This is a genomic window from Peribacillus sp. NPDC096379 (assembly GCF_044762875.1).
In the GTDB taxonomy this organism is placed as follows: domain Bacteria; phylum Bacillota; class Bacilli; order Bacillales; family DSM-1321; genus Peribacillus.
On the sequence record NZ_JBIWFD010000003.1, the window covers coordinates 346029 to 403699 of the forward strand.

At 38.4% G+C, this 57671-nt stretch carries 56 protein-coding genes, 1 pseudogene and 3 riboswitches (2 of these 60 cut by a window edge); of the genes and pseudogenes, 19 read left to right on the forward strand and 38 right to left on the reverse strand.

Going from position 1 to position 57671, the window contains the following annotated elements; genetic code table 11:
- A protein-coding gene (locus tag ACIQZI_RS15695) for a site-specific integrase (protein WP_403074539.1) crosses the window boundary here: on the forward strand, window positions 1-932 show its 3' portion. 241 nt of this gene lie to the left of the window's left edge; only the last 932 of its 1173 coding nucleotides appear in the window; its start codon lies beyond the left edge, outside the window; the stop codon is at window positions 930-932.
- Window positions 933-1181: 249 nt separating this feature from the next.
- Window positions 1182-1466 (forward strand): hypothetical protein, encoded by a 285-nt coding sequence (locus tag ACIQZI_RS15700; RefSeq protein ID WP_403074541.1) that lies wholly within the window; start codon window positions 1182-1184, stop codon window positions 1464-1466.
- Here the strand turns inward: ACIQZI_RS15700 and rlmD are convergent.
- Together rlmD and ACIQZI_RS15710 are read right to left on the reverse strand one after the other, a co-directional pair.
- Window positions 1463-2854, reverse strand: a complete 1392-nt coding sequence (gene rlmD, locus ACIQZI_RS15705) for a 23S rRNA (uracil(1939)-C(5))-methyltransferase RlmD (RefSeq protein ID WP_403074543.1) — start codon at window positions 2852-2854, stop codon at window positions 1463-1465. The genes ACIQZI_RS15700 and rlmD overlap by 4 nt on opposite strands.
- Complete coding sequence (locus tag ACIQZI_RS15710) at window positions 2851-3735, reverse strand: DNA-3-methyladenine glycosylase family protein (RefSeq protein WP_403074545.1); 885 nt, start codon at window positions 3733-3735, stop codon at window positions 2851-2853. The genes rlmD and ACIQZI_RS15710 overlap by 4 nt, the downstream gene beginning before the upstream one ends.
- 300 nt (window positions 3736-4035) lie before the next feature.
- Here ACIQZI_RS15710 and ACIQZI_RS15715 point away from each other — a divergent pair, with 300 nt between their 5' ends.
- Window positions 4036-4779, forward strand: a complete 744-nt coding sequence (locus ACIQZI_RS15715; RefSeq protein ID WP_403074547.1) for a COG4705 family protein — start codon at window positions 4036-4038, stop codon at window positions 4777-4779.
- 267 nt (window positions 4780-5046) lie between these two features.
- Here the strand turns inward: ACIQZI_RS15715 and ACIQZI_RS15720 are convergent, their stop codons facing one another.
- Both ACIQZI_RS15720 and pdaA read right to left on the reverse strand, forming a co-directional pair.
- Entirely contained in the window at window positions 5047-5688 is a 642-nt protein-coding gene (locus tag ACIQZI_RS15720; RefSeq protein ID WP_403074549.1) for a pentapeptide repeat-containing protein, read from the reverse strand.
- Window positions 5689-6006: 318 nt separating this feature from the next.
- Complete coding sequence (gene pdaA, locus ACIQZI_RS15725) at window positions 6007-6804, reverse strand: delta-lactam-biosynthetic de-N-acetylase (RefSeq protein ID WP_062184224.1); 798 nt, start codon at window positions 6802-6804, stop codon at window positions 6007-6009.
- Between the two features lie 117 nt (window positions 6805-6921).
- On the opposite strand from pdaA, the gene ACIQZI_RS15730 reads away from it, so the two are divergent.
- Window positions 6922-7092, forward strand: coding sequence for a hypothetical protein (locus ACIQZI_RS15730; protein ID WP_403074551.1), 171 nt, complete (start codon window positions 6922-6924; stop codon window positions 7090-7092).
- A gap of 174 nt (window positions 7093-7266) precedes the next feature.
- Here ACIQZI_RS15730 and ACIQZI_RS15735 read toward each other — a convergent pair whose 3' ends face one another.
- Window positions 7267-8046 (reverse strand): enoyl-CoA hydratase/isomerase family protein, encoded by a 780-nt coding sequence (locus tag ACIQZI_RS15735; protein WP_403074553.1) that lies wholly within the window; start codon window positions 8044-8046, stop codon window positions 7267-7269.
- Window positions 8047-8475: 429 nt separating this feature from the next.
- Window positions 8476-8856, reverse strand: coding sequence for a winged helix-turn-helix transcriptional regulator (locus ACIQZI_RS15740; protein WP_403074555.1), 381 nt, complete (start codon window positions 8854-8856; stop codon window positions 8476-8478).
- A gap of 266 nt (window positions 8857-9122) precedes the next feature.
- Between ACIQZI_RS15740 and ACIQZI_RS15745 the strand changes: the two genes are divergently transcribed.
- Window positions 9123-9839, forward strand: a complete 717-nt coding sequence (locus tag ACIQZI_RS15745) for a 3-ketoacyl-ACP reductase (RefSeq protein ID WP_403074557.1) — start codon at window positions 9123-9125, stop codon at window positions 9837-9839.
- 277 nt (window positions 9840-10116) lie between these two features.
- Here the strand turns inward: ACIQZI_RS15745 and ACIQZI_RS15750 are convergent, their stop codons facing one another.
- Both ACIQZI_RS15750 and ACIQZI_RS15755 read right to left on the reverse strand, forming a co-directional pair.
- The gene (locus ACIQZI_RS15750) at window positions 10117-10779 is read right to left on the reverse strand and encodes a YczE/YyaS/YitT family protein (protein WP_403074559.1); all 663 of its coding nucleotides are present in this window, start codon (window positions 10777-10779) and stop codon (window positions 10117-10119) included.
- Window positions 10776-11222 carry a GNAT family N-acetyltransferase gene (locus tag ACIQZI_RS15755; protein ID WP_403074561.1) on the reverse strand — a complete coding sequence of 149 codons (447 nt, stop codon included), beginning with the start codon at window positions 11220-11222 and terminating at the stop codon, window positions 10776-10778. Before ACIQZI_RS15755 ends, ACIQZI_RS15750 begins: the two co-directional genes overlap by 4 nt.
- Window positions 11223-11341: 119 nt before the next feature.
- Between ACIQZI_RS15755 and ACIQZI_RS15760 the strand changes: the two genes are divergently transcribed.
- The 3 genes from ACIQZI_RS15760 to ACIQZI_RS15770 all read left to right on the forward strand — a co-directional run bounded on the left by ACIQZI_RS15760 (window position 11342) and on the right by ACIQZI_RS15770 (window position 13147).
- Window positions 11342-11794, forward strand: a complete 453-nt coding sequence (locus tag ACIQZI_RS15760) for a MarR family winged helix-turn-helix transcriptional regulator (RefSeq protein ID WP_062184246.1) — start codon at window positions 11342-11344, stop codon at window positions 11792-11794.
- A 266-nt stretch (window positions 11795-12060) separates the two neighbouring features.
- Complete coding sequence (locus tag ACIQZI_RS15765; RefSeq protein WP_403074563.1) at window positions 12061-12801, forward strand: DUF3888 domain-containing protein; 741 nt, start codon at window positions 12061-12063, stop codon at window positions 12799-12801.
- 40 nt (window positions 12802-12841) lie between these two features.
- Window positions 12842-13147, forward strand: coding sequence for a hypothetical protein (locus ACIQZI_RS15770; protein ID WP_403074565.1), 306 nt, complete (start codon window positions 12842-12844; stop codon window positions 13145-13147).
- 179 nt (window positions 13148-13326) lie between these two features.
- On the opposite strand, the gene ACIQZI_RS15775 is transcribed toward ACIQZI_RS15770, so the two are convergent.
- Window positions 13327-13503 (reverse strand): SE1561 family protein, encoded by a 177-nt coding sequence (locus tag ACIQZI_RS15775; protein WP_172796878.1) that lies wholly within the window; start codon window positions 13501-13503, stop codon window positions 13327-13329.
- Between the two features lie 134 nt (window positions 13504-13637).
- Between ACIQZI_RS15775 and yfkAB the strand changes: the two genes are divergently transcribed.
- Window positions 13638-14768, forward strand: a complete 1131-nt coding sequence (gene yfkAB / locus ACIQZI_RS15780) for a radical SAM/CxCxxxxC motif protein YfkAB (protein ID WP_403074568.1) — start codon at window positions 13638-13640, stop codon at window positions 14766-14768.
- 146 nt (window positions 14769-14914) lie between these two features.
- Here yfkAB and ACIQZI_RS15785 read toward each other — a convergent pair whose 3' ends face one another.
- From ACIQZI_RS15785 to ACIQZI_RS15800, 4 genes are all read right to left on the reverse strand, one after another.
- Window positions 14915-15778, reverse strand: a complete 864-nt coding sequence (locus tag ACIQZI_RS15785; RefSeq protein WP_403075190.1) for a YfkD family protein — start codon at window positions 15776-15778, stop codon at window positions 14915-14917.
- A gap of 825 nt (window positions 15779-16603) precedes the next feature.
- Complete coding sequence (gene cax / locus ACIQZI_RS15790; RefSeq protein ID WP_062184258.1) at window positions 16604-17668, reverse strand: calcium/proton exchanger; 1065 nt, start codon at window positions 17666-17668, stop codon at window positions 16604-16606.
- A gap of 489 nt (window positions 17669-18157) precedes the next feature.
- Window positions 18158-18976: a YihY/virulence factor BrkB family protein gene (locus ACIQZI_RS15795; RefSeq protein ID WP_403074569.1), complete on the reverse strand. Its 819-nt coding sequence runs from the start codon at window positions 18974-18976 to the stop codon at window positions 18158-18160.
- 74 nt (window positions 18977-19050) lie between these two features.
- Window positions 19051-19437 (reverse strand): YtxH domain-containing protein, encoded by a 387-nt coding sequence (locus tag ACIQZI_RS15800; RefSeq protein WP_403074571.1) that lies wholly within the window; start codon window positions 19435-19437, stop codon window positions 19051-19053.
- Window positions 19438-19658: 221 nt separating this feature from the next.
- Between ACIQZI_RS15800 and ACIQZI_RS15805 the strand changes: the two genes are divergently transcribed.
- Together ACIQZI_RS15805 and ACIQZI_RS15810 are read left to right on the forward strand one after the other, a co-directional pair.
- Window positions 19659-19880 (forward strand): DUF1128 domain-containing protein, encoded by a 222-nt coding sequence (locus ACIQZI_RS15805; RefSeq protein WP_062184266.1) that lies wholly within the window; start codon window positions 19659-19661, stop codon window positions 19878-19880.
- A 76-nt stretch (window positions 19881-19956) separates the two neighbouring features.
- Window positions 19957-20145 carry a hypothetical protein gene (locus ACIQZI_RS15810; protein WP_403074574.1) on the forward strand — a complete coding sequence of 63 codons (189 nt, stop codon included), beginning with the start codon at window positions 19957-19959 and terminating at the stop codon, window positions 20143-20145.
- A 164-nt stretch (window positions 20146-20309) separates the two neighbouring features.
- Here ACIQZI_RS15810 and map read toward each other — a convergent pair whose 3' ends face one another.
- The 3 genes from map to motA form a co-directional block, all read right to left on the reverse strand.
- A complete protein-coding gene (map, locus tag ACIQZI_RS15815; protein WP_403074576.1) occupies window positions 20310-21056 on the reverse strand; it encodes a type I methionyl aminopeptidase in 747 nt (248 codons plus the stop codon).
- Between the two features lie 250 nt (window positions 21057-21306).
- Window positions 21307-22068, reverse strand: a complete 762-nt coding sequence (motB, locus tag ACIQZI_RS15820) for a flagellar motor protein MotB (protein ID WP_403074578.1) — start codon at window positions 22066-22068, stop codon at window positions 21307-21309.
- Window positions 22061-22849 carry a flagellar motor stator protein MotA gene (gene motA, locus ACIQZI_RS15825; RefSeq protein ID WP_062184279.1) on the reverse strand — a complete coding sequence of 263 codons (789 nt, stop codon included), beginning with the start codon at window positions 22847-22849 and terminating at the stop codon, window positions 22061-22063. Before motA ends, motB begins: the two co-directional genes overlap by 8 nt.
- Window positions 22850-23405: 556 nt before the next feature.
- Here motA and mreBH point away from each other — a divergent pair.
- Both mreBH and ACIQZI_RS15835 read left to right on the forward strand, forming a co-directional pair.
- Window positions 23406-24413 carry a rod-share determining protein MreBH gene (gene mreBH / locus ACIQZI_RS15830; RefSeq protein WP_062184282.1) on the forward strand — a complete coding sequence of 336 codons (1008 nt, stop codon included), beginning with the start codon at window positions 23406-23408 and terminating at the stop codon, window positions 24411-24413.
- Window positions 24414-24605: 192 nt separating this feature from the next.
- A complete protein-coding gene (locus tag ACIQZI_RS15835) occupies window positions 24606-25481 on the forward strand; it encodes a YihY/virulence factor BrkB family protein (RefSeq protein ID WP_403074580.1) in 876 nt (291 codons plus the stop codon).
- A gap of 166 nt (window positions 25482-25647) precedes the next feature.
- On the opposite strand, the gene ACIQZI_RS15840 is transcribed toward ACIQZI_RS15835, so the two are convergent.
- The 15 genes and pseudogenes from ACIQZI_RS15840 to ACIQZI_RS15910 form a co-directional block, all read right to left on the reverse strand.
- Window positions 25648-26751, reverse strand: coding sequence for a 5-methyltetrahydropteroyltriglutamate--homocysteine S-methyltransferase (locus ACIQZI_RS15840; protein WP_403074582.1), 1104 nt, complete (start codon window positions 26749-26751; stop codon window positions 25648-25650).
- Window positions 26752-26871: 120 nt separating this feature from the next.
- Window positions 26872-26971, reverse strand: a riboswitch (SAM riboswitch).
- A gap of 273 nt (window positions 26972-27244) precedes the next feature.
- Entirely contained in the window at window positions 27245-28417 is a 1173-nt protein-coding gene (locus ACIQZI_RS15845; protein ID WP_403075194.1) for a M20 family metallopeptidase, read from the reverse strand.
- 5 nt (window positions 28418-28422) lie between these two features.
- Window positions 28423-29652 carry a Zn-dependent hydrolase gene (locus ACIQZI_RS15850; RefSeq protein ID WP_403074584.1) on the reverse strand — a complete coding sequence of 410 codons (1230 nt, stop codon included), beginning with the start codon at window positions 29650-29652 and terminating at the stop codon, window positions 28423-28425.
- An 18-nt stretch (window positions 29653-29670) separates the two neighbouring features.
- Complete coding sequence (locus ACIQZI_RS15855; RefSeq protein ID WP_403074586.1) at window positions 29671-30858, reverse strand: hypothetical protein; 1188 nt, start codon at window positions 30856-30858, stop codon at window positions 29671-29673.
- Between the two features lie 708 nt (window positions 30859-31566).
- The gene (locus tag ACIQZI_RS15860; RefSeq protein WP_403074588.1) at window positions 31567-32673 is read right to left on the reverse strand and encodes a mechanosensitive ion channel family protein; all 1107 of its coding nucleotides are present in this window, start codon (window positions 32671-32673) and stop codon (window positions 31567-31569) included.
- A 489-nt stretch (window positions 32674-33162) separates the two neighbouring features.
- Window positions 33163-34347: a DHH family phosphoesterase gene (locus ACIQZI_RS15865; protein WP_403074590.1), complete on the reverse strand. Its 1185-nt coding sequence runs from the start codon at window positions 34345-34347 to the stop codon at window positions 33163-33165.
- Window positions 34348-34455: 108 nt separating this feature from the next.
- Window positions 34456-35046, reverse strand: coding sequence for a lysophospholipid acyltransferase family protein (locus ACIQZI_RS15870; RefSeq protein ID WP_403074592.1), 591 nt, complete (start codon window positions 35044-35046; stop codon window positions 34456-34458).
- A 201-nt stretch (window positions 35047-35247) separates the two neighbouring features.
- Window positions 35248-36189, reverse strand: a complete 942-nt coding sequence (locus tag ACIQZI_RS15875) for a CPBP family intramembrane glutamic endopeptidase (protein ID WP_403074594.1) — start codon at window positions 36187-36189, stop codon at window positions 35248-35250.
- A 476-nt stretch (window positions 36190-36665) separates the two neighbouring features.
- Window positions 36666-37136, reverse strand: coding sequence for a 6,7-dimethyl-8-ribityllumazine synthase (gene ribH / locus ACIQZI_RS15880; RefSeq protein ID WP_062184305.1), 471 nt, complete (start codon window positions 37134-37136; stop codon window positions 36666-36668).
- Window positions 37137-37174: 38 nt separating this feature from the next.
- Window positions 37175-37801 (reverse strand): annotated as a pseudogene (gene ribB, locus ACIQZI_RS15885) (3,4-dihydroxy-2-butanone-4-phosphate synthase); the annotation flags it as partial.
- 18 nt (window positions 37802-37819) lie between these two features.
- Entirely contained in the window at window positions 37820-38458 is a 639-nt protein-coding gene (gene ribE, locus ACIQZI_RS15890) for a riboflavin synthase (RefSeq protein ID WP_062185074.1), read from the reverse strand.
- Window positions 38459-38630: 172 nt separating this feature from the next.
- Window positions 38631-38762: riboswitch (FMN riboswitch) on the reverse strand.
- Window positions 38763-38917: 155 nt separating this feature from the next.
- Window positions 38918-39550 carry a DUF6944 family repetitive protein gene (locus ACIQZI_RS15895; protein WP_403074597.1) on the reverse strand — a complete coding sequence of 211 codons (633 nt, stop codon included), beginning with the start codon at window positions 39548-39550 and terminating at the stop codon, window positions 38918-38920.
- 323 nt (window positions 39551-39873) lie between these two features.
- Entirely contained in the window at window positions 39874-40380 is a 507-nt protein-coding gene (locus ACIQZI_RS15900; protein WP_403075197.1) for a flavin reductase family protein, read from the reverse strand.
- 305 nt (window positions 40381-40685) lie between these two features.
- The gene (megL, locus tag ACIQZI_RS15905) at window positions 40686-41876 is read right to left on the reverse strand and encodes a methionine gamma-lyase (protein ID WP_403074599.1); all 1191 of its coding nucleotides are present in this window, start codon (window positions 41874-41876) and stop codon (window positions 40686-40688) included.
- A 195-nt stretch (window positions 41877-42071) separates the two neighbouring features.
- On the reverse strand, window positions 42072-42677 hold the full coding sequence (locus tag ACIQZI_RS15910) for an NADPH-dependent FMN reductase (protein ID WP_403074601.1): 606 nt from the start codon (window positions 42675-42677) through the stop codon (window positions 42072-42074).
- Between the two features lie 333 nt (window positions 42678-43010).
- On the opposite strand from ACIQZI_RS15910, the gene ACIQZI_RS15915 reads away from it, so the two are divergent.
- Window positions 43011-43415 (forward strand): hypothetical protein, encoded by a 405-nt coding sequence (locus ACIQZI_RS15915; RefSeq protein WP_403074603.1) that lies wholly within the window; start codon window positions 43011-43013, stop codon window positions 43413-43415.
- A 179-nt stretch (window positions 43416-43594) separates the two neighbouring features.
- Here the strand turns inward: ACIQZI_RS15915 and ACIQZI_RS15920 are convergent, their stop codons facing one another.
- Together ACIQZI_RS15920 and ACIQZI_RS15925 are read right to left on the reverse strand one after the other, a co-directional pair.
- On the reverse strand, window positions 43595-44734 hold the full coding sequence (locus tag ACIQZI_RS15920) for a DEAD/DEAH box helicase (protein ID WP_403074605.1): 1140 nt from the start codon (window positions 44732-44734) through the stop codon (window positions 43595-43597).
- 216 nt (window positions 44735-44950) lie between these two features.
- A complete protein-coding gene (locus ACIQZI_RS15925) occupies window positions 44951-46237 on the reverse strand; it encodes an ATP-binding protein (RefSeq protein WP_403074607.1) in 1287 nt (428 codons plus the stop codon).
- A gap of 619 nt (window positions 46238-46856) precedes the next feature.
- Between ACIQZI_RS15925 and ACIQZI_RS15930 the strand changes: the two genes are divergently transcribed.
- Together ACIQZI_RS15930 and ACIQZI_RS15935 are read left to right on the forward strand one after the other, a co-directional pair.
- Window positions 46857-47315 (forward strand): VOC family protein, encoded by a 459-nt coding sequence (locus tag ACIQZI_RS15930; RefSeq protein WP_403074609.1) that lies wholly within the window; start codon window positions 46857-46859, stop codon window positions 47313-47315.
- A 123-nt stretch (window positions 47316-47438) separates the two neighbouring features.
- Window positions 47439-48662 carry a YbfB/YjiJ family MFS transporter gene (locus tag ACIQZI_RS15935; protein WP_403074611.1) on the forward strand — a complete coding sequence of 408 codons (1224 nt, stop codon included), beginning with the start codon at window positions 47439-47441 and terminating at the stop codon, window positions 48660-48662.
- 270 nt (window positions 48663-48932) lie between these two features.
- Here ACIQZI_RS15935 and ACIQZI_RS15940 read toward each other — a convergent pair whose 3' ends face one another.
- The 3 genes from ACIQZI_RS15940 to ACIQZI_RS15950 are packed head-to-tail and all read right to left on the reverse strand — an operon-like array spanning window position 48933 to window position 51282.
- On the reverse strand, window positions 48933-50003 hold the full coding sequence (locus ACIQZI_RS15940; protein WP_403075199.1) for an LLM class flavin-dependent oxidoreductase: 1071 nt from the start codon (window positions 50001-50003) through the stop codon (window positions 48933-48935).
- Window positions 50004-50026: 23 nt separating this feature from the next.
- Entirely contained in the window at window positions 50027-50872 is an 846-nt protein-coding gene (locus tag ACIQZI_RS15945) for a VOC family protein (protein ID WP_062184339.1), read from the reverse strand.
- Window positions 50873-50877: 5 nt separating this feature from the next.
- Window positions 50878-51282 carry a DoxX family protein gene (locus ACIQZI_RS15950; RefSeq protein ID WP_062184342.1) on the reverse strand — a complete coding sequence of 135 codons (405 nt, stop codon included), beginning with the start codon at window positions 51280-51282 and terminating at the stop codon, window positions 50878-50880.
- A gap of 143 nt (window positions 51283-51425) precedes the next feature.
- Between ACIQZI_RS15950 and ACIQZI_RS15955 the strand changes: the two genes are divergently transcribed.
- From ACIQZI_RS15955 to ACIQZI_RS15965, 3 genes are all read left to right on the forward strand, one after another.
- Window positions 51426-51752 (forward strand): winged helix-turn-helix transcriptional regulator, encoded by a 327-nt coding sequence (locus ACIQZI_RS15955; protein ID WP_062184345.1) that lies wholly within the window; start codon window positions 51426-51428, stop codon window positions 51750-51752.
- 624 nt (window positions 51753-52376) lie between these two features.
- The gene (locus tag ACIQZI_RS15960; protein ID WP_403074614.1) at window positions 52377-53342 is read left to right on the forward strand and encodes a bile acid:sodium symporter family protein; all 966 of its coding nucleotides are present in this window, start codon (window positions 52377-52379) and stop codon (window positions 53340-53342) included.
- Window positions 53343-53522: 180 nt separating this feature from the next.
- The gene (locus ACIQZI_RS15965) at window positions 53523-54671 is read left to right on the forward strand and encodes a cation:proton antiporter (RefSeq protein WP_403074616.1); all 1149 of its coding nucleotides are present in this window, start codon (window positions 53523-53525) and stop codon (window positions 54669-54671) included.
- Between the two features lie 527 nt (window positions 54672-55198).
- On the opposite strand, the gene ACIQZI_RS15970 is transcribed toward ACIQZI_RS15965, so the two are convergent.
- Window positions 55199-56080 carry a 5'-methylthioadenosine/S-adenosylhomocysteine nucleosidase gene (locus ACIQZI_RS15970; protein WP_403074618.1) on the reverse strand — a complete coding sequence of 294 codons (882 nt, stop codon included), beginning with the start codon at window positions 56078-56080 and terminating at the stop codon, window positions 55199-55201.
- 181 nt (window positions 56081-56261) lie between these two features.
- Window positions 56262-56365: riboswitch (purine riboswitch) on the reverse strand.
- A 353-nt stretch (window positions 56366-56718) separates the two neighbouring features.
- Window positions 56719-57671: the 3' portion of an argininosuccinate lyase gene (argH, locus tag ACIQZI_RS15975; RefSeq protein WP_403074620.1), read on the reverse strand. Its footprint extends 367 nt past the window's final position; 953 of the gene's 1320 nt are visible here — the last part of the coding sequence; its start codon lies beyond the right edge, outside the window; the stop codon is at window positions 56719-56721.

The window sequence follows — 57671 nt, forward strand, 5'->3', positions numbered from 1 at the left end:
GGGTAGTACAATACGAAAAGACTGTTGAGGAAAGTTCATTTGTAAAAACAACGGGTCTTTTCCGAAATCATATACTTCCCTCGATGGGTGCTTATAAAATTGAAAAGATCCATGTCCATGCATGTCAAAAACATGTGGATGAATGGGCTCTAAAGTTAAAGAGATTTCGCATGGTAAAAGCGTATGCTGCCAAAGTGTTAGACTTTGCGATTAAGCACGGCTATATAAAAACAAATCCCTTTACGCACGTAGAAATGCCCACCACCGCCTCTAAGAAGGCTATTGCGGCGGATGAGGATGAAGCGGAGAACTTCTACACGCGTGAACAGCTTATCAAGTTCCTATCATGCTTGGAACAAGAAAGTAACAACAAGGCATATGCCCTATTCCGTTTACTTGCGTTCAGTGGGATGCGTAAAGGCGAGGCATTAGCCCTTACATGGAAGGATCTAAACTTCACCACAAATGAGCTACGCATCAACAAGGCCCTTTCACGGGGTAAGGATAATCAGCTTTATGTAAAATCTACGAAAACAGGGGTAGCCCGTACAATTAAAATGGATGACAACACAATGGCTATTTTAAAAGCGTGGAAGAAGAAGCAGAAGCAGGATTATCTAGTGCTGGGCTTTAATACGTTGCAACCTAAGCAGCTGATCTTTAGCAATGAGTTAAACGAGCATATGCAACCGACAAAAACCCGTAAGTGGATCGTACATGTACAGGATAAATACAAGCTAGGGACTATTACAACACACGGTTTGCGTCACACGCATTGTTCATTGTTATTTGAGGTGGGTGCCAGTTTGAAGGAAGTGCAGGATCGTTTAGGACATAGTGATATCCAAACGACGATGAACATCTACACGCACGTTACGCAGAAGGCAAAAGAGGAAGCAATATTGAAGTTTGCTAACTATATTGAGATGTAGATTTTTTGACTACGTTTTTGACTACGTTCGATTGATAATGAATGACATTATATGAAACACGGCAAAAGAAAAAACCCTTGTATATCAAGGGTTTTGACGCCATATGAAATCCTATGAATTTCTACTATGGAAGCGGCGGGAGTCGAACCACTATCACTAAAAAGCACTGTAATGACAGAAACATTGATAAGCTAAACAATCAGGTAAGTAGTTTGCTTTCCTTACATGCTGATGACTGTGACAACGGAGATGTTTAAACAACAAAGTGAACGTATTTCTATTCAACTTCAAGAGTTAGCAACCAAAAAAGTAGGCTTACAATCTGCTTTAGCAACAAAAAAAGATCATAGCGAACAACTACAAGCCTTTAAAAAAGAAATAGAATGCTTTGCAGACAAGGACATTGAAGATGAAAATATACTTAAGCAAGATCTACAAAAGCTTCTTAATAAAATAGAAGTATTTGAGGAAGGAAAGATTAAAATCGACTACAATCTTTCCCCCGCTCTATCCTCTTCATTAGGTACGGTTTAATCGACTGTACCTTTTAAAACAAGCTTCACTATCATTTCCACATGACTCGTCTGCGGAAACATATCCACCGGCTGCATGCTCTCAACCTCATAAAGCTTACTCAACTCCTGCAAATCCTTCCCCAATGTAGACGGATTACAAGACACATACACAATCTTCTTCGGTTTTACCTTCATTATCGTGCGTAGTAATGCTTGGTCACAGCCAGTTCTTGGTGGATCGACAACGATGACATCTGGTCTAAAGCCTTCTTTGACCCAACGCGGCATGACATTTTCCGCTTTGCCTACTTCATAATGGACGTTATTTCGGTTGTGTTTTTTGGCATTTTTCTTGGCGTCGTCAATGGATTCTTTGATGATGTCCATGCCGCGAACTTCTTTGGCTTGATCGGATAGCCAGAGGCCGATTGTTCCGACTCCGCAATAGGCATCGACAACTGTTTCTTGTCCTGTTAGGGCTGCTGCTTTCTTTACTTCATCGTAAAGCTTAACCGTTTGGACCGGGTTTAGCTGGAAGAAGGTTCTAGCTGATAGTTCGTAAGATAGGTCACCGAGTGTTTCATTGATGATGCGTTCTCCTGCTAGGTGAATCGTTTTGTCGCCAAAGATGACGGATGTATTGCGGTCATTCACATTTTGGACGAGTGATTTCACTTCTGGTAGTTGATCGCGAATTTGCTTGATGAGTTCGTCTTGTCTTGGGATTTCGTTTGTTCTTGTGACTAAGACGACTTGGACTTCTCCTGTTTCGAAACCAACACGTGTGATCACGGTACGGATGACACCTTTTTTCTTCCGCTCGTTATATATAGAAATATCTAAGTTCTTTAAGATTTTCTTTACTGTTCGTGTTACTTTATTCGTTGCTTTATGTTGAACCAGACAGTTTGGAATATCGATTAGCTGGTGTGAATCGGCACCATATAGTCCAGCGATGATCTTGCCTTCTTTCATGCCGACTTGAAATTGGCTTTTGTTTCGGTAATTCCATGGATCTTCCATGCCAATCGTTTCTTTAATATTTAATGATTCGATTGGTACGCGTAGATAGCGTTCCATCGCTTGAACAACGATGTCGCGTTTTTCGACAAGCTGTTGGTCATAGCTAAGGTGCTGCAGCTGGCAACCGCCACATTGTTCATAGACCGGACAAGGTGCTGCAACACGGTGTGGTGACGCTTTGCGAATTTGTTTTATTTTTGCTTGGGAAAATTTCTGATCTACTTTTGTTGCAATCGCAACGATTTCTTCACCAGGTAATGCTCCAGGGACGAAGACGACTTTTTTCTTAAAATAACCGACTCCTTCGCCGTTAATGCCGAGTCGTTTTATCGTTAATGGGAAAGTTTGGTTGACTTCTAGTTGTTGATCTTGAGTTTGGTTCATTTCTTTTCACTCCGTTTTTCCGTACTTCTCCATAAATAGAGGGAGGCATAGCTTAAATAGGGCGACCAGTTTTCGCTATATTTGAGCATTTCTTCTTTGGTCGGCTTTTGCGGTAAGTTATATACTTGCTGCAAAGCCCTTTGGATGCCAATATCAGCAACTGGAAACAAATCTGGTCTTCCTACGCCAGATAGCAGGAAGTTTTCTGCCGTCCAATTGCCAATCCCTCTTATTTTTACGAGTGTATCGATGATTTCCGTGTCTGTTTTTTCTGCTAGTTGTTTTAAGTGTAACTCTCCAGTGGCTATCTTCTGTGATAAACCAATCACATACTCTGCTTTTCTCGTGCTAAATTGAATGTCACGCAATTCTTCCACCGTTAGTTTGGCTGCACGTTCCGGTGTTGGAAAAAATGGTACACCATCTATTTCAAAGCCGAATGTTTTTACATAGCGTTCTGTTAGTGTATGGGCAAAGGAGAGGTTCAATTGTTGATGGATGATGCATCTTACAAGACAGCTATAATAATCGAAGTCTAACACAATAGGTGTGCCGCGATGCTCGGTAAATAATGCCTGTAGGTCGGTTGTTTGAAAATGCGTTGCGATTTTTGATAATGGCTCATGAAAATGGAATACTTTCTTCACTCTCTCAAGTGCTGCTTCCTGATATTCATTTCGCTCCCCTTGCAAAATAAATATAGGATTGTCCGTATTGCCAATACTTTGAATGTGAACGATAAGTGGTGTTTCTTCTATATATAGCGGTACCTTAATCGTCCGCTCTTGAAAATCAATGACATGTAATGGATCTAGGCTTAAGCGATCAAGCACTAAATCAAAATTATAAGGAGCTTCTACCCGTATCGTTTCCTTCCACATACTACCTTCCTTTAACAGTTTTCCACGTATTATAGCATATATGCGATACGATGCGGTAACTTGAAAAGATTGTCTCATGAAACAAAACTTCGGTAAGTTGCGGTTAGCCTTGTCCGATGCGGATCAAGCTTTAGGATGTGGCAAAGCCTATAGTCTTTTTTCCTCTACTCCCTCGTAAAAAACAAATACTCCCTATTGATCAATACAAGTAAGAGATAAACCAACATATATGAATAGCTATCTGGACAATTTAACATAATAGAAACGACATACTGTTTAGAATGGAGAGATAACTCACAAATGAATAAAATTCCACAGGTCACACTTCTCTTTTGGATCATGAAGATTGATGCTACTACACTAGGTGAAACAGCAGGTGACTTGTTGTCCATGACGATGGGGGTTGGATACGGGGTCAGCACTATTATTTTATTTGCTCTGTTTATCATTACACTTATCGCTCAACTTCTATCCAAAAAGTATTACCCAATCATCTATTGGCTCGTCATTACGTCCACCGCCGTCGCTGGAACCACGATGTCTGATTTTATGGATCGTACTCTAGGGTTAGGGTATGCAATGGGTTCCACAATATTAGTTTGTATCTTATTAATTATATTTGCCTATTGGTATGCAAGTGAACGTTCATTGAATATCCATGATATTCGCACACGTAAAGTTGAAATACTTTATTGGGTTGCTATCCTATTCTCCAATACTTTAGGTACAGCTTTAGGTGATTTCTTGGCGGATAGTTCTGGTCTTGGATATATCGGAGGAGCCGTCCTAATCGGCATTCTATTAGTTATCATCGTACTAGCCAAGTATTTCACAAAAATTTCTCGCGTATTCCTATTTTGGATTGCCTTTGTCTTAACACGTCCTTTTGGAGCGACATTTGGAGATCTTCTTACTAAACCAACTGAAAAAGGAGGATTAAATTTAGGTACTACTGGTTCTTCTCTTGTTCTGGGAGTCATTCTCTTAGCCCTTATTATTTACGCGACGATAAAAAATAATAAGGCCTCTAACTCCTTGACCTAATCAGTATTTTCTTCTAATGACCTTATCCTGATACGATTATAGCCTAAAAGAAGCTTGGAGAAATTTCTTCAAGCCTTTTTTCATTATGAATTCACGGATGAATATTTCTGAGCTCTGTATTCCTAAATAAGTCACAAGTGATTCAGTTCCATGTCTACTAGTTATTCTTTGAATTTAATTTTGTGTGTGAAGAATTGAAAGCATTATTAAACGACTTCAAATGTTAAAAAAGCCAATTCCACGTTTATAGAAGAATTGGCTTTTTCTCTATTCTTTAATCTTCAACCCCATCAATGCAGCAAAACCAATGGCTTGCTCTGATGAAACCTCGCAGCCTTTAAGATCATCAAGTGATATGCTTATTTGCTGAAACCGGCAGTTGCTTAAATCCACGCCTTTAAGCGAAGTTCCGATAAAGTTTGCTTCATTTAAATCACATTGCTTGAATGCTACTTTGTTGAACTTCGCTTCAAATACATCCACATTGCAAAGCGAACACGAATCAAACATAACCTGTTTTAATTTCGCAAAGCCAAAATTACTTAAGTTTGCATGACAATTTTCGAACCGAACATTTCCTAATGTTGCATCTGAAAGATTCAGACCTAGTATTTTCGATTCCTTGAATTCAACGCGATGAATAATTGCATCGCTGAAATCCGTATTGGATAGGTTACACTTCTCAAAAATCACATCTGTTAATTCAATATTGCGGAATGACACATCGACAAAGGTCACATTTTTAAATATCACTTGTTCAAATCTGATTCGATGGATATCTTCCCCAATGATCGAGCAATCGCTTATGATGCACAATTCATAATAAGGTTCGTCGTCCATTACGTGAAAATCTGTTGGAGTTAAATCATAAGGAATCTTTGGTTGTTCGATTTTAAATTTAGTAGCCATCCTATCACCTTTTGCTTCCTTTCTCCAACAAGAATAGCACATAAGGTGAAACTTCCACCAGTGGGGGGTCTTTCATCCCCCACTGATGGTTAGTTGAACCAATCGGGCTTTTACTGGCAGTTTGTCCCCCACCTACGGGCTTCTTCGATTCTTCTTAGCCTTTTGGTGGGGGTCTTACTGCCCGTAAATGCGGGATAAATGATTCCACTACTAATGAAACCTGCCGTAATACAGAGGCAGACCCCACCTCTACTCTATCCGGTTTAAATGACGTGTATATAACATCATCTCAAAGGGTCTGACCCTTTGAACACTGCTCTAATATAACATCGGATTCTTTATCTGCTGTTCAATCATCAAATCATCCAAGCTCTTAAACGTATACCCTTGCTTTTTCAAATCAGTAATAATTGAATCAAGCGCTTCGGCGTTATCCTTGGATACTGTATGTAGCAAGAGGATCGCACCAGGATGAATCTGCTTCATCACTTCACTATACGAATAGTTTGCTCCTTTTTGCTGATCGACAATCCAATCTTTAAAGGCAAGCGACCAGAAGATATGTGTATATCCTTCTTGATTGGCGATGGCCATTGTCCGCTCACTAAAAATTCCCCGAGGGGGGCGTAAATAGTTCATCGTTTTCTGCCCTGTAATTCGCTCAGTTTCTTCCTTTACTTTCTGCAATTCATTTCGAATGGCTTCATCCGTTTTTGACGTCATATCTGGATGGCTCCAAGAATGATTGCCGACGATATGTCCTTCCCTCACCATTCTTACAGCCAATTCAGGCGTTGTTTTCAAATAATGCCCCGTCACGAAAAACGTTGCCGGCACATGTTGTCGACGCAGGATATTTAGAATATTAGCTGTATATCCATTTTCATAGCCATTATCAAAGGTTAGATAAATATTCTTTTTGGCTGAGCTTCCTTTATATATTGCACCATGCTTCTTCATCATCTCATCAAGCTTGGCCCCCGCTTGTGCTGGCTGCTCATTTTTTCCTTTATTAAAGCCCCAATGATTAGGTGTATTCGAGATTGTCGCCAAAGCTTCCAGCTGGGTGACAAAAAACAACATCAGCACCATCGGTACGATCATTAGCCTTTTCATAATTCCGCTCCTTTGCTCCTTTTTACTTAGTGTTTGAGCCAGGATTGAAATTATACGAAGTGGAAATTGGAAAAAAATCTAGGTTGCGGCATATATCTGTACAAAGGGGGAGTGTCTATGACTTTGTGGTGGGTCACAACGATTGGCTTCTTGATTATTTTAGGGATTATCGGCATGATTTTTATTTATTTCCTAAGAAGCGGTTTAAAAAATGAAGAGTTGGTTGAACCGACATTTCATGTGGATGAAGAAACGACTGAAGGAGAAAGGAACAATGAAATAAAGTGAAACTTCCATAAGTGGTGGGGATATTACAACCTGTTAAACTGGGATAAATAAGCCTATTGTTGAGCCAAGCTTGATCCCTAAGGGGCAAATCTTGGCTCTTTTGTTTTTACCATTACAGGTAATTTCATTCTTTATTCACTGCTTAAAAGTGAAGCTATTTGATTTGTAGTCCGCTTATTTATGCTGAAAAACCGGTTTGCGTTTTTCGATGAATGCTAAAACGCCTTCTTTGCTATCCTCTGTTCGGAAAATCTCGATAAACAATTCCGCCTCTAATTGAAGTCCTCTGTCCATCGAAGTATCAAAGCCTTCATCAATGGCTTGCTTAATCCTCGATAATGATTGCAAGGAGTTTTTGGCGATTTTAGCTGCGAAATTTTTCCCTTCAATTAGGCCGTGTCCTCTTGTAACAACACGATTAACGAGGCCGATTTTTTCTGCTTGCAGTGCTGATATCGGATCACCTGTCAGCATCATCTCCTTCGCTTTCGCTGTTCCTATGAGGCGAGGTAACCTCTGTGTCCCACCGCCACCTGGGAATAAGCCAAGTTTCACTTCAGGTAATCCGATTTGAACATGTTCCTCGGCAATGCGGATATCACAAGCGAGCGCCAGCTCACAGCCACCACCGAAGGTTATGCCATTTAAAACAGCGATGGTCGGCTTTGGACATGTAGCGATCAGATCCAGCGCCTCATGGCATTCTATAATTTGCTGTTTGATATTCTCATCGCCGAACATGTCGGGGAATTCTTTAATATCTGCTCCTGCTGCAAACGCTGTATAGCCAGATCCCGTTATAATAACCGCAACCGTCTCAAAATCATGCTTAATATCTGTATAGACTTCTTTTAAATCTCGAAAAACTTGTCTGTTGATCACGTTCAAAGGGGGATTCGTTATCGTAATAATCGCTAGTTTGTCTTCCTTTTCAACCTTCACAAATTGCGCCATTTACTTAGATCACCTCTTCTTCGGTTTAGTCAGACACACAACATTAGCATGACATCCCAGGGTAGATACACATAATTTCCATATGTCCACGCCCATTTCCTTCTACATATATGATTTGAATTCGCTCAACCTGTGTTTAATGACAATAAAGTTGTTTAATTTATTATCAAGACCTAAATTGTAAGAAGTCATAAAAAATAAAGGGTGGTACAGATTAGTCATATAATCTGTACCACCCTTTTACTTCTTGTTCAACAATCGCGCCCGATCGGAACAAGATAAAACGCCTTTCTCTTTCTGCCTTTTTAACATAAGTAAGGAATAAGTCCAAGGTTTTTAATGCAACAAAATATCCTTTTTGATATTCAATATAACTTTTGCTAACAGCACAGGCAATTTAGATCATTGGAAATGATCCCGTTATTTTTCTTATTCAAAATGGCTGTTTTCTTGTTTAATTTGATCTATTCTCTTTTTTCCCCATTCATACATCATCTCAACGATTGGTAATAACGTCATCCCTAGTTCAGTCATTGAATATTCGACTTTCGGAGGAATTTCTGGAAATACTCCCCTATGAACAATTCCATCTTCCATCAATTCACGTAATTGGTTTGTTAATATCTTATGAGATATTTTCGGAAAAAGTTTTTGGAGTTCGCTGAAGCGATGTGGTCCTTCTACACCTAAATGCCACAAAATAACAACTTTCCATTTCCCACTAATAATCGATAAGGTAAGTTCTTTTTCACAATGATAATCATGCGTTAATATTCTGTCTTTTATCTCTTCTCTTAATTTATCCGACATAGAGCTAACTTCCTTTCATACAATAAGTAACCTTTTGGTAACCTCCGCACAAAAAAGTGCATTCTTCACAATGTAGAAAACCATAAGTAGAATGAAGTTAGTCTTAAAGACAAATCTTTATCTATTTTAGGCGGCAAACATTTATGAGTAAAACAGCATTATTAATTATATCACCCGAACAATTTTATCAAACTCACCTTACTTAATTATTAAAATGTTTTCGTTTAATACACTTTATTTCGTCTAAAATTAAAGGAGAGAAAAACATGCAAACAATCGCAGGAAAAGTGGCGTTAATTACAGGAGCAGGGCGTGGAATAGGACGTGCAACAGCAGTAGCTTTTGCACGAGAAGGTATTCACGTAGGTCTTGTTGGACGTACACTTGAAAATTTACAACAAGTAGCAGAGGAACTCAAACAGTATGATGTGAAGGTAGCAATCGCTTCGGCAACTGTAGCGGATTTAGACTCGATCACGACAGCGGTTGAATCAATTCGCGGTGAGCTTGGTCCAATTGATATTTTAGTAAATAATGCTGGCATTTCAAAATTCGGTAACTTCATGGATTTAACGCCTGAAGAATGGACAAATATTATCGATGTCAACGTAAAAGGTGTGTACTACACAACACGTGCAGTATTACCGGAAATGATAGAGCGTAACACAGGCGATATCATTAATATCTCATCAACAGCTGGTCAAAAAGGTGCACCCATTACAAGTGCATACTCGGCTTCAAAAGCTGCAGTGATCGGACTAAGTGAATCATTAATGCTTGAAGTGCGTAAGAAAAATATTCGCGTTACAACGTTAACGCCAAGTACGGTTGCAACAGATATGGCTGTTGAGCTAAACTTAACAGACGGCAATCCAGAAAAAGTGATGCAAGCGGAAGATTTAGCAGATTTAATGGTTGCACAGCTAAAACTTCATCCAAGAGTTGTATTAAAGCATGCTGGACTTTGGTCGACGAACCCTTAATTGAATTATTCGAAATATCAAGGCGCTATCCGATGTATTTTGGATGGCGCCTTTCTTTTTTTAAATAATAAGCTCTAATAGGGATACTGCCACCCCGTCTATCTCATGAATGGCATCACGAGCATTGGGATTAATGACATTTGTGTAGTAAGAAGAAAAGTATAGTTTTTAGTGTATTGCTGCTCTTTCCTGTTACATCTAAATACTTCATCACAGGCACTACAGGCATTCCACCTTTATCAAGAAGCATATACCTTTTCTTATTACCATAAGTAATCTAGATTGAATGGTCTTTATCTGCATCAAAATTTGATGGTGTACTAGAATTCGTTAGTATGTTGCCTAATACCCTTTCAGTAAACGGCATAAAGTAATTAAGTATTAGCCCTCCTAAACAAACAGTTAATAGCGTTCCAATACCAATTGGTCCATCGAATATCATTGCCAGTATCAAGAATACGAGGTAAATGAATGTTCTCGAAAACAGTATATTTGTTCTAGTTAATTCTTTTATTACTAATGTTAATCGGTCAATTGGAATCGGTGCAAAATTTGTGTGTAAATAAATGGCTGTTCCTAAACCTATAACAACTAAGCCGATCAAAAAACAAGCAAGCTTGTAAAACCATAATTCGGGTGTTATCAAATTGTGTAATAAAAAAAGCCATATATCGATACTAACACCAGTAATAAATGCTGTTAATAACCCCAAAACTTCTGGTCTTTGTCTTATTAATAACGAATTACAACAAATCAATATGAAAGCTATTATTATTTCCCAACTTCCTACAGTTAGGCCAAGGTTTATGGATAAACCGACCAATAGTGCATCAAAAGGTGATGTTCCAAGGTCTGATTGTATAGTCAATGCAATTCCAAAGGTTAATATTAAAATCCCTAATACAAAAAGACCATATTTTTCTTTACTCTGATTTTTCATGATGTTTTTATAGATAATTCTTTCACCATTAAAATATGTGGGATTCCAGCTTCCATAAACATAGTAGATGAAGTCTGATAACCAATTTTTTGATAAAAGCCCTCTGCTTGCGTCTGTCCGTGTAATTTAACCTTGGATACTCCCTTTTTAGCAGCGCTTTCTTCCAATGCTTTAATAATTACTTTTCCTAGACCATATTTACGATATGGCTTTAAAATACAAATTCTTTCTAATTTTCCTAAGTCATCAACAACTCTTATTCTGCCCGTTCCCACTGGTTGTTCATTGTAAAAAACTAATATGTGTTCGCATCGTCCATTAAGTGCGTCAAATTCATCAAATTCATCCTCTAGTGGTACGCCTTGTTCCACAACAAATACTTCTTTTCTAATATAGAATGCAGTTCTTAGATCATTTTCCACCGTTATTTTTTTTACTTCCACTTATCTTCGCCCTTTCTGGATTTATTTTCTTAGACAAGCCATAATTAAAATAAGTCAATATACAAGAGTATATATGAAAATATTTTTGTTGTAAATACAACAAAATTGGAGGCTGTTATATGCAGGAGATCCTTCGTGAAATAGGAATGATAGCCAGAGCATTGGATTCTATAAGTAATATCGAATTTAAAGAATATGAGCTTACAAAAGGACAGTATTTGTATTTGGTTCGAATATGTGAAAATCCGGGGATTTTTCAGGATAAGTTGGCAGAAATGATAAAAGTAGACCGAACAACGGCAGCTCGTGCCATAAAAAAACTTGAAATACAAGGTTTTATAGAAAAGAGAGAAGATGATCATAATAAAAAAATAAAAAAATTATTTCCAACAGAAAAAGGGAAGAACGTTTATCCCTTTTTAAAGCGAGAGGGAGATTATTCTAATAACGTTGCACTATCTGGATTCTCCCCTGAAGAAACAGAAACACTTTTCCAGCTTCTTCAAAGGGTTGGAAAAAATATTGAAGTAGACTGGGATCTTGTAAAAAAGGGGAAAAAGAGAGAATACTAATTGATTGAAAATTCACGTTCTATAGGAAGGCTAAAGGAGGCGTTTGTTGAAGTAGAATTAAACAACTTTATTATCTTTTCTATGAATGGAATCTGTATAGATCAATATGCTATTAAACAACTTTTAAAAGCCTTATTACATTAATATGTAGTCAGGCTCTTGTTTTTTTATAACACAACTTTATTCCCCATACACCTAACATGATTGCTGATAATTCTTTTTGAGATGGGACATAGTAACCGTAAATGGTTGGGGAGGAAAATACGATGAAAAATTGGACTTTTATTCTTACATTCGTTATCTTGAATTTTATTTTTCCACCGAATATCGCTACGGCAAGCCCAAGTTATCAAGGGTTAGCTGACACTTTACTAACGACACTAAACCCCACTATTTCTAAAGAGGTTCAAAAGTTTTATAAAACGAACAAACAATACGGATTGTATGATGCGAAAATCGTCCATATTCAAAGAGTACAAGAAGGGGGATTTAGTTTTCTCGTAAAGGTGCAGGTGACAACCTTTGAACATGCTCATAATCCGCCTTATGGAACGGATACGATTACCTTAGCAGTAGATCCGGTTGCAGTAAAAGTAGTAGATTTCGTTCATATCGGGGACGAGGAAGAAAAGAAAATGGAGCAATTTTACAAAGAAGCTCTAGCGGATATTCAACAAACATTTGCGCTTAACTTAAAAGATTATCAGATGTATTCATACGATCAGCTTTTATTTGAATCTGAAATACTGAAGGAATTTACATCTCTTTCTCATATTGCCGAAAAGGTTGTAACAACGATGCTCAATCCTGATATTAAACCACCGTTTAAAAACGTCATTGACCCCGTTACCTTTATAAATGGTAGCCATGGCTATATTTTATTTAAAAGAGCAGACGGTACAAACTATATGTATGTCTTGAAAAAAAGAGACGATGAATGGCAGATTACCGATAAAAAAAAGAAACAAGGCAAGAAGATGAAAGCAGAACTGCTTTGGTATGAATAAATGGAGCAAATAGCTTAATCTTTTCATGCGGAAAAAGAAGTTGTATATACAATATCAGCTTGTTTTCTGTTATATCAACCGTTTTGCAAATAGATTAGCCAACCGTTTGAATGCGATTTCGATTATAGTGTCACCGAAACACCGTATGGGCTTGGCCACTTCTACTTACTTTATTTTTACAGATTTAGGGATTGGAATTAGGCCGTTTATTCTAGGATCTTTAGTTCCAGTCATGGGATTTCGCGAATTGTATATGACGATAGCTATCGTGGTTTTTGCTTGCCTCTTCTTATATTATTTCTTACATGGAAGAAAAGCAGTACATGGAACTGTAAATGTAGGTTAATCCACTTAAGGGTCTGACCTCACACTCTATAAACCGTTTAATGTGTTTTGTTTACGCCTTAAACGATTTATAGTATGTGGGGTCTGACCCTTTTTTCGTGTTGCAAAAAGAGGAAAAGACCAGCAAAATACCTTAAAGCCGGTTCTTCTGATATATTCAGGATTTGTGTATCATATATATTAGCGTTTGAATTGTTCGATTTTCATTTCAAGTTCATCAATCATACTGATTAAGCGATCAATGTCTTCAAGCTCAGTATGTTCTGGATCAATATTTTCTAAGACCTCAATAAACATCGTTAGACGACCTTTCAAATACACTAATTGATCATCTTTATCGGTTATTTGCTTTCCCATGACGCACGCTCCTTTCGCCTTCTATATCGTATCGAACATATTATGAAAGTGCAATGTTAACATGTTTGTAGCCATTGACATTATTTTTTGATTGCCCATAATAGGAATGTAATCTTACTGAAGGAGTTTTCATAATGACCAGTTTAACCAATATTCCAGCAATACAACCGATTTCACCTGCCTATGATCCATGGGAAGCTTATATGGACGTTGAACAATATGGAAAAATGACGCTCACCAATATCGAGTTCACGACAACGACACTATGCAATATGCGATGTGAACATTGTGCTGTTGGCTATACGCTTCAGCCGAAAGATCCGAACGCCCTTCCACTGGACCTCATTCTTCGTCGTCTTGACGAAATACCAACATTACGCTCACTTAGCATTACTGGCGGCGAACCGATGCTTTCCAGAAAGTCAGTGAAAAATCACGTGCTGCCACTGTTAAAATATGCACATGAACGCGGTGTACGAACGCAAATAAATTCGAATTTAACCCTTGACCTTGCTCGTTACGAAGAAATCATTCCTTACCTTGATGTGTTACATATTTCGCATAACTGGGGAACGACCGATGAATTCATTGATACTGGGTTCGCAATGATGGACAGAAAGCCAACTCGCGAGCAGCGTGCAAAGCTATTTGATAACATCATTCTAAATTCACAGGCCTTGACGAAGGCTGGTGTCTTAGTCTCCGCGGAAACGATGCTGAATAAACGAACTCTTCCTCATCTAGAGCATATTCATAAGCAAATTGTTGAGGATATGGGCTGCCAGCGACATGAAATCCATCCGATGTATCCTAGCGATTTCGCTTCTGCGCTAGAGACATTGACCCTTGATCAAATGCGTGAAGCGATTCATCAACTGCTCGATTTCCGGAATAAAGATGTCTGGATGTTGTTTGGCACCCTTCCTTTTTATTCATGTAGCAGTAACGAGGAAGATGTAAAACTTTTGAAACGCTTATATGATACGAAGAAAGTTACGGTCCGAAATGATCCAGATGGTCGCTCTCGCTTAAACGTGAATATTTTTACGGGGGATGTGATTGTCACAGACTTTGGCGACGCTCCATCACTCGGCAATATTATCGATCAGCCGCTGTCACAATCGTATGAAACATGGATGAACTCCAAGCTTGCCGGAGAATTGAACTGTCATTGTCCAGCAGTTAAGTGCTTGGGTCCAAACGTACTCGTTAAAAACGCTTATTATCCAAAACTGGACTTTCAAACAAGAAAGTCTTCGATCTAAGAATAAGAGCGTGTCCTACAGGGCCTGACCTCACACTATTCCATCGTTTATGATGTCATCCACACGTCATTTAAATGATATATACAGTAGTGGGGGCAGGTCCTTTCATTGGACACTTTCTTTTGATTTAGGTTAGACCAGCCACATTATCTTGGTTGCTCACTAGCCATAAAGTTGAAGGAAAGATGATCTTGAACCGGAATCCACGCACCAATTCCTTGGGATGTGATATTTTTGATTAGTAAGGATCGCTTACTTCCTTTTAAAATCACATACACCTCACCATACGTGACTTTTCCTTTTTCGTTAATGGCTGAAGCATATGCATTCAGGTAGCCTAGTCGTTTTGCCGGTATATTATAGACTTGATCTTTCTTTGTTGCTCCGCCAATAATCGTTTCAAACGCTAACGGTAAATGGGTTTTTTCAGCCGCTTTAATCAGCATCATTTTTTGCACGTCTGGTGAGGATGGAATCTTGGCAGTTAAGCCACCGCGTACGACTTTCTGCATCTCTTGAACATAATGAATGGGATGTGGTGTCAAATTGGCACGGTTATCAAAGAAATTCGTGTTAATTTTTTGATATTCCCAATTGGGCGCTGTTTCACTTGATTGATAATTCAATGCCCAATGCCCTAAATAAATCGTCGCTCTGTACCCAAATGAAAATGGTGCTTTGCCAACAGCTGATTCATTCAGCATATGAATGAGTTCAGGATTCTCAATTTTTATTTTTGATGTATCAATTAAGGATTGAGCGAATTCACTAGGTTGAAGATAAGGTAAGTCCTGAGTCGAATTCGGATACGTGTTTTCCTTTGCAATATTTAAAACAGATGGAGGAATGACAGTTTTACTTGCTTCGGGTACTTTCTCCTTTGATATTGGAGCATCTTCCTTCTTCTCTACAGGCGTATTCTCCTTTTGTGTAGCAAAAGCTTCGTCTGAAAAATAAGGAAACCCTATCAGTAAACCACCAACAATCATCCATACTCTAAGTCGCTTCATCATGACGCACTCCTTTAAAAAAGGTTTTGTTACTATCGTTTGTCAGACATAGCGTTTATATGCAAGCGATGAATAAAAGATTTGTGTTTTTTATGGAGGTTAGGGGGACAGGGCTTCTTGATTTATTAATATAGACAATCTACTTTGCAGATATATTTCCTTTAAGGAAGCGCCTCAAAACCCAGCTCCGCATCGCCACCATTGTGATTAGGTGAAGGGAGCGTGCTACATGATTCATTCTTCATAGTAAATGGTAGCTTTAGCACCATTAAGATTTTGTAAAAAAGATTGAGATTTTGTTGTTTTGTAACACAAATGTAAAATTCTGAATATTTACAATTTTATTTATGTGGTATATAATAAGCTTACATTCAAATAAAGGAGGGGAAATCGTTTAGTCAACATTACGTCAAGGAGGAATGCTTATAGAGACGATTCCATAACCTTTACTTTATTACACGATTATTTAACTAAAACGAAACATAAAGGATGGTGGCTACTTCTAGAATTATTGGTTCCATGTCACATAAGGTTGCGTGAAGATAATTTTGGATGATTATATGTACTTACAAAATGTAATTGAATAAAAATGGCTCTCCTAATCAAGATGAGGTGAGCCATTTTTTTGTTTACTTATCGTACGCGTTCAAAAAGGAGGATAAAAAGAGCCGAGAAGTTCGAGGAGCGCATCTCGAGAGGACCGGACTTGCACAGGTTATGCTGACTTCTGTGTTACGCACAGGACGTGCGCGATTTTAATAGAAGGTCATTAATAAGCGACGAAGAAATTCGCAAGCTTTTTTACCGGACTTTTTGAACATCCTCTTACAATAAGTAAAACCCTATTCCCATGATCACATAGGCTGCCAAAAGGGTAAGGCCTTCAAACCAGTTTGTCTCACCATCATTTGAAATCATAATGATTAATAATACCGCTGTCACCATGGCGATTAGTTCAGGCAAAGTGAAGACCAGTGGCATAGAAATCGGGAAAAATAATGAAATAAGGACTAGTACAGGCGCTACGAACATAGCGACTTGTAACGTTGATCCAACAGCGATTTCTACCGCCACATCCATTTTATTTTTATAAGCCATAAGGATCGCTGATGCATGTTCCGCTGCATTCCCGACGATTGCGACGATAATAACTCCGATAAATAGCTCTGACCAGCCGAATGTTTCGCCGACAACACTGAACGTATGAACCAATTTTTCAGAAACATAGGCCACCACGAGCGTTGCCCCAAAAAGCACCGCAATCGCCTTTTTCTTACTCCATTCTGGTACTTCCTCTTCATGTTCGATCTGTTTTGTTTTTTCAGTAGGCTGGTACACGCCCCGATGCGTGACAAGTTTAAAGAACAGCGCAGCAAGATACAGGATGATTAATATAATGGAAATCCCTACACTTAATGACATCGTCCGGCTCTCACTCATATTTTGCGTAAACACTTCTGGAATCACAAAGGCCAAGCCGATCGCAAAAATTAATAAGCCAGCATTATGCCTTGCATCAAATACATTGAATGTTTGTCGCTTATATTTCGTTCCACCTACAAAAAAGGAAAGACCTGCGACCAATAATAAATTTCCTAGTACGGAACCCGTCAACGATGCAAGTACAACTCCAAGCAATCCAGCTTTCAAAGAAAAGATGGAGATAATTAATTCAACGGCGTTGCCAAATGTTGCATTCAATAAACCGCCGATTCTCGGTCCCATTACAATCGCAAGGCTCTCTGTCGCTCGGCCCATAAAGCTTGCAAGTGCAATAATCGTCAGACAGTATACAATGAACATTAAGATCGTTGACCAGTGCAGAATGGAGCCGATGATCGACAGCGGGACACCGGCAACTAAAAGCACGAAAAATATTTTATTACCCATATCACTTCCCCCTCCATTCCTCTATACTATCTCCTGCTTTTCCCATTCTATTAGTTCCATAAACAATTGATGCGGGATTTTTTAAGCTTGTACACTAGATGAATTACCATGTCAGATCAAGTGAAGATACCTGAAAATAAGAGGCTTGATAAAGTGAAACTTCCCTCAGTGTGGGTTAGTTGAACCATTTGCAAGCACAGTATCTAAAATGGCCTTTTCAATTTGGACTCTCAAATAAACCCCATGAAAAAAGGCTCGGACACGATGTCCAAGCCTTTTTTGTTAACTAATGATACCCATTTTGCCCATTTGCAGAGCCAGATGTTTTTTGCTTCGGTTTATTTTTTCCTTTTTGCTTCGTACTACCGTCCTTTTGCTGACCTTTTGGCACACAAACGCCCCCTGCTCTGTTTTACTGAAGCCAATAACTACTTCAGTTATAGTATGGCCTCATTCAGCCGCTTCATGAAGGTAATTTTCGGAAGGCTATTAACATGTTGGATGTTTCTGTTCACTTGATAGAGCATTGATTTCACCACCAATGATAATGATGATACCGGTCAGATAGAACCAAATCATGAGTACGATGATGCCACCAAGACTTCCATATGTAGTCGTGTACCCTCCGAAATGATCCACATAATAAGAAAACGCAAGCGACACGATAATCCAACCCGCTGTTGCAAAAAAAGCCCCTGGGACAACATGTAGGCATTTCTGCTTTTTATTCGGCGCAAGCCAATACAACATAATAAACACAATGACAAGCACAATTCCGCTGACAAGCCATCGCAATGCATTCCAGATTTGCAGAAACTCATCTGATAATCCGAATGAAGAAAATAAAAACACACCAAGTTGCCTGCCGAATACTGGTAATACAAGAGCAATCACAAAGATAAATATCATAGCCAATGTAAGGAGGATTGACATTCCTCTGGCTACAAAAAAGTTTCTCGTTTCTTCGACATTATAAGCTCGGTTAAATGCACGAACAATGGCATTTAACCCATTCGAAGCTGACCAAATGGTCGCAATGACTCCAAACGATAACAGTTTTGTATTGGCTTGCATCACTTGATTTATATTTTGCTCAATAAGTGCCATTGAGCTAGCTGGGGCAAAGCTACGAAATAGCATTAATAAATCCGCTTCGGAAATAGGGAGATACGGCAGTAAGCTAATGAGAACGAGTAGTAGAGGAAAGAGGGAAAGCAAGAAAAAATAAGCCAGCTGTGCAGCCAGTCCTCCTACATCATCCTGATCCATCCTTTTGATCATCTTTTTAACATACGCAATTCCCTTCATTTTGCCACCCCAAACTCGGTTACTTGGCCCAATAATATATCTTATCCGCCTTCGTTATGATTTTTTTAAAAATATCACACAGTATGCAGCTTCAAATCGTCAGATTCTTCATTCCTATTGTTCTTAATTTCAGCCGTAATCGCGTCTTTCGTTTCAATGACTGCATGTGCCAATTGTGGTGGAATTTCTTTCAATTCTTCCACCTTTTGTGAAATGTACACAGCATCATCCGTGATTTTTTCAATGGTCATGCGAATTTGTTCCGTTGTGTCACATACTTTTGTTAGGCTTAAGCTCGGATTTTTCACAAAGGTCTTCATTTCTTGAATGCATCCTTTTCCAGAACTGATTACTGAAGTTCTCGTTGTTTTATCAAATAAACTGATCACTGCTCCAGCTGCTGCTCCGATTAAAATCGACTTCAAGAAGATACTTTTTTTCACCCCATATTTTTCATTCATAATTTTTCTCTCCCCTCATATTTTATATATGTGTGTATGTAATTCTTCATTTTATCCTGTTATCCCATCATATACCAATTCGTGATTCTTTGTAAAAAATCTCTCGTTATTTTTTCCATTAACAAGCATTTCCATCCATTGAAACACCTGTACTTTTCATTGACTTATCATCACAATAATGACAAGATTAACTAAATGAATGGAACGAAAGGAATGATATCATGGATGTGTCACACAACACAGCAGAAACAGCTGATTACATGGTTGAAAAGATAAAAGAAAAGTTGAGAATGATGAATATTGGAGCTGTAAAATCCACACATTTCAATGCAGAAATGTATGAGGAACTCCGAGATATTTACGAAATGGTGATGCGCAAATCCAAATTCAGCCCAAGTGAAATGCAAGCTATTGTTGAAGAACTAGGCAAATTACGCAACTAAACCTAGGTTGCCCCAAAAGCTCGAATTGCTTTTGGGGTTTTTATATTTCACGTAAAAGAGGAGGGCAAAAAAAGAAATGATGATTGTAAGTTTTCTTTTAATCGGTTGGATATTAAATTGGTTTAAGTTTAATACCTTGTTTATTCAGGCATTCAAAGAGCTGTTTAACAAGGAAATCACCATTGCAAGTTATTATTTTATATTTTTTTGTGTTGGTACAATTGGCGACTTGATTTTATTTTTTAATGGAACATATAAAGTTTGATTATACAAATCGTTTATTCAGCTAATGAGGAACTTTAGTTGAAGATGTATGAGGGACCATATACCTACAGTTCCCCATTCAATTTGATTCAAAATCAACAATACTGTTTAACATAGCTTCGAAAAAAAGCCGGCTCACACAAAATGAGCCGGCTTTCCATCTATTTATTGCTTCGTTAAGATCAATGCGCCATCCTTCGTAATCGCAATAGTATGCTCGTACTGTGCGGAATATTCCCCATCAGCCGTTGATGCTGTCCAGCCATTTGGATCACGTACTGCTTTATATGTACCAACATTTACCATCGGTTCGATCGTGAATACCATGCCTTCCTTTAAGCGCGGTCCTTTATGCGGCAATCCGTAATGCGGGACTTCAGGGCTTTCGTGAATGACATTCCCAATTCCATGACCGATGAAATCACGGACAACTGAGAAGCCTTCACCCTCCACATAAGACTGAATCGCGTGACCAATATCTCCAATCCGGTTGCCTGGTACACATACTTCAATCGCCCGATATAAGGATTCTTTGGTTACTTCAAGGAGGCGTTCTGTCACCTTGGATACGTTTCCTACTTTGTAGGTCCACGCTGAATCAGAAAGTGCTCCATTGTAATTAACAACCATGTCAATGGTAACAATATCTCCATTCTTCAATGGCGTTTTCCGAGGGTATCCATGGCAGATTTCTTCATTTATACTTGCGCAAGTGGCATATTGATACCCTTTATAGCCCTTTTGCTCCGGTTTTGCTCCATGCTTTTTTAAAAAGCCCTCAACGAATTCTTCTATTTCCCAAGTAGTTACACCTGGCTTAATGAGCTTGGAAATTTCAAGGTGGCATGCGGCCAGAATCTTTCCTGACTCATGCATCGCCTGAATTTCTCGTTCCGATTTCAATACAATCACTCTGGACACTTCCTTTTAAAATAACGTTTATCTCTATTCTACTGCAAAAAAGCTAAGATATGAACAACAATGCATGATTCTTTCAAGACAAAAAGTATATCGCATACAGGTCTGATTTTACAAACGATACACCGTTTCTAGTAAGCAGCCCCTTCGTTTAAACAAGATCTTGATCGTAACAATGAAAAACCTGGCTTCTATTAAACAGCAAGTATTTTCATGCCATTTAAAGTAACCAAGTTCATTTTGCTTATTGCTTTATAGTGTTCCGTGGCACAATAAGAATTTCCACACGCCGATTCTTCGCCCGCCCTGCTTCTGTTTCATTAGTAGAAACTGGCATGAACTCTCCATGTCCTTTAGCACTAAACCATTTAGGATTCAGGCCATTATTTTCTAGCAGTATTTTCATAAAGTTCACTGAACGCATCACACTTAAATCCCAGTTCGAATCATATCTAGCATTTTGAATCGGTACATTATCGGTATGCCCACTGATTACGATACTACGTGGTGGATCCATGACGAGCAGTTTAGAAATCTCCCGTGCAATCCCCTGATTTTCCGTTCTTATCTCAGCACTGCCTGAATCGAATAATACATTATCCCGAATCGTAAGGAGCAAGCCACCGCTCGTTAATGAGGTGCCTAATTTGTCATTTAATTGATTGTTCTTGATAAATACATTTACTTTTTCTTGGATTTCTGAGAGCTCCTTTTGTTCGACTTGACCAAGATTGCCTTGCTCATTCTTTCCAGCACCATCTGCTGAAGGATCTTTCTTGTCTGGTGAGTCCGGAACAGGAGAAGGATAATCCATGACTCCCGCTCCTCCTGTGAAGATTTGATTGAACACGCCTGAAAGCTGTTGGAATTTATTCGCATCCACCGAACTCGAAGAAAATAGCACGATGAATAATGCCAAAAGCAAGGTCATAATATCCGCATAAGGAACAAGCCATGATTCATCCACATGCTCTTCCTTACGATCTTTCCTTCTCTTCCTAGCCATCTTGCTTCACGCCTTCCAGCCATTTTCTCCGTTCCTCAGCGGTCAAATAGGAAGTCAGCTTCTGTTCGATTGTTCGTGGCGCTTCTCCTTCAATAATCGATAGAATGCCTTCAATCATCATTTCCTTAATCCGTACTTCAGCTAGTGATTTTCGTTTCAGCTTATTGGCAAATGGATGCCAGAGTAGGTACCCTGTGAAGATTCCGAGCAAGGTCGCAACAAATGCTGCTGAAATGGCATGCCCAAGTTCGTCCGTATTATCCATATTTCCAAGTGCAGCGATTAACCCTAATACCGCTCCTAATACTCCTAGAGTAGGCGCATATGTACCTGCTTGTGTGAAAATGGCCGCTCCGCCAAGGTGACGTTCTTCCATTGCATCGATTTCTTCAGACAGTACGTCACGAATATAATCAGCACTTTGACCTTCAACAGCAAGATTCAAACCATTTTTTAAAAATTGATTATCCACTTGCTCTGCAACCGCTTCTAATGCAAGTAATCCTTCTTTCCTTGCAATGACTGCCCACTCGGAAAATGTTTGAATTAATTCCTGTGGCTTCGCCAGCTCTTGTTCTGTAAATAAAATCTTAACTAGCTTTGGCAGTTTCTTTAATTCAGATGATGGGAAAGCTGTGATGACGGCTGCAGCTGTTCCACCTAAAATAACTAAGATTGCAGCAGGATTCACCAAAGCAGATATATCCACACCTTTTAAATACATCCCAACTCCTATTGCAATGACTCCTAAAATGACACCAATTATTGACGTTTTATCCATCATATTCACCCATTCATTTATTCTTCTACTCTCTTTTCTTTATATCGGTAGAAAACATGAAAAAATGAGTACCTTTTTATTTTTTTCAAAAAAACTAACAATATGATTGCTGATTAGTTTTCTGAATCGAAAAAAATTATAAACTTTTTCAATATTCACAAATTATTGAAACAAATTTTACCTTTCAACTAAATTACCGGATACGTTATCGTTGCGTTTGTAATAGTAAAAAAGATTTCAGCTCCCAATCTCACCTACTACACGCTTGCAATTTTCTAAGCCAATATATGCATAAGACTGTAAGTCGAAATAACGTGATTTATCTAGATAGCAAGTTTTCTTATGGTACCATTTATGAATTGTCCCTTTAATTGGCATGGTTTTTTATTTTCTAGAATGATATGTTAAGTGTCGAGTATTTTCCGGGAAATATTCATTCTTTCGACAGAGAGTTTTGTAAAATGTAAACAATTACCACAAATTATTTCCCCACATTCTACAAATTTTATGTAAAATGCTATATAGGGGTCAAACTCTAATTAATAGGGGTGACTAGATGTTTTCAAATACAGAAATTGGCATCGATTTAGGGACAGCCAATACATTAATTTATAGTAAAAACAAAGGAATTATTTTTAACGAACCATCTGTTGTAGCCATTGATACAATCACCAATAAAGTGGTTGCTGTGGGTAATGATGCAAAAGAGATGATTGGAAAAACGCCAGGAAATATAGTGGCGATTCGGCCATTGAAAGATGGGGTTATTGCAGATTTCGATATTACTTCTCAAATGCTTAAACAAATTATGAAAGTAGCAGCCAAGAAGCTTGGACTTTCAATCAGAAAGCCTGTCGTTGTGGTATGTACACCATCTGGTTCTACGACAGTTGAGCGAAGAGCCATAGAAGATGCGGTGAAGAGCTTCGGAGCCAAGCAGGTGCATTTAATAGAAGAAACAGTTGCTGCCGCAATTGGAGCGGACTTGCCCGTTGACGAACCTACCGCAAATGTCGTCGTTGATATCGGTGGCGGAACAACAGAAGTGGCGATTATCTCCTTTGGTGGCGTCGTATCCTGCAACTCCATACGAATTGGCGGAGATCAGTTTGACGAAGATATTGTTCAACATATTAGAAAACAATATAATCTTCTTATTGGAGAGCGCACTGCCGAACGAATTAAAATAGAAATCGGCCATGCTCTCATTTCACATGACCGTCTCACCATGGATATAAGAGGTCGAGACCTTGTCTCAGGTCTGCCGAAAACCGTAACCATACATTCAGAAGAAATCCAAGAAGCGATTCGTGAATCCCTTCTTCATGTTTTAGAAGCCATTCGTGCTACCCTTGAGGATTGTCCACCAGAGTTGAGTGGTGATATCGTCGACCGAGGTGTTGTCCTTACCGGTGGTGGTGCTATGCTGAATGGCATTCAAGACTGGCTGAGCCAAGAAATTGTCGTTCCTGTTCATCTAGCGTCAAACCCGCTTGAATCGGTCGCAATTGGAACCGGTCGTTCTGTACATCTGATAAGTAAACTTCAAAAGGCTATCAAGTAAACTAAATACCGCAAAAAAAGAATCTCATCCATTGGAAGAGATTCTTTTTTTGCTAATATCTATCACGCTTGAAGCCAAAAATTTAGGCTTCTTTCTGTTTGTGAGCAAAAAGTTTTAGTCTCACCAAGGATTATGATCATCTTTCGTAGGGAATAGACTTCTAACCAGTAAAAAATCCGGGAGTGAAGTCTAATGAAACATCTATTAGCGTTCGGTAAAGAACTTACTAACGAAGTTAAGGAGGATCGGGCCACAGGGTTAGCTGCTGAACAGGCGTATTATTACTTACTTTCCATCTTTCCATTACTCATTTTACTGCTTTCAATTCTTCCCTATCTAAATATTGAGCCACAACAAGCAATCAATTTTATGAATCATTTCTTACCATCAGAAACTACGGACATGCTAGCCGATACGATTATCGGAATTGTAACAGAGTCGAATGGTGGACTTTTTACTATAGGAATCTTAGGAACGATTTGGTCAGCATCCAACGGAATGAACAGCTTTATGCACGCTATGAATATTGCCTTTGATGTTAAAGAAACAAGAAATTTCATTGTAGTTCGACTAATTTCCATTGCCTTAACTTTAGGGTTGATTGTTGCTTTTATCGTTGTCCTCGTACTTCCGGTATTCGGTAATGTTATTTTAAATATGACTAATCAAGTTATACCAGTTTCAAACGAATTCAAAAGCATCTTCAATCTTTTACGCTGGGTCATTGCTTTCGCTGTTATTTCAATTGTGCTTACTTTTTTATACAAATTTGCTCCTAATAAGAAATACCTATTTAAACATGTACTTCCCGGTGCCATCATTGCCACGGTCACTTGGCTAGTCATTTCCATTGCCTTTTCCTTTTATGTAAGTAACTTTGGCCATTATTCTTCCACATATGGAAGCCTTGGTGGTGTCATCGTTCTTATGCTATGGCTGTATGTAACGGGTCTGATTCTTGTGATAGGTGGAGAAATCAATGCCATTTTTCATAACAGATATTCTTCAGTAAAGGAAGTAACTCGTGTGAAGCCAATGAATTCAAAAGACCGAAAATTGACGACTTAATGAAACTTATCAACCGTGTCAATAAAACTTCACCGAGACGTCGGCAAACTCCAAGAATTCATTCCAAGTTAAACCATTCTTCTATTACGCTTTCTTCACAATTAACAACGGAGCGAAGCTTATAGTTCTAAGCTTTGCTCCGTTGTTTCATTTATTTAAATTGGGCTTATCCCCAAACCTCTTTTGAAACATCAACAATAAATTTTAATTTTTCCCATTGTTGTTCCTCAGTTAGCTTGTTGCCATGATGCGTGGAAGCAAATCCGCATTGTGGGCTTAAGCATAATTGTTCATGTGGTACATATTGGGCTGCTTCCTTAATACGAGCTATGATTGCTTCTTTATCTTCGACTTCTCCATTTTTAGATGTGACGATTCCTAGTACAACTTGTGCACCATCATTTGGAATATGTTCTAACGCTTTAAAATCTCCTGAACGTTCATCGTCATATTCTAAGAAGAATCCGTCTACTTTTTCTTTTGCAAGTAGCGTTGGGGCGATAAGATCATAACTTCCTCCAAACGCCCAAGTAGATTGATAGTTTCCGCGGCATAAATGTGTAGTCACGATTAAATCTTCAGGTTTTCCTTCCAATACGCCGTTAATTACGCGTAATGCTAAATCAATTAAGTAATCTCTTGTATATTTTCCATCATTGAAAGGGATCCCCGGAGAGGAAAGACCCGCAATGTATACATCATCTAGTTGTAAGTATCGTACACCAACCTCGTAAAATGCTTTTAATGCATCTTGATACGCTTTAATAATATCATTTGCATATTCTTCGATGTCAGGGTAAATCGTTTCATCACGAATCCCAAGATTAAATAATTGGTTCGGGCTTGGAATCGTTTGTTTCGCAACTGCACGGTCACCGACGATTTCCTTAAATTCAACGAAATCTTTAATGAATGGATGCTCAGGATTGAATGAAATCTTCCCGATGTTTCTAACGTTATATCTCTCTGTTTCTATACCATCAAAAGTGTATCCTTTTTCTGGTACAAAGCCTTCAAATCCATTTATATGCTCTAAGAAATCTAAGTGCCACCATGTACGTCTAAACTCACCATCCGTCACTAATTTCAACCCAACCTCAATTTGCTTATCAACAATCCGTTTTATTTCCTTTGTTTCAACCTCGCGTAATTGTTCCGCAGTTATTGTACCTTCTTTAAAGTCCTTTCTTGCGCTATGTAGATTATCTGGTCGCAATAAACTACCAACGTGATCTGCTTTGAACGGGACTTTCGTAATTGTTTTTGTCATGTCTAATTCCTTCTCTCTTTTATTATTTGTGATAACAACATTTTTTGCTGACTAGTAAACAAAAAATAAAAAACCCTTCTTGAATACAAGAAGAGTTTTGTGCGCAATGGCTATTTACTCTTCTTATCTTCAAGCCTTACGCTTCTGGAATTAGCACAGTACTTAAAAGTCTGTTGCTGAGGTATCAAAGGGCCAGTCCCTCCACCTCTCTGGATAAGAAAGTTACATATTTAATTATTTGATAATTCTCACTTTATATCTATTACTATTGAATGTCAAGGGTAAAAATATCAAATTTCTAAATAAACAGTTTTCAAGTCAGATCCACTAAACTTAATCTGCGTGAAGTTTTGTAGTATCTGAACTCTTTGGTTTTGCACCTTTTTTTGTCCCGCATTAATGGAAAGTCAAAACCCCCACCTCAAGGCTTAGAGGAATCGTAGGTGGGGGATGAAGAAACCCCGCTGTTTGAAGTTTCACTTTATCTACTCCATTATTCGTTCAAATATGTCCATGCATATTGCGCGTATAGTTCGGCTCCTGTAACGAGAGCGTCTTCGTCAATGTTAAATTTGCCATGGTGATGCGCCCATTCTGTATCTTTGTCGGGATTTCCACTTCCTACTAAAGCGAAACTACCAGGAGCCTCGTCTAAATAGAAGCTGAAGTCTTCCCCACCCATTGTCGGCTTTTCAGTATATAAAACATCCTTACCGAATGCTTCTGAAGCGACCTTTTGTACAAACTTAGCACTATATTCATCGTTAATAACCGGTTGGGTTCCGTGGATATATTCCACTTCGGCACTTGCCCCGTAAATATTTGCGACATTTTCAGCGTATTGCTCGATTTGCTTTTCAATATGTGCACGCGTTTCATTGTCAAAACAACGGACCGTTCCTTCGATGACAGCATTTTCGGCAATGACGTTAAACCGTGTGCCAACATCCATCTTTCCGATCGTAAGCACGGCAGGTTTTTGCGGGTCAATTGTTCTTGATACAACAGCTTGGATATTCATGACGAAAGAAGATGCAACAATGGCTGCATCAATGCAATCATGCGGCATAGCACCATGTCCGCCTTTTCCTTTAAATGTCACTTTAACAATATCCGCTGATGCAAATGATGGTCCCGGCGTACATGAAACTTTATGAGTCGGCATCTGTGACCAAATATGAATGCCAAATACATTATCAACGTCTTCCATCGCACCTTGCTTCACCATTTCTCGTGCACCTGTCGCAGCTTCTTCAGCAGGTTGGAATATTAATCGTACAGTCCCAGGTAACTCATCTTTACTTTCATTTAGAGCTTTCGCTGCAATAAGCAACATTGCCGTATGGGCATCATGACCACAAGCATGCATTTTGCCATCTTCCTTTGAAGCATATGGAAGATCTTTGTTCAACTCTTCTACCGGTAATGCGTCCATATCCGCTCTTAAAGCGACCGTTTTCCCTGCTTTGGCCCCTGCTATATTTGCAATGACACCTGTAGGATTTGTTCGACGATAAGGAATTCCTAGGTTTTCTAGATATTCACAAATGAATGCTGTCGTGTTTTCTTCTTCCCATGATACCTCGGGTTCACTGTGGAGTTTTCTACGTAATTCTGTTAGTTCTTCACGATACGTCTGAATGGCTTCTTTAATTTTTTGATGAATCATGTTTATTCAACCTCCGTTAAGTTCTTCGCTGCTTCAAAAAGGATTTGTACCCCATTCGTCAAATGACGTGCATCCGACCATTCTTCTGGACAATGGCTAAGCCCGTCTTTACTTGGAATGAAAATCATCCCGACATTTGTAACATCAGAAAATATCATCGCATCATGACCTGCGCCACTATTAATCGAACAATACGGGATTTCTAGTCTACTACTCTCTTGTTTCAACAAAGAACGAATGTCTGTATTCAACTCTTTTGGTTGAATAAACAAAAGCTCTTCAACAGATGTTCGGATTCCATTTTCACTGTGAGACTGTATCAATTCTATTGTTTTTTGAATCATGTTTCGTACGTTTTCTTCCTTACCAGATCTGATGTCCACAGAGAATACAACTTTGTCTGGAATGACATTGGCTCCATTTGGAAATACTTCTAGACGACCTGTTGTGATGACTGCTCCTTCTCCTTCATCGATTGCAAGATCCGGAAGTTGTGAAATGATCTTTGCAGCGGTAACTAAAGCATCCGAGCGGCGATCCATTGGCGTTGTACCTGCATGACCTGCTCGCCCTCCTATCGTCACTTCCAATTGGGCCAATCCAACGATGGCTTCAACGACACCGATTGGAATATTCTTTTCTTCTAGAATCGGGCCTTGTTCGATATGCAATTCCAAAAATGTCTTTATTGTATCTGGCTTTCTCTCTTTGGCTAATGAAGAATCTAGTCCGATTTCTGACATCGCCTCTTCCGTCGAGATGCCATCTTTGTCTTTTAGATTTTTAAAATCATCCGCACTCAGTGAACCGATAATTCCTCGTGAACCCATCAGTCCGCCACCAAATCTTGATCCTTCTTCTTCGACCATCGCAATGATTTCCAAAGGATATTTCGGTTTTAATTGATTTTCAGAAAAGAGAGCGGCTACCTCCAAACCTGCAACGACTCCAGCAGTACCGTCATACGCTCCACCATTCGGGACAGAATCAAAATGTGAACCAATGAGAACACTTGGTGCGTCTTTTAAACTTCCTTCAAACTTTCCAAAAATATTGCCAAAACCATCTTCCGAAACGACCAGACCATATTCCTTCATTCTTTCCTTGATATAATTTCTTGCTTGCAAATCTTCTTTGCTGTACGTAAGCCGTGTAACGCCTCTATTAGACGTTGCTGTAAATTCACTTAAGGACCTAATATGACTTTCCATCCGTTGTTGGGACTTTTTCACAATACCCCTCCTCGTTTTTTACAAGAATCCTACGAATATTCCTGCTAAAACGACCGAAACGATCGTTACAGTTATGAATCCACCAACGAGCATAGGTGGTAGCATATGACTTGTTAGCACTTCTTTTTCTTTCTCGTCATTCGTTAAAGACTTAATTACTTCATTTGTGATGATATAGTCTGCGGGAAACCCATATAAGGCTGTTAACGATACAGCGAACGCCATTTCTTTGCTGACTTTTAAAATCTTACCGATGATAAATGAGAATATATACATGCCGATGACTGCTAAAATAATACAAACGATGAGAGGATATAAGATCTCAAGCATCATACTTGGTGTCGCCTTTTGCAAACCGTCGAAGATGAAAAGCATAAGCGCCATAATGGAGAAACCGAACCCATTCGCTTTTTGTAATGGTTGTTTTTCCAAAAATCCGACACTTTTCGCAATAATCCCAAATAATAAACATAGGACAAGTGCATTAACCGTCACGAACGGCGCAAGTAAAGTAGAGACAAGATAGGCAAGGAAACCGACAAAGGCAAGTCTAAAGAATTTGAAATACTCTGTGTTATATTTTTCCGGCATATTTTTGAAAAGTTTGAGTTCCTGCTCTTTTTCTACTTCCCCACCATTTTTCGCATCTTTTATAGTCAGTTCTCCACTGCGGTATTTCTCAAGGAGTCTTTTCCCTTCCTTTTTTAATACAATTGAAGTGATGGGATATCCTGCAAATCCTTGCATAACGTAGATGACGATTGCAAATACAGATAAAGACGCAAGTCCTGCTTCTTTGGCTCCTTCAGACATAATTAATGCTGATACGATTCCACCTACTAATGGAGGAATGGCAACAACGACTGTTTCAAAGTCGAAAATCAATGTTCCAATCGTAAATAATATAGCGATAATTCCTAAAACACCGGAAAGGGCAATGACAATGGTCTTCCATTGATTCTTCAATTCTTGAAGAGAAAGCAAAGTACCCATATTTGTGATTAATAAGAACATCATCATAGTCGCAACCACAGGTGGTACTCCAGCCACCGCTACGATATCTGGTGGGAAAAATGTCCAATAACCAATAAGAAATAGTACTGCACAAACGAATACAGATGGTACCCAGGCTTTCGTTCGAACAGCTACTACGTCACCTATATATAAGATTAATACAAGAATAACTAAAGCTAACATTTGCGACATAACAATCACTTCACTTTCATTAATATTTTAAAATATTATCACAGAATTTATTTAATTGAAAGATAATTTTGATTTTTAAATGAATTATAATTATTCATTTATTATAAAAACGCATTATTTAACAATAAAATGTAAAGATCCCATATAATCTCATAACATCTCCAATATTCGACTGTTACATAAAAAGTATAATTATTACAATATTAGTATAATGCATACATCATTTAAAATAAGAAGCATTCAATTATCAAGGGGAAAAAATGTACGTTTCAAAAAAGAGGAAGGATTATAAACCATCATTCATCAGACAAATAGGACTTTCTTAGACGACGCCAAGAAGGCGTAGTTTCAGAAACATCCTTTTTCCATAAAAAAAAACACATGAAGAAGGTCCTAAAAGGTCTGACCGCACACTCTATCCTGTTTAATATTTCATGTAAACAATTTAGAGTAGATGTGGAATCAGATACTTTTGTTCTCGAACATTCTCTCGATGTGTTTCATATGAGGGACATGGGGCGGGTCTGCGCAACTTACTCATATAGCCAAACCATTTATCAGGGATACTGATTTTATTTAGAAAGGGACCAAAATTCGAGCTCCGTACCGCCACCATTGTGATGAGGTGGAGCAGTATGAGACTTGATTAATCCTTCTTGGTAAATGGCGGCATTTTAACGCCGTAGGAGTTTGTATAGCTAAAATAGTTTAAATAGAATCTTGTGAATTCCTCAAATACGTTTCACTTTGTGTTTCTTCAGAATTGGAGTTGACATACAATTTTCTATTCGGGATCGCTAGGGCAACTCCTTCATTATTAAGAATATCCATAATGGCAAAGTTAATTTCTTCTTTTACTTTTAAAAACTCTGTCCAAACCGTTGTTTTCGTAAAAAAGTATAAGTAAATATCTAACCCATCTACTCCGTATTTATCAAACTTAGCAACAATTGTGTCTTGGTGGATTTCAGAATGATTTCTTAGCATATATTCAATCTGCTTAATCACATCTTCTAATTTATCTTTTGGTGTTTCATAGGTGACACTTATATTAAACACAATTCGCCTTTTCCCCATCTCACTCCAGTTCGTAATTGTTTCATTGGCTAACTTTGCATTCGGTACTGTTACGAGGGCCTGAGCAAATGTACGGATTTTTGTGCTTCTAAAAGTAATCGTTTCAACGGTACCTTCAACGCTTGGTGTCAAAACCCAATCTCCAATTGTAAAGGGTTTTTCTGTTACGATAATGACTCCTCCAAATAAATTCCCAATTGCATCCTTAGCAGCTAGGGCAAATGCGAGTCCGCCTAACCCTAATCCTCCAACAAAACTCGTTACATTATAATTAAATTCTTCTGCAATCCCACTAAAACTTAAGACCACGATAATCACCCGAAATACTTTAGACAAAAATGGGATAAGAATCTCATCAATTTCAAAATTGAATCTTTCATTAAGCTTTACATAAAGGAACTTAGATGAAGACGATAAGTTATACAGTCCCCAACCAATAATAAAGATGATCGTAGATTTTACTAATTTTATAAATAACTCATGCGTTTGATCCAAATAAGGAAAATACCAAACAGATACATAAATACCTAATAAAATGAATAACCACTGAATTGGTTTTTCAAATGATACAAAGATGTGATAGAAAAAAGTATTTGGTGCTTTTCGACTTATTTTTAAAAGTAGTGCAATGACATACTTAGCAAATATCTTCCGAAAAATGAGGAATAGTAAAAAAATCCCTACAGAAATGGCTATATGATTAATAAATTCGTATGAAAAAATAAATTTCCATGACATTATGAGTTAGCCCCTAACAAGCCTTGTCATAGCAAGGTAAATTTTACGATACTGCTTTTCTACTCCTCTCATCCTCCTTCATTTGGTTACTAGGTGTGACATTGCCGCAAATAACACATACATTCTGATGAGCTATGTTTATTATCCGCAATTTTTCTCGAAAATAGCCAAAAAAAAGAAGTCCCGAACGGATGCAAGACCTCACATCTCCTAACTATCGTTTAGAACGTGTACAATGACACTAACGATGTGTAGAGTGTGGGTCTTAGCCCTATTGGAACTTCTTCTTTTATAAAGGATATGGGGACTTAGTCTTCGCGACTTACTAATATAACCAATCTACTTACCGGGTATACTTATTTACTCGAGAAAGCATCCGAAATCCCAGCTCCGCACCGCCACCATTGTGATTAGGTATGTCTAGTGTAATAAATGGTACAGCCTTCAGAGGGTGAATCAATTTTTTAAGCAGACACAGATGGATGTTCCTTATTTTTTATAATAAGGTGAGAATTTCAATAAATGGCCAACCCAATCCGCATCTCTGACCAATATTGCAAAGTATTCCTTCTTCAAATGCTTTTCCGCCGCTTCAAACGAAGGGAAGGTTTTTGTAAGTGGTTTCTGACTTACCTCAATCACCCAATCTCCCTCCCCTTTTTGATAGACAAAAATGGACTCGTCATTTCTACCTTTATAAAGAGAACCGCTTTTTGCACCTTTCAGATTATGTTGATTGTTAAAAGCATCACGCTTCAGTGGCTCTAAATAGAATGTTTGCTCAACAAATTGCTTAAATGCCTTCTCTGTTAAGTTGCACCCTGAGGCCTTGCGATGTCCACCACCATCATAAAGCGCCGCAATTTCAGAAACATCCACATCATCATGAATCGTTCGTAAACTAATCCGTTTACTCCCTGCCATCACAATCGCAATATAGTCAAGATGTGTAAACTCCTTGGAAAGCTCATTCCCAAGTTCTGAATGATAGTTTTCGCCATGGACAATGCCTGCTAAATGTTCACCAATGGCCACTTGATACACTTCACGTTTTTTTCGATTTATGTATCGTTTGACTCTGCTCTCTTCGACATCAAGTAGCTTGCTTTCAATCTCGTCAAATTGAAATGGCTCGCTACTATTGAGCTTTGTCAGAACTTTTCCTTCAAATTCATCCATTGAAATCATGAAGAAGAGATCGTTCAATTTCTTTGCAGTGAAATTCTGATTCGCGTCCCACTCCCACGTATCGTACTGCCTCACTAATTCAACGAACTCATCTGCAGCTTTTGTTTTTGTAAGCAAGTCTTTTTTGACTAAGTAATCATACAAAAGAGATGTAGCTGATGTTAACTTGCCGTCTTCCTGCTCCACGGTTACAGACGCCCAGGCATGTTCATTCAAATGTAGTGCCGTTTTATGATGATCAATCAACAATGCTTTTCCACCCGCTGCGACATACTCATTAATCTTCTTCTCGTTCTCTTCGTTCACGGATAAATCGGTAATAATTAGCGTGTCCATTCCCGTCGCATTTTCAAGAAACCCAGCTACTTGATGATTCAGTCGACCAATCGAATTATAGCTCACCTTTACTTCATTCCCCCAAGCAAGCTTTGCGACAATGCCACAGCCAACTCCATCTAAATCATTATGTGAAAAGAGATGGTACATATAATTCCTCCTAAAAACAGATATTTTATAGCTTACCCTGATTTAGCATTTTCCTTCATAACTACAGCCTCAGGATATTCTACCATTTCAGAGGATACTGTTGAACGATTAAGAACTTATTCGCTGTTCCAATGCTTTAAAAACATCGGATAATTCCGTTGTGACAAGGTCCAGCTCGTCTTTCCCTTTCTTAGCTGAATCTAGATAAATCGGTTCACCAATAATAATCGTAATCGGTTGTCTTTTAAATAAGTCCTTAAAACCCGTTGGTCCTGAGTAAGCAGCAGGCACGATTGGAACACGAGCCAATTTCGCAATCGTAACCGCTCCCCGCTTTAACGGAGCTTCCTCTGATGTTCTAGTGCCAGAAGGAAAAATCCCCACATTCTTATCCTGCTTCAATAATTGAATCGGAATTTTCACTGTGCTCGTTCCTGGATTATCGCGGTCGACTGGAAATGCATTGATTTTTCTTAAAAACCAACCAATTGCTTTGTTCTGAAATAGTTCTTTCTTCGCCATAAAATGAATTTCTACAGGTAGAATCGAAACGCCGAGCGCCAGGATGTCGACCCACCCTCTGTGTGTACAAGCAATGACATAGCCGGACTCTTCAGGCAGGTTTTCTATATTTTTCACAATCAATTTGCCCCGTAATTTCAACAGAACCCTCACTAACTTAGCGACAGGTGTATACATTCACATTCACCCCATATGGATAGATAAACCCATTTTATCACTAAGTTTTATTACTTGGTACTAATTTACGTTTTATCTTTCATTTTCACACTGAACATTCTCATCGATGCTTGAATACATTGATAGATGTTGCACATAAAAAAGGGCACCCATAAAGTCTACCTATCTAGACTTCTGGGTCCCCACTGATTGAGTTTCACTTTATATAGCGGACGGTTTGAATTTCTTCACGGCTATCAGATAAAAAACCAGAAAAAGAATGACATCTAATACTAATGAAATCGCCGGGTCGTTGTTCACCACAGTGATAAGTGCAGGAACACTTCCACCTACAGATTGTGGATCACCGATAAACCAGAAAAGGAACATATTATTGGCAGCATGTGCACCGATTGACAGCTCCGAGCTCCCCATTTTTACGGCAAGGAATGTCAACATAAACCCCACAAATACATAATCAAGTCCGACCCAAATAGCTGAACGCTCCATTTCTGGATTAAAGAAATGCAATGATCCGAAAATCAATGCCATGATGATTGCTAGTACAATGGGGTTGTTAATCACCTTTCCAATCCACTGCAAAAGAAATCCCCTGAAGATTAACTCCTCAACTGTCGTTTGAATCGGAGTTAACACTAAAACGACGAAAAACAGAAATAAAAATTTTTCTAAATCAAACTCATTCCACACAAAATGTTCAGGGAAAATTAAGAAATAGACGAGCTCTAATAGCACCATAAGACCAAAATAGAGTGCAAAGCTACCAAAGATTTGTTTCCAATTGATTCGATCATTTGCAGTAATCAGCGTCTTCAGTTTCCGTTTATGTACAATCCGGATTGAAAGCCAAATTCCAAACATCCAAACGACATACATTAGATTCATAAACAATAAATCGAGCGTTGGGTCGACGCCTACGAACATACCAGATTTATTATCAAAAACGATGCCATCTCCATTTAGAAGACCTGTAATCATCATCAATATGGCGTACAGAACACTCCCAGCAATTAGAGCAACCAAAATGATAACCGATGATAGCAAGTATCTTTTCCAACCGTTTTCTCCTGGTAGATCAAAAAGATAATGTTTAATACGAAATCCCCCTCTATATGATTTACTACCGTATGCCCCTATACCCATAATATACCATACCACCTTAAGGAGGAAGATTAATATTTCGTAAATAGTGGCCATTTACCTTAAAAGTCAAGCTCTGGCGCGCAAATTTGATTTCCGGATCGTAATGCTCGAAAAAGAGGATTTTTGAACGCAACTTGGCTTTTAGTTTCCACTTTTAGTCGTAACTCTGCATCATTTAGCTTCGAGTTTTTTTATAAAAATTGTAATTATGGAGTGGTTCGGTGAATTGGCTTAGGATTTTAAATGCATTTTTGCGCAATCCCGCTTTTAGAGGAGTCTCTTTTCTACAAAGTGTGGTCCCGCCGAGCAATTTGCAAATCTCGTATTTGCGTCGGATTCTGAACTTATACGCCAATCTATTTCAAACCACGAAAAAAGGAGCACATTGGCTCCTTTTTCTGATTCCATAATATATTTAAATCGGCAATTTAGCCGATATATACACAGAACGACTTATCATTCAAAATACGCATTCCTTATTTTCCGATTAAAGTAGATAGGTTCGCCATTTCAATCGCGGAAACAGCTGAATCATAACCTTTGTTTCCTGCTTTTGTACCTGCGCGTTCAATGGCTTGCTCGATATTTTCTGTCGTAAGTAAGCCAAAAATCACAGGCGTTCCAGATTCAAGTCCTACAGCAGCCATGCCTTTCGCTGCTTCATTACATACATAATCATAATGTGATGTTGCTCCGCGAATGACCGTACCTAATCCAATCACAGCGTCATATTGTTTAGTTTGAACTAATTTTTTGGCAATCATCGGAATTTCAAATGCTCCCGGTACCCAAGCGATGTCAATATCATCCTCACTAACTCCATGACGTTTAAGTCCATCTAATGCACCAGAAAGTAATTTTCCTGTGATGAACTCGTTGAACCTGCCGACAACTATTCCTACTTTTAACCCTGTTCCGATAAGTTGTGCTTCAAAATTTTTACCCATGATAATTCCCCCTAATGGTTTAATAAAATTTAAGCGTGTTCTGGTGTTTCTTTATGTTTTGACTCAAGTTGGTTACGATAGCGAACTAACTCGGCAATCGTAATAAATGAAAGCTGATGTTCTTTAGCAATAATTTCGAGCTCTGGAACGCGTGCCATTGAACCGTCTTCATTCATAATTTCACATATGACTCCAGCTGGCTCCGCTCCACATAAACGGGCAAGATCAACAGAGGCTTCTGTGTGTCCTGTTCGTTCAAGTACCCCGCCATCTTTAGCGATAATTGGAAAAACATGTCCAGGGCGTTTAAAGTCCTGGGCAGTAGAATCATTATTCAAAAGGGCAAGCATCGTTGTCGAACGTTCAAACGCGCTGATTCCCGTAGTCGTACTTTCGTGATCAATACTTACTGTAAAGGCTGTTCCGTGGTAATCTGTATTGTTCTCAACCATTGGATGAAGGTCTAATTTCCGAGCGAGCTCATTTGTAATCGTTGTACAAATTAAACCGCGACCATATTTCGCCATAAAGTTAATCGCTTCAGGCGTTGCCTTGTCTGCCAATACGACAAAATCGCCTTCATTCTCCCGATCTTCATCATCGACAACGATGATGATTTTGCCAGCTTTCAAATCTTCCACTGCTTCTTCAATCGTTTGAAACATCTAAAAGCACCTCCTTCGTCAGAATCCATTTTCTAAAAGAAAACTTGCTGTTAATCCAGTAGTTTGTCCATTATTTTTTATTTGCTGGACGATATATTTTCCAATCAAATCATTTTCAACATTTACGACTTCTCCAACGTTCTTTTGTCCAAGAATCGTGTCTTTATGTGTTAACGGAATAAGCGAAATGGTGATCTCATTCTTCTCAATCTGAAATATGGTTAAGCTCGTCCCATCAATAGCAATAGAACCCTTTGGGATACAATATTGCGCTAATCCTTCTGCTAGCTTAATCGTATAGTAAACCGCATTTTCTTTATGTTCTTTTTTCGTGATCGTACCTGTGCCGTCAATATGGCCTGAGACAAAATGTCCACCGAATCTTCCTTGAGCACTCATTGCCCGCTCTAGATTAACCTTTGCCCCCGGCTTTAACAGTTTGATCGTTGATGCCTTAACGGTTTCTGGCATCACATCTACTGTAAACAAACGATTGGTAAATTCAATGACTGTTAGACAAACGCCATTGACCGATATACTATCGCCTAATTGAACATCTTCAACAATTTTAGGAGATTCAATCGTAAGTGCCATACTTTGGATCCCTCTTTTTAACGACTGGACCATTCCGACATCTTCGACAATTCCAGTAAACATGTTTTCACCCTCTTTCTCAATTTGAAGTTTCAACAAAAAAAACACAAATAGCCCCATAGGTACGACCTAAGGAGTTAAAGGGAGATTATGGATTTATTATATAGCCAAATAAGCCTTTTATTTCGATTTTTTTCAAAATAAAGGGTTCACGAATGCCATTTAACCAGTTCCATATGTCCTTCTCCCATCCAGACTATACTGTCGGCCTTGGAATTTCACCAAATCCTGCCTTTTTACAGGCTCGCGGGCTTAGAATTTCTTCATCACCGCCGGTTGGGATTTACACCCGACCCCGAAGGACAAACATATTTAGCGGAATAATACCGCCTTTTTCACAAGTGTAATTCTACACTTGTATTATATTATACAAGCTAATCGTACATTTGTAAAAAAATCGGCTCACATATTATGAATTTGCGCGATTTTTCACACTATTGATAATTCCCTGTTTTTTTAAAATCATACAGATATTCTAGGATATTGATAACGATTATCTTCCGTTTCTAGTAGACTTTCTTCCCTTATACTAGTCAATGCATATAGCTCAATCAGCGCACCAACCACTTCCAAATAACTGCCGAACACAACCAAAGCATCACCTTGTTTCTTTTTATCCTGTAAGATAAATAAATTCGCAATCGAGTCAATCGAGGCGCCAAGGGCAATCACCCAGTTTCCCGCACTCTCCAACGGTCGATCGACTGGGGCCCCAACGGCTTCTAGGGAGGCACCTACTGATTGCACGCCACTACCAAGGGCATTCAATCTAAGTCCCTCCTCCTCTTGTGACCCTTCAAGAATCACCTCGTTGGCTATAGTATTAGTGAAGTTACCGCCAGCCTGAAACCAGCAGCCCACAATACTCAATATCTCTTCTTCTCTACCTTCGATTTCATACACTTTCGTTCTGCCGATTGCTTGTAGCACATTTCCAAATCCCTCGACCGCGTTTCCTCTGGCTACGAGCTCTAATCCATTATCGGTACCTGTGATAATCACATTTGTTGCTCCAATAGCAGAAATGATTGTCCCAGCTACTAAAAACCCCGCTCCTGTAATAATCAGATCCTCGCCTTGTTTAACAATCTCCATAGTCAATATCCACCATTCATTTCAATTGATGGGATAGTATATTCAACATTCGCAGAATATTACACTGAATTAGCAAGATAGAGCTCGAACAGATGGTAGTATCTGATCCCTTGTGATATTAGGGAAAAAAAATTATCGGATCGTAAATAACTATTCGTTACTTGATAAGTAGATCAACTATTAATGATCACTAAGTTAGTTAGATTATTTCCAATACATTTAGTCAAAATAAAAACCCTCCTCAAAGGTCCAAGGCAGGGTCATCCATTAAAAGGTTCAGCTTTTTGTTCATTCACAAGCGGTCCAATACCTGAATTCGGATCCTATTTTTCAGACACTGGATAAAATTCATCAGGAATTGCACCGAAGTGTCTACGGTGATATAACATAGGATCTTTCTTTTCGATTTGTATATCGGTTACTTCGCCAATTAAAATGGTATGATCTCCTGCTTCAACTGTTTTAAACGTTTTGCATTCCAAAACAGCGAAAGCACCTTGAATGATTGGTAATTGATTCGCAGAAAACTCCCACTCACATTGACTAAAACGATCCACATTTTTACTAGCAAAGATTTTGCATAATTCCTGTTGCTCACCAGCTAAAATATGTATCGCAAACTTTCCACCTTCAGTAAAAGCTTTAATGGAAGAAACTTTATGATCAATTGACCAAAGAACTAGGGTAGGGTCCAGTGAAACAGATGCAAATGAATTTACAGTTAATCCAACTGGCTCATTGTTGGGAGTAGTAGCTGTCACAATGGTTACCCCTGTTGGATAGTTGCCCATCGCTTCTTTAAATAAAACTTGTTTTTCTTCTTTTGTCATCATTCATTTCTCCTTCGCCAAATATTGTAATCTATAGAGAGATCACCCAAGAGAGTATTCATAATAATCCTCTGATTATACGAACAGTTTCTCTATCTATAGGAACATCCTTGTGTTACATCAAATAATAATCCATAACTCAATTCAGATTATTCCAACAATAACCCCCTTCAATATTACATGAAAAGGGGATACTTTTGTAGTAAGTTGCCCATTTTTAATAAATACTTTTTAGACAGAAGTTCGTTTACAGTAGCAGAAGATGTCCCCCAAGGGTCAGATCCTTTTGAGGGCATCTTCTTTCATTAAGCCTGCAGCCTGTTCAAGGCTTCATCCAAATCCTCCCATAAGTCTTCCCAATTCTCTAGTCCTACGGAAAGACGAATTAGTTGATCTGTAATGCCCATTTTCAAACGGGATTCAATAGGAACAACCGAATGAGTCATTGTGGCTGGATGTTGAATGAGCGTTTCCGCATCACCTAGGCTGACCGCAATTTTAATTAATTGTAGTGAGTTCAACATTTTTTGTGCGTCCTGCTTGTCACCTTTAATTTCAAACGAAATAATACCGCCGCCAGCTTTCATTTGCTTTTGGGTAATACGGTAGTCAGGATGCTCTGTATCTCCAGGATAATAGACCTTTGCAACACTTGGATGTTGCTTCAGTTTTTTGAATAGCTTTTCGGCATTGAAAGAGTGCCGATCCATTCTGACAGGTAGAGTCTTCAACCCCCGCAACAAAAGCCAAGCATCAAAGGGGGAGATAATCCCACCGATATCCTTCTGCGTTGTCCTGGCCATTTTGCTAATAAATTCTTGTGTTCCCACAACAAGTCCTGCAACCACATCTCCATGGCCACAAATATATTTCGTTGCACTATGAAGTACGATATCACAGCCTAAGGCGAGTGGCGTCTGCAAATAAGGCGACGAAAAGGTATTATCGACAACGACTTGGATATGATGTTTTTTCGCGATCTTAGCGACCATCTCTAAATCTATCATTTTCATCGTTGGATTTATCGGTGTTTCCACATAAATACATGTTGTTTCAGGCCGAATCAATGTCTCTATTTGTTCCTCGGTCAGCATTTCTGAAAAGTCATGTGTAATATGATATTTCTCTTTCATCAAATGTAATAATCCGAAAGTACAGCCATACAAGCCTTGTGAGCAGATAATATGGTCACCCGCTTTCGTTAATGCCAGTAAAACGGCTGAAACAGCTGCCATCCCTGAACCGAATGCAAGACCTGCTTCTCCACCTTCAAGCATGGCAATGCGTTCACAAAGAACCTTCACAGTTGGATTTCCAAGCCGGGAATATATATACCCCTCTTCTTCCCCTGCAAACCGTCTCTCACCCTGTTCCGCATTTTCAAAAACGAATGTCGACGTTTGAAAAATAGGCGCAGCAAGACTTCCCATATGTTGCTTCGGATCGTACCCTTGATGAATAACCTTTGTCTCAATATGCTTGTATTTTTCTCGCATAACTCTCCTCCTCCCCCTTACTTCTATAATATGTTATGATCACCGGAATTGTAAACGTTATCATCACTATCAACTGATAATGATGCCTGATATGAACAAAACACGAACCGCTCATCTAGCCTTGATTCAGAAGATGAGTTTACAAGCGCAAAAAAAGGAGGGGATTTGTCATCCTCTCCTTCTTCGTTACACTACTTATTTACGCAAAGTTTTTAATGCGCCACTCCAAGCGTTAACTTGATCTAACATTGCATTTACATTATCAAGATGTAATTCAGCTGGTTTGAAAACACTGCCGTTTTCAAAATCTGTGAATAATGATAATGTCGGATGTACACGAACGTCCGCAATCATTAATTCACCCATGATTCCACGTAAATGTTCAGCTGCACGAGCTCCACCAGTTGAACCATAGCTTACGATACCTGCAGCTTTGTTGTTCCAAGCGTCACGAGCAAAATCAAGGGCATTTTTTAATGCTCCTGTAATACTGTGATTGTATTCTTGAACAATGAATACGAATCCATCTAAGTTAGCAAGTTTTTCATTCCAAGCTGCAATGCCTGGCTCTGTTCCATCAGTTGTTCCTAAAAACGGCAATTTGAAATCAGCAATATCAATGATTTCATATTCTGCATCGCCACGTTTATCAGCAATCCCTTTTACCCATTCTCCTACTTGTGGACTTACGCGTCCTTCACGTGTGCTACCTAAAACAATCCCAATTTTCAACATTTCATTTCCTCCTATTTCATCTGTATTATTATTTGCTTTCCCAAATAATTTATCGAAAAAACCCAATACTTTCACCGCCTGTATTTATTAGTACCACTAAGAATAAATCAATCATATATTGGCAGTCTTTTTTAATTTCACCTTAATACGATTTTTTATTCTATTGCCTACAAAATATCCCCTAATTTCTTCTAATCAAAATCTGCATACACAATATCTTGATTTGATATATCTCTAATTAAAAATATACACCCGCACTTACTTTTTGTCAACAAGTAACGTAATTATATTTCGAGTTCGCAAAAAAAATCGATATTTGGGTATTAGCCCTGTTCCTTTACGAACTTCCACATAGAGTATAGGGTATTAACCCAGACTTCAAGAGGAGAGTGGCGTAAGATGAATCCATATGGTTACTATCCAGAGTATATTCCACGACAACAGTTTGATTATGCTCCAGAACAGTTTGAATATGTTCCACAACAAGATGCTTATTATTCACAGTATCCGACTAATTCTGAATTTCAACAATACGAACCAGAGGACATTGATAGACAACCGCAACTGGAGAGAAGAGTTAGACAACTTGAAAGACAAAATGAGCAGCAAGTTCAAGAACTAAGCAGACTAAATCAAGAGATTACACGTTTGAATAGAGAAATCACACGGGTTAACCAAGAGGTCATTCGACTAAATCAAAATGATCAGCGACATACACGCCGCCTGAACAGATTAAACCAACGCCTACGTGCAGTAGAAAATAGACTAAACATTCCGTTTTCCGCTTCCGAAGATGGTTTTTAAAAGGACAGTAATTTTCTTGAGGTAATAAGAAGCAGCGAGAATCCCTCATAATTCCGCTGCTTTTTATTCATGTTTCCGTAGTTGTAAATTACCCAAACCTTTTTATTGTCACCCATATTTAGAACTTATATTGAACCGAAAAAAAAGAGATAGCCGTAATCACAGCTATCCCTCCTTCCTTATCGATTGGCGTCTACAATTTCTCCACCATAAAATGTTTTCTTACTTAATGTGATATCAAGCTCGCGAGCCAGTTTCTTCAACTCGCGCTCTTCGCGTTCTGTGACAATCGAAATGACTGTACCATCTGCACCCGCTCGTCCTGTACGACCTGAACGGTGCACGTATTGGTCCACGCTGTCTGCTATATCAGCATGTACAACGGTAGTAAGACCTTTAATATCTAAACCTCTTGCCGCAACATCTGTTGCTAATAATAAAGGCATTTTACCAGAACGTAAATGTCTTAATGCTTTTTCACGATCCATTTTATTGGACTCGCCATGAAGTACACCGAGCTTAATCCCTTTATAATCGAGTTTCTCTTTTAACACGGTAATTTCGGCGATATCATTTAAGAAAGCAAGTCCCTTTAATCCTTCTAGACGAGTAATTTTTTCAAGAACTTTGGATTTTTCACGTCGTTCGACAACGAAATAGATATGATCCACCTTGGATTCCATTTTCTCGCTCTTATCAACGCGGACAACTTCCGGTTCGTTCGTTAAATCACGGGCCAGTTTCTCAGTCTGATCCGGAAGAGTAGCCGAAAACATCAGTACTTGGCGATCCTTTTGCGTTGTCTTGATTATGTTTTGGATCGTCCCCATATGCTCTGGCACAATCAATTGATCACCTTCATCTAGTACAATCGTTTTCACTTCATGCATTTTCATTTTCTTTTGCATAATTAACTCATATACACGTCCCGGTGTTCCGACAATGATTTGCGGGCGTTTTTTTAATTTTTCGAGCTGACGTTTTACATTTGCACCACCGATGAACGCAGCCCCTGTAATTCCGCTGCCTTCTGCCCAGATTCGGACTTCTTCGGCAATTTGCATCACAAGCTCACGTGACGACGCCATAATAAGGGCTTGTGCCGATTTGTTCTCGTGATCTATTTTTTCAAGCACAGGTAGTAGATAAGCAAGAGTCTTCCCTGTACCAGTTGGTGATTCAGCGAGGATATCTTTTCCTGCGGTTATCACTGGGATAGCTTTACTTTGAATGGGAGTCGACCGGGAAAATCCAGATTTCTCCCAAGCTGTTTGGATAAACGGTTTCATTGTTTTAATAAATTCAGGTGTGTCAGTCATAGTACTCTCCTTTAATCTCTAAGAGGATGTTCAAAAAGTCCGGTAAAAAAGCTAGCGAATTGCATCAAAGTGGATTTTTGACCTTCTGTTAAAATCGCGTGCATCCTGTGCAAGTCCGGTCCTCAGCGTTACTGCATTCACAAAAGGTTCTTGAGATGCGCCCGCAGAACTTCTCGGCATTTTTTATCCTTTTTGAACACGCACTTTAAGCTATCTTTATAGTAACATTTGTTCTTCGTCACTTGCTAATGGAATCCTAACAGTTACAATTGTACCTTGTCCTTTTTTACTTTTAAAGCTCATTTCCCCGTTGTGGCGGTGAATGATTTTGTAGGAAACAGCGAGACCGAGCCCTGTTCCTTTTTCTTTTGTCGAATAAAAAGGCTGGGCAAGATATTTCAATCGTTCTTCATCAATGCCTTTGCCATTATCGGATACCGTGATGATCGCATCACTCTCTGTTTTTTTGATTTCAATTTTGATTTTCCCATCCTTATCTACAGCTTCGATACTATTCTTAATCAGGTTAATAAACACCTGTTTCAATTGTACATCATCTGCAATAATGTAGATTGGCTCATCTGAAACCTCAATCAACTCCAATTCGAGATTGGCTAAATTTGCCTGGGCTTTCATTAACCACACAACTTTCGATACACATTCACGAACATTACGAAGCCGCAGTGAAATCTCTTGTTTTTTTCCAAGTATTAATAACTCACTTGAAATAATGTTAATATGTTCAATCTCTTCTTCCATAATCTTGAGATAGTGAGGGTCAACTTCCTTCTCCGTACGCATCAATTGTACAAATCCTTTTAATGAAGTTAGAGGATTGCGTATTTCATGGGCAACTGCTGCTGCCAAATGGCCAATCACCGTCATTTTTTCAGAGGCAATTAGCATCTCTTCATCATTACGCTGGGCCGTCACATCTCTACAAAGAGCGTATACACCTACAATTTCTTCCGTGATAATGATGGGAAAGATTGAGCATCTTAGAATTTTCTTCTTACCATCTGTATGGATGATTGCTTCAAAGTAAGACTTTACTCCATTTAACGTTAACAAAAAATACTCTTGAATCTTTTCAACATCTTCGATAAAAATAGCAGAGGTCGGGCATTTCCCCCTTACTTCGTCTTCAGTAACTCCGAGTATTTTTTCTCCCTCAGGATTGATCGAATTGATATTCCCTTCTAAATCCAACTCAATGACAGCATCCGGATTATGTTTAAACAGCGAACGGTATTGAACATCCTTTCGTTTCAGCTCATTTTCCGAATGTAGTAATTTCTTTCCCCAATAAATGAGTGATACATATAAAACAGATCCAGTCAGGAAAACATACCCCCAACCCTTCGCTCGTTGAAAGGTTACATAAGAGTGAAAGTTTTCCGCTGCTATTAGCAAAGATATCGAATCAGTACCAATTATCCACAGAATACCAATTAGGAAATATATCAACGAAACCATCAGAGCAAATTTTTGAACTTGATTCATGTTATACCCCTTTATCCATGTCATACAAGTATGATTTCCCTTTTTTAGAGTTCCCATAACTCTAAAAAGACAAACAAAAATGCCCTCAAGTTGTTAAACGCGAGGGCTTTACGATTTATTAGTGTACCATAAATAATCAGACTTTTCTAGAAAAGAATTGTTCAAAAACATGTTACTTTTTTATATAGATCTATCGACGTATGCTCTCAGTTTCTATCTTACTGGATTGTTAACCCAGCAATCAAAATAATAATGTAAATTCATTTGAAAAAGGAAAAAAATAGTATATAATTATATAATTCAGTTTATTCAAATAATTAAAATGATGGGTATTCTGATAAAGAAATTTTTTATCGCATCCTTAACTTTGTTGCTAGTTTGTTTCAATCAATTAGATTAGAAAATTCATATGGATTTGTGAGTGACACTTTAACACGTAAACCTCTACCATTATCATCAGAGTATAGTGATGAAGCCATTGCTAAAACGAGTAGGATATGGAAAATCATTAGTATGAGCAATGATAATCGTAGAGAGCCTTATTGGTTCTCTTTTTTTTTAGAAATAATTCCAAATAGCACATCAATCCTTAAATATATAATAAAAAGGAGCGATTACGATGATCAAAGGTCTTTATGAAGCACATCTACCCGTAACTAATCTTTTGAACTCAATAGAGTTTTATAAAAAGTTAGATTTAGAAATTGCCTATCAACATGAAAAATTAGCTTTCTTCTGGATTGAGAAGGGGCATAGCTGGTTAGGTTTGTGGGAAACAGATAAAGTTGACACGCCATATCACCCCTCTTTAAGGCATATTGCATGGCATGTTGATACAAAAGATATCAGGAATGCGAAAGAGTGGATTGAATCAAAAGGGATACAAATAATTGAAACTTTTGGAATTCCGCCAGAGAAACAACCGCTCGTCTTATCAAACACACGAAACGCCCACGCTGCTATTTATTTCCAAGACCCTGATGGCAACTTACTTGAATTAATGACTCCATTAAGATTGGATCTTAGCGAAAATGCTAACATAATGTCATTAGAAGAGTGGGATGAAAAAAATAACTGAATACCCTTAAAATTTAAGATTCCATTGCAGAACATAGGTAATCAATAATCATAAGTAGTGAATGAAAGATAGATATGAGTCTAGGAAAATAATGGAAGTCAGTAAAATGTCGGGGTGTGAATGATGAGTCATGAGCAAAAAATTTGGAAGTATGCCTTTGCGAGCGCTATGGTGACAATTAGTATTCTTGGCTTTGGCAGAATGTCTTACGGGATTCTAATGCCCTTTATGAAGGACAGTTTATCGCTTACCTATGAACAAGCAGGTGTGCTGAGCACATCAACTTCGATCGGCTATTTGGGATTGGTTCTCTTTGCTGGCATTTTCGCTGCAAAATGGGGGTCGAAACGTTTAGTAATCCTAGGGACATTACTTGTTACTTGTGGGTTGCTGTACATGCCCTGGGTTCAAAATTATTTTTCCTGCTTAATAGGTATGGTACTTCTCGGTGTTGGTGCGGCATTCGCGTATACCCCATTGGTTAATATTGTTGTCGGTTGGTTTCCACGGCAAAGAGGTATGATGATCGGATTTCTTTTAAGTGGGTTAGGACTAGGAACATTGTTTTCTAGCGCACTCATACCATTCTTTACAGCTTGGTTTTCTGGAAATGGTTGGCGATATATCTGGCTGTTATACGGACTGTTTTCTTTACTATCTGCCTTTGTTGCTCAGATAATTCTCAGAGATCCACCCATATCTTTACCTAAAATAACGCAAGAAAAAACTTCTCTATTTCGCGAGGTGTACTTGCATAAAAGAATCTTATTAGTAGCTTGTATCTACGGATTGATTGGATTTGCATATTTAATTCCACAGAACTTCCTTTTTAGTTTTATTTTAGAAGCTCATATTAATCGCTATTCGGCTGGTCAAATTGTCGCTTTGGGTGGTTTTATGTCCATTTTTAGTGGACCGATATGGGGAATGATTTCGGATAAAATCGGGCGGAAGAAGTCCTTATTGATCACACTTTTCCTGGGAACCATTGCGATGCTCATTCCCATTACCTTCCCCGAACTTATCGGGTTTGTAATCAGCCAGTTCCTCTGGGGAATTACGGTTGTCGGAATGCTTTCTCTCATTCAAGCTATTTCGACAGAACAAATTCAGCCAGCATATGCACCAATTGCATTGGGATATGTAACTGTTTATTTTGCTGCTGGACAATTAGTTGGACCTGGGCTTGGCGGCTGGATGATCGACCATCTTGGGGGCATCCCCTCATCATTACTACTTTGTTCTGGACTTCTGCTTACGGCTTTCATATTATCCACGCAATTACACAAAGAAGGAATGGGCGAACAGTTGATTTCCCAAAAGGAGACTCACTCTATGGAAGGGTAAGCTTCAATAAAAAACAAATATGGCGTTAAAACGCCACCACTGTGATGAATCCTGTAGCACGCTACACTCGCCTAATCACAATGGTGGCTGTGCGGAGCCAGATTTTGAGGCACTTTCTTAATAAAGAAAGTATGCCTGCTAAGTCGATTGGTTATAGTAGTAAGTCGCGAAGCCCCGTCCCCACGTCCTTCATAAAAAAGGAACCAACATTATATAACATGCCGGTTCCTTTAATCCATCATTTTCATTAAAATGACTATTTCAAAACGATTATTTACTTAATTCACGTCGGATAACCGGGGCTACTTCTGTTGCTAATCGTTCAATATTTTTCGCAACTTTAGCAAATGGGATCCCACCGATATCCATCTGGGCGATAAATCGCTGATGCCCGAACAATTCATGCTGATACAGGATTTTTTCAATAATTTGCTGGGAGCTACCAACAAACAATGCAGTGTCTGGACTTGACATTTGTTCAAAATCAGCCCGAGACATTCGTGTATTCATCCCTCGTTGACGATTCACATACTCCCAGTAATTTGAATAATATGGATAGAATTCGTCCTTGGCTTGTTCCGTTGTTTCAGCCATAAATGTGTGCCCAGTTACGCCTACCTTTAAATCATTCAAATGATGACCTGCTTCAACGCCCACTTTGCGATAAATATCAACGAGTGGTTTGAATCGATTTGGATCGCCGCCGAGAATGGCTAGAGCCATCCCAACTCCAAACTTACCTGCTCTTTCTGCACTTTCAGGTGATCCACCAACACCAACCCAAAGTGGCAGTTGCTTTTGAACTGGTCGTGGTGCAATCTCAGCATTCTGAAGACTTGAGCGGAACCGACCATCCCACGTAATCTTCTCTTGTTCGTTCAGTTTTAAAAACAAATCAATATTCTCTTCGAACAATTCATCATACTCGTTGACGTTATATCCAAAAAGCGGGAAAGATTCTATAAACGCCCCACGCCCCGCAATAACTTCAGCGCGACCGTTTGATAGCAGATCCAATGTCGAAAAGTCTTCAAATAAGCGAACAGGATCGACCGTGCTTAATACAGTAGTCGCACTGGTCAATTTAATCTGTCTCGTTACTTGCGCAATTGCAGCAAGTACGACTGGAGTAGCTGAAACCGCATAGTCTAAACGATGATGTTCACCTAAACCAAAAAGGTCTAGTCCTGCTTCATCAGCTAGTTTTGCTGCATCTACTATTTCTGTCAAGCGCTGGTGGGCGCTAATTACTTTACCAGTATGGGGATCTGGAACGATATCACCAAGCGTATAAATCCCGATTTCAAAACTAGAATCGTTTAATGTATTATCTTCTTTCATCATACGTTCCTCCAAAAAAAGCTTTAAATAACTAAATGAATTTCATTTCCTGATGGATCAGCTGTCACATATACATCGTTTTCTTGTTTCACTATAGCACCGATTTGTTCCAGCTGTACAATCACTTTGCTTCTTGCTTCTTCATTTGCGTAAACGAGTGTATACCAATTAAGTCCAACACTGTTTTTCTGAGGTGCAGGAACACCAACACCATTCCATGTATTTAAACCGATATGATGGTGGTATCCACCTGTCGAAGTAAAGAGAGCCCCTCCAAATCGATTTACAACGGTAAAGCCAAGCCCTTTCACATAAAACTCATCCGTTTTTTGAAGATCCGCTACATGTAAATGAATATGCCCCATCAACGTATCAGCTGGCAATCCACTCCACTCGGCATGACTTTCAGCAAGTAAGCTTTCCCCATCTAACGGTTCAGTTGCCATTGCTACTTCTCCATTTGACCATGACCATTCAGAAGACGGGCGATCCCAGTATACTTCAATACCATTCCCGTCCGGATCAGAAATGTACAAAGCTTCACTTACATAATGATCCGACGCTCCAAATCGATAGCCCGTCTGAAGTAAATGGCGTAAGAAGACTGACAAATCAGCTCGAGTGGGCAACAACAGGGCAAAATGATACAAGCCAGATGTACGCCCTTCTTTAGCAATCACATCAGCTGGCTGTTCAAGCGTAAGCAACGGGGTTTTACCGTCTGTTGTTAAAACCGCTTTACGTTCAGTTTGTTCCAAAACTTGAAAACCGATAATTTCTTGATAAAACGTAATGGCACGATCCAATTCCATTACATTAATACTAACTTCTCCAACAAACGTAATTGGCTTTTGATGAAACTTTTCCATTTTTACTACTTCCCTTCTTTATTAAAAATTTTATTGTCTAATGAGAAAAGAGAGCGATTTGCAAAAGCGAGGAAAATAGCCATAGCAAGCAGCGCTAATTCAAATTCATATCCTGCCATTTGCCCATTACCAAGAAACCCGAGAGGAAGTTTTACTGTAAATATGGCTCCTAACATAATAACAGCAAACAACACCGAAACAATTCGTGTTCCAATACCTAGTATCAACGCAATTCCACCAATTAACTCTATAGCTGCGACGAGATAAGCTACAAACCCAGGAATGCCAATACTGTCGAAAAAGCCAACCGTGTTACTTATTCCACCTTGAAATTTAACAAAACCGTGAATGAAAAAAGTAAGACCTAAAATAATACGTAATATAACTGCACCTGTTTCATTTTTATTCATGTTTTTTATTCTCCTTTATTTTTAGTTACTTTATGTAAGTTATTATATTTTTATAATGAAGTCTTGTCAAGTAACTTTGTATATTTAAATTATATGATATTAAATTGTAATATGATATATTGTAACTAAAGGAGTGAAAGAGCATGAATCAATCCATTATTTGTCCGCGATTTGAAAAAGCCGTCTCTCTTTTAAGTCAACGCTGGACTACTTTACTTATTTATCAATTATTATCCGGTCCACAACGATTCGGCACCATCCAATCTTCTATAGCAATTAGCGGCAGAGTTTTGTCAGAACGCTTAAAAGACCTCGAACAGCAGGGTATCGTGAAGCGTGATGTCATACCAGAAACACCTGTTAGAATCGAATACTCATTAACGGAAAAAGGTTTCTCATTAGAACCAATTTTGAAAGAAATAGAAAATTGGTCTCAAGAGTGGGTGAAAAAAGAGGAATTAGACGACTAAAACCCTTAATGCCCAATAAACACTTTACTAAATAGCGCTCTAATAAGTTTGAATCCTTTAAGACTTTAACAAGAAGGGAAAGGCGCAAATAACGGCATTATCACAGAAGCCCTTTTTTAGGACATGCTGATGGTAATGCTTTTTTCTCTGTGGAAAAGGGGAGGGGCTTCGCAAAATCGCTCCGCTACCTTCATAAGATGATGCAGTTTATAGAACTTGAACCTTTTTCATCGTCAGGTTTTAGAGCAGACGCTCATGGATCGTTCTTTAATTTACATATTATGATGGCATTTTCGGTTCTGGTTGTACGGTATCATAGAAGTACACTACAACCTTTATCTCGCATTAACGGGCAGTCCCCCACTGATCTTTGTCCCTACTAAAAGTAAGCCGCTCTTTCACATTTAATATCATGAGAAGTGACATAAACACGAATGCTGAGATATGTTATATTGAGTATATACATTTTGTAACTACTTAAGTTTGATGTCTATTTTAAAATTTTTTACCATCATTTTTTATTCTTCAAAACATAAAATAGTGAAGTTGCTTATTTTCCACAATACGATGTAGGCTTAAGTAGTTTCATAATCTCATAGTTTATTTTCAGGGAGCGCTTAGAAGATGCTGCAAAAATTAAATGCTTTTTTAGAAAGTAAAATGCCGTTTATTACACCGATCAGTGTGTTGCTTGGTGTGACGTTTGCAAGCTATGTCGATAGCTTCTCGTTTTTAGTTCCATGGTTGTTTGCATTTATGACGTTTTCGGGTAGTTTGGGGTCAAATATTAAGTCATTTAAAGAAGTGATGATCCATCCTCTACCGATCATTATTACGATGTGTATTCTACATGTGATCATGCCGCTTTGGGCTTTGGGTGTAGGTCATGTTGTCTTTCACGGGGATGTCTATACGATAACCGGATTAGTTCTTGGCATGATTATTCCGACCGGTATTACAAGTGTTCTGTGGGTATCCATCTATCGAGGGAACATTCCGCTTACACTTGCAGTGATTTTAATTGATACGTTTTTATCGCCATTCATCGTTCCATATACGATGTCGCTTATGGTTGGCGAACGAGTAGAAATGGATATTCTCGGCATGATGGGCGGTTTGCTATGGATGGTCGTTCTTCCTTCATTGGCTGGGATGTTGCTTAATCAAGTAACAAATGGAAAGGTAAAAACCGTATTAGGTCCGCGCCTTTCACCGATTTCAAAAATCTTTTTAGGAATCGTTGTGTTGTTAAATAGTTCGGTTATCGCTCCATATTTACGTCATATTGACACAAAATTGGTCTTCATCGCCATTGTCGTCTTTCTTATTGCTTTTTCTGGCTACTTGTTTTCTTTTCTTATCGGCAGGCTTTTAAAGATGAACAGAGAAGATGTCGTGTCACTAACGTTCTTAGGTGGTATGCGCAATATTAGTACTGGTGCCGTTATCGCCATTTCTTATTTTCCTGCTCAAGTTGCCGTACCTGTCGTCATAAGTATGCTATTTCAGCAAGTGCTTGCATCCATTTTTGGTCGTTTTGTCGATCAATATTATAAAAAAAGAACTGAAGTAAAGACAAGGAGTGCGTGAGTATCGCTCTGCTTTTCACAAATTAGAAAAATATTAATATTGAAATTCCACCACTAAAAATGATATGATTATTTTAATAAAATACAGTGTAGTACTTGGAGGAGCCTGTCACCAAGGGATTAGTATGTCCTTTGGTAACAGGCTTTTTTTGTATTTTTCAGATAAAAAAGGGGGATGAAGATGTTAATACTTCAATTAGCGATTATTTTAGTTGCAGCCAAGATTGCCGGACATATAAGTGTAAGATTAGGGCAACCTTCCGTGTTAGGTAAACTCCTAATAGGTATTGTACTAGGTCCATCCGTGTTAGGGCTAGTTACTGAGACTGAAACATTAGCAGCATTTAGTCAAATCGGTGTGATCTTGTTAATGTTTATAGCAGGTTTAGAAACCGATCTTGACGAATTTAAACGAACTGGAAAAGCGTCTACTTTTGTAGGTTTTGGTGGAATCATTGTTCCGCTTGCTGTAGGGTATTTTGCAGGAATGATGATGGATCTTACTTCTTTTCAATCATTGTTTCTAGGTCTATTGCTTTCTGCTACTAGTGTGAGTATCTCTGTTCAAGCACTAAAAGAGATGAAGCAATTAAAAACTCCTGAAGGAACTGCCATTTTAGGTGCAGCCGTGATTGATGATGTGGTCGTCATTATCGCTTTGGCTTTCTTAATGAGTTTTGCTGGTGGCGAAGTCGATCTATCCATCGTTATTTTAAAGAAAGTATTATTTTTTGCAGGCGCCATTCTTGTTGCTTGGAAAGTAGTTCCATGGTTCTTGGAAAAATTCGCTTCCTTAAAAGTGACGGAAACGGTTATTTCTGCCGCTCTAATTATTTGTTTTGTTTATGCCTACCTAGCAGAATATACAGGGGTAGCAGCGATAATCGGAGCTTATATAGCTGGTGTGGCTATTAGTGTAACAAGCTTTAAACATGAAGTTTTTGAAAAGGTTGAAACCATTGGTTATTCGATCTTTGTTCCAGTATTCTTTGCCTCAATCGGAATTACCGCACAATTTTCTGGGATTATGAATCATTTAGGTCTGATTGTTGTATTAAGTATAGTAGCTATTCTAACAAAATTAGTTGGTGCAGCTATCGGTGCTAAATTATCAGGATTTGGTTGGAATAGCTCGCTCGGGATTGGAGCTGCGATGGTGTCTCGTGGTGAGGTCGCTTTAATCTTAGCTGCAATCGGTCTAGAATCCAAACTACTTAACGAAGATTTATTCGCCGTTCTCGTTGTAGTCATTCTTGTAACAACCATCGTTACGCCACCGATGATGAAGTGGTTTTTCACATCAAAGAAGCAAACGAAAACTGCTGCTTAACTAAAGATTAACGACGATTATTCACATAATCAGCTACGACTTTCCACTACAATTAACAGCTAAAAAGAATTTTGAGAATCTGAGCTGACCTGCTAATATGTGACATCGAAGAAGCTCTAATAAGGTCGCCAGTTCCCTAAACTTAATTAGGGACAGGCCGTTTAATTTCGCATGAAGTCGTGTTTAATGCTATTACTTGATGTACTTGTCCAATTCTTTCTATTTAAATTGGTTTTGTAAGTAACGCCTGAATAAGAATAATAAAATCATTAAAATTCACTTATAAATACGTAAAGGAGATACTACTTAAATTGTAGTATCTCCTTTTAAAGTTCTTTAAAAAGATTAAGTTCAACTTTACTTCTGAAATTAAAACCGATAATAAAGTTGTTTAATTCCTTGTGGAACTAAAGCCTTCGAAAATGGAGGCACTTTTTTTACCTACAGGCAGCCGAACCTGAGATAAGAGATGGGAATCAATTATGTTTTAGTTGAAAATGGAACTGGTGCTAATCTGTTTTTCTATATTATTTGCTTGACAACGTAGTTATATATTTTTTAACTACTTCATAAACATATTCTTGATTTGCTGATGCTGTATCTGGGTTGTATTTACCACCATTGGTTTTATTATTAGACAATACTCTAATACCCAAGAATGCTACATCATAAGCTTGGGCCATTTGCGCTGCTGCGGCACCTTCCATTTCTTCTACAGATGTACCATACTTAGTATGGAACCATTTAATTCGGTCAACTTCATTATTCCAAACGTCTGCTGAACCTATAGTACCCTCGACAACCTTACCCTTAGTGTATTTATCTTTTACTGCATTAGCAGCTGCGAGTAAATCCTTGTCTCCCTCATAGTACCGGATTTTTTCAGCATTAGGATCCTCTCCTGCACTTCCTTCAGAAGCCATTAAATCCATAGGTATCCATTTAGTTGGATCAATTCCTTGGTTTTCATTCATGTTTTCAGTTTTTAATGCACCTATGTTTGTAACTCTTTTTCCTAAAACAATATCAAATACGTTTAAATTCGGATCATGTCCGCCAGATGTTCCTTGATTGATTATTGCTATAGGGTTATATCTTTCAACGGCCACTGCTGTAGCAGCTGCTGTATTTTCCATTCCTTTACCTGTTTTAGCAACGATGACAGGATAATTGTCCAGTGTTCCTTTGTAAAATACAAAAGTTCCTGATTTTTCCTCTTTAACATTTTCTAGCCTTTTTGCAAAATTTTCAGCTTCTATTGGCATTGGACCTTGAACGATAATAGGCTGTTGAGTATTTTTTTGTCCAGCTTCATTTTGTGGAGCTGAATTACATGCTGCTAGTATTGATAATAACAGTACAGTAATTGTTACTAATAAAGCGTATTTTGGTAACCTTTTGTTTTTCATAAATAATCTCTCCTTTTTCTCTTGTTGTATTTGTTACATTGGAAGATTTGGTCCAAAGAAAAAGGTCTAGAAAATGTAGATTGATTTCTACCTTCTAGACCTACAAAGTCAAAGTATAGATAATTCAGCAAAAAATAATGTTTTTGCTGAATCATAAAATGGCAGCGGCCAAAAAGCCGAACAGCCGAATACTTTAACTCGTAGTCCAGTTCTTTCATTGGGAACCAGGTAGAAACGCTCAGACCATATTACCGAGTATATACGAGTAATGATATTTAAGATTATCGCTTTTTTAATATAGCAAATTTATAATAGACATTCAATAAAAACATGAATATTCTTCTTGTAAAACAACTTAATGTTCGCTTTTTTTGTGGAAAACAGAGAAAAAAGGGGATCATTATTAGGAAAAAATAAATCATCCTTAACGATTAATACTATTCCACTTATTTTATCACCTTTACTTAAAGAAAAGCATAGAATGAAAAAAGGACAAACTCTCCAAAGGGAGAAATTTGTCCTAAATCCAATAAAGCATACATCAACTATTTGGTTTTCTAGCCATAAATTTATTTGAACCAGAACCGAATTTATCCCGGTTTAACAGGCTGTAAAACCTCACTGATGGAAGTTTCACTTTATTTTAATAAAGCGACTTTAATCCCTTTACTTAATATATTTTGATAATCAATGTATTCATATAGATCATCTTCAATCATTGGAGATAAGCTTTTCAATTCTTCTAACGTTAAATCTTCAATCGCTTTATGATGATCTTCACAATAAATGACAATCGAGCCAACAATACTGTGTGCATCTCTGAAAGCAACTCCTTTGCTAACTAAATAGTCAGCAACCTCTGTTGCATTGAGGAAGCCCTCTTTCACGGCTTTTTTCATATTTTCACTATTCACTTTCATCGTAGAAATCATATGAGACATGATGTTTAAACAAGATAATACCGTATCCAATGAATCAAAGAAAGGTTCTTTATCTTCTTGCATATCTTTATTATATGCCAAAGGCAAGCCTTTCATAGTGGTTAATAACGAAGTAAGTGAGCCATATACTCGCCCTGTTTTCCCTCTAATCAGTTCAGCTGCATCAGGATTTTTCTTTTGAGGCATGATACTGCTACCTGTAGAGTATGCGTCATCGATCGTTATAAATTTAAACTCTTGGCTGCTCCATAAAATTAATTCTTCACTTAATCTGCTTAAGTGCATCATAATAATCGAAAAATCAGACATTAATTCTAAAAGATAATCTCGATCACTTACTCCGTCCAGGAAATTATCTACTGGTTTAGAGAACCCCAACTCTTCTGCTGTCATTTCTCGGTTTATATGATGAGTCGTTCCTGCCAGAGCCCCACAACCAAGTGGACTTTCGTTCATAATATCAATTGCTTTAAGAACTCTTTTTCTATCGCGATCGAGCATATTATAGTATGCCATTAAATGGTGTTGAAACGTGATCACTTGAGCACGTTGAAGATGAGTGTAGCCTGGCATAATCACATTATTTTCTTTTGCTTTTTGTTCAAGACTATTTTGTAAATCCTCAATATACTCAATAACTTCTAACGCTT

Bases quoted from the DNA above. Each gene is read 5' to 3' on its own strand.
- rlmD (WP_403074543.1), bottom strand. From the start codon at position 2,854: ATGAACCAAACTCAAGATCAACAACTAGAAGTCAACCAAACTTTCCCA.
- ACIQZI_RS15720 (WP_403074549.1), bottom strand. From the start codon at position 5,688: ATGGCTACTAAATTTAAAATCGAACAACCAAAGATTCCTTATGATTTA.
- ACIQZI_RS15855 (WP_403074586.1), bottom strand. From the start codon at position 30,858: ATGTCGCAAATGTTAGCTTTAGTTATTCTTGTATTAATCTTATATATA.
- ACIQZI_RS15775 (WP_172796878.1), bottom strand. From the start codon at position 13,503: ATGGGAAAGCAAATAACCGATAAAGATGATCAATTAGTGTATTTGAAA.
- ACIQZI_RS15865 (WP_403074590.1), bottom strand. From the start codon at position 34,347: ATGTACCATCTCTTTTCACATAATGATTTAGATGGAGTTGGCTGTGGC.
- yfkAB (WP_403074568.1), top strand. From the start codon at position 13,638: ATGACCAGTTTAACCAATATTCCAGCAATACAACCGATTTCACCTGCC.
- ACIQZI_RS15750 (WP_403074559.1), bottom strand. From the start codon at position 10,779: ATGAAAAATCAGAGTAAAGAAAAATATGGTCTTTTTGTATTAGGGATT.
- ACIQZI_RS15875 (WP_403074594.1), bottom strand. From the start codon at position 36,189: ATGGGTATAGGGGCATACGGTAGTAAATCATATAGAGGGGGATTTCGT.
- ACIQZI_RS15745 (WP_403074557.1), top strand. From the start codon at position 9,123: ATGCAAACAATCGCAGGAAAAGTGGCGTTAATTACAGGAGCAGGGCGT.
- ACIQZI_RS15800 (WP_403074571.1), bottom strand. From the start codon at position 19,437: ATGAATGAAAAATATGGGGTGAAAAAAAGTATCTTCTTGAAGTCGATT.
- ACIQZI_RS15870 (WP_403074592.1), bottom strand. From the start codon at position 35,046: ATGTATACACCTGTCGCTAAGTTAGTGAGGGTTCTGTTGAAATTACGG.
- ACIQZI_RS15940 (WP_403075199.1), bottom strand. From the start codon at position 50,003: ATGAAAGAAGATAATACATTAAACGATTCTAGTTTTGAAATCGGGATT.
- motB (WP_403074578.1), bottom strand. From the start codon at position 22,068: ATGGCTAGGAAGAGAAGGAAAGATCGTAAGGAAGAGCATGTGGATGAA.
- cax (WP_062184258.1), bottom strand. From the start codon at position 17,668: ATGGGTAATAAAATATTTTTCGTGCTTTTAGTTGCCGGTGTCCCGCTG.
- ACIQZI_RS15700 (WP_403074541.1), top strand. From the start codon at position 1,182: ATGTTTAAACAACAAAGTGAACGTATTTCTATTCAACTTCAAGAGTTA.
- ACIQZI_RS15915 (WP_403074603.1), top strand. From the start codon at position 43,011: ATGAATCCATATGGTTACTATCCAGAGTATATTCCACGACAACAGTTT.
- ACIQZI_RS15805 (WP_062184266.1), top strand. From the start codon at position 19,659: ATGGATGTGTCACACAACACAGCAGAAACAGCTGATTACATGGTTGAA.
- ACIQZI_RS15835 (WP_403074580.1), top strand. From the start codon at position 24,606: ATGAAACATCTATTAGCGTTCGGTAAAGAACTTACTAACGAAGTTAAG.
- ACIQZI_RS15930 (WP_403074609.1), top strand. From the start codon at position 46,857: ATGATCAAAGGTCTTTATGAAGCACATCTACCCGTAACTAATCTTTTG.
- ACIQZI_RS15760 (WP_062184246.1), top strand. From the start codon at position 11,342: ATGCAGGAGATCCTTCGTGAAATAGGAATGATAGCCAGAGCATTGGAT.
- ACIQZI_RS15955 (WP_062184345.1), top strand. From the start codon at position 51,426: ATGAATCAATCCATTATTTGTCCGCGATTTGAAAAAGCCGTCTCTCTT.
- ACIQZI_RS15795 (WP_403074569.1), bottom strand. From the start codon at position 18,976: ATGAAGGGAATTGCGTATGTTAAAAAGATGATCAAAAGGATGGATCAG.
- ACIQZI_RS15810 (WP_403074574.1), top strand. From the start codon at position 19,957: ATGATGATTGTAAGTTTTCTTTTAATCGGTTGGATATTAAATTGGTTT.
- ACIQZI_RS15710 (WP_403074545.1), bottom strand. From the start codon at position 3,735: ATGTGGAAGGAAACGATACGGGTAGAAGCTCCTTATAATTTTGATTTA.
- ACIQZI_RS15945 (WP_062184339.1), bottom strand. From the start codon at position 50,872: ATGGAAAAGTTTCATCAAAAGCCAATTACGTTTGTTGGAGAAGTTAGT.
- megL (WP_403074599.1), bottom strand. From the start codon at position 41,876: ATGCGAGAAAAATACAAGCATATTGAGACAAAGGTTATTCATCAAGGG.
- ACIQZI_RS15860 (WP_403074588.1), bottom strand. From the start codon at position 32,673: ATGTCATGGAAATTTATTTTTTCATACGAATTTATTAATCATATAGCC.
- ACIQZI_RS15715 (WP_403074547.1), top strand. From the start codon at position 4,036: ATGAATAAAATTCCACAGGTCACACTTCTCTTTTGGATCATGAAGATT.
- ACIQZI_RS15785 (WP_403075190.1), bottom strand. From the start codon at position 15,778: ATGAAGCGACTTAGAGTATGGATGATTGTTGGTGGTTTACTGATAGGG.
- ACIQZI_RS15730 (WP_403074551.1), top strand. From the start codon at position 6,922: ATGACTTTGTGGTGGGTCACAACGATTGGCTTCTTGATTATTTTAGGG.
- ACIQZI_RS15925 (WP_403074607.1), bottom strand. From the start codon at position 46,237: ATGAATCAAGTTCAAAAATTTGCTCTGATGGTTTCGTTGATATATTTC.
- ACIQZI_RS15840 (WP_403074582.1), bottom strand. From the start codon at position 26,751: ATGACAAAAACAATTACGAAAGTCCCGTTCAAAGCAGATCACGTTGGT.
- ACIQZI_RS15740 (WP_403074555.1), bottom strand. From the start codon at position 8,856: ATGTCGGATAAATTAAGAGAAGAGATAAAAGACAGAATATTAACGCAT.
- mreBH (WP_062184282.1), top strand. From the start codon at position 23,406: ATGTTTTCAAATACAGAAATTGGCATCGATTTAGGGACAGCCAATACA.
- ribE (WP_062185074.1), bottom strand. From the start codon at position 38,458: ATGTTTACTGGAATTGTCGAAGATGTCGGAATGGTCCAGTCGTTAAAA.
- ribH (WP_062184305.1), bottom strand. From the start codon at position 37,136: ATGGGTAAAAATTTTGAAGCACAACTTATCGGAACAGGGTTAAAAGTA.
- ACIQZI_RS15960 (WP_403074614.1), top strand. From the start codon at position 52,377: ATGCTGCAAAAATTAAATGCTTTTTTAGAAAGTAAAATGCCGTTTATT.
- ACIQZI_RS15970 (WP_403074618.1), bottom strand. From the start codon at position 56,080: ATGAAAAACAAAAGGTTACCAAAATACGCTTTATTAGTAACAATTACT.
- ACIQZI_RS15900 (WP_403075197.1), bottom strand. From the start codon at position 40,380: ATGACAAAAGAAGAAAAACAAGTTTTATTTAAAGAAGCGATGGGCAAC.
- ACIQZI_RS15895 (WP_403074597.1), bottom strand. From the start codon at position 39,550: ATGGAGATTGTTAAACAAGGCGAGGATCTGATTATTACAGGAGCGGGG.
- ACIQZI_RS15735 (WP_403074553.1), bottom strand. From the start codon at position 8,046: ATGGCGCAATTTGTGAAGGTTGAAAAGGAAGACAAACTAGCGATTATT.
- motA (WP_062184279.1), bottom strand. From the start codon at position 22,849: ATGGATAAAACGTCAATAATTGGTGTCATTTTAGGAGTCATTGCAATA.
- ACIQZI_RS15765 (WP_403074563.1), top strand. From the start codon at position 12,061: ATGAAAAATTGGACTTTTATTCTTACATTCGTTATCTTGAATTTTATT.
- pdaA (WP_062184224.1), bottom strand. From the start codon at position 6,804: ATGAAAAGGCTAATGATCGTACCGATGGTGCTGATGTTGTTTTTTGTC.
- ACIQZI_RS15950 (WP_062184342.1), bottom strand. From the start codon at position 51,282: ATGAATAAAAATGAAACAGGTGCAGTTATATTACGTATTATTTTAGGT.
- ACIQZI_RS15965 (WP_403074616.1), top strand. From the start codon at position 53,523: ATGTTAATACTTCAATTAGCGATTATTTTAGTTGCAGCCAAGATTGCC.
- ACIQZI_RS15920 (WP_403074605.1), bottom strand. From the start codon at position 44,734: ATGACTGACACACCTGAATTTATTAAAACAATGAAACCGTTTATCCAA.
- ACIQZI_RS15935 (WP_403074611.1), top strand. From the start codon at position 47,439: ATGAGTCATGAGCAAAAAATTTGGAAGTATGCCTTTGCGAGCGCTATG.